Here is a 57671-nt window from a genome sequence, read left to right on the forward strand (position 1 = left end):
GCGACGGCGATCGTCGCGTTGCGGGCGCCGTTGAGCAGGCTGAACAGGCGGTCGAGGAAGTCGCCCTCGTCGCGCACCTGGTCGACGCCGTTCTGCCCGTTGGGGAACTCCGCGGCGATGACCGAGTAGCGCTCGGGGTTGACCAGCTCGACGCGGAAGCTCTCCGGCAGCGCGTCCGGCGGGGTGTTCTGCACGAGCTCCGGCTGCTGGCTGAACTGCTGCTGGAAGCGGGCGTAGGCCTCTTCCTTGGACTCGTGGATGTGGTTGGCCACCTCGGGCGAGCCCGACAGCTGCTGGTCGATGGCCGCCCGCTGCTCGTCGGTGACGTCGTCGGCCAGGAAGATGGAGACCTGCACCTTGTCGTAGTAGATCTCCTTCATGTCGGAGATCATCCCGGCGATCAGCAGACCGGTGCCCATGAGGCCGAGCGAGATGGCCGTGGTCAGGATCATCGCGACCGTCATGGTCAGGTTGCGACGCAGCCCGGTGGCCACCTCGGAGAGCACGAAGTTGACGCGCATTGGTTCCCTGTCGTGAGGTCAGGCAGGTGGAGGAGCGGGCGACCGGGTCAGCGGCCGACCCCGTAGACACCGCGCGACTGGTCGCGGGTGAGGACTCCCCCGTTGAGCTCGATCACGCGCCGGCGCATCGAGTCCACGATGTGGTAGTCGTGCGTCGCCATGACGACCGTCGTCCCGGTCCGGTTGATGCGCTCCAGCAGCAGCATGATGCCCTCGCTGGTCTCCGGGTCGAGGTTGCCGGTGGGCTCGTCGGCCAGCAGCACCAGCGGCCGGTTGACGAACGCGCGGGCGATGGCGACGCGCTGCTGCTCGCCACCGGAGAGCTCACTGGGCAGCCGGTTGGCCTTGCCCTCGAGGCCGACCATCTCCAGCACCTCGGGGACGACGCGCTTGATGGTCCGCTGGGGCTTGTTGATGACCTCCAGCGCGAAGGCCACGTTCTGCGCCACGGTGCGGTTGCGCAGCAGGCGGAAGTCCTGGAAGACGCAGCCGATGGTGCGGCGGAGCTTGGGCACCTGCCACTTGCTCATCGTGTTGAGCGTCTTGCCGTTGACGATGACGTTCCCCTTGGTGGGGTCGTCCTCCTTGAGCAGCAACCGCAGGAAGGTCGACTTGCCCGAGCCCGAGGAGCCGATGAGGAAGACGAACTCGCCCTTGTCGATCTCCGTCGACACGTCCTCGAGAGCCGGCCGCGAGCTGGCCGGGTAGAGCTTGGTGACGTGTTGCAGTTCGATCACGAGGGGCCACGGTACCTCTCCGACCGGGGAGACTGGAGTGTCACGCGCGGTCGGCCGCCGTCCCGTCCCGACGGAGCGTGAGCGACTCCGCACGGGGCCCGGGACGCCCGTCACCCAGCGTGGCGCATCCGGCGTCCGGCCGTGCGACGGGTGTGACGAGCGGGACACCTGTGGCCCCCTGCGAGGTCCCGCCGCGAGCTCGCGAGTGGTGGGGGGCAGGGGTCCTTCAGCTGGACGGCACGGCCTCCTGCTGACGACGCCACCGGATGCCGGCCTCGATGAACGGGTCGATGTCCCCGTCGAGGACGGCGGAGGTGTTCCCGGTCTCCTGCTCGGTGCGCAGGTCCTTGACCATCTGGTACGGGTGCAGGACGTAGGAGCGCATCTGGTTGCCCCAGCTGCTGCCCTCGCCGCGCAGCGCGTCCATCTCGGCCCGCTGCTCCTCCTGCCGCTTGGCCAGCAGTCGCGCCTGGAGGACGCGCATGGCCGCCGCCCGGTTCTGGATCTGGGACTTCTCGTTCTGGCAGGAGACGACGATGCCGGTCGGCAGGTGGGTGATCCGGACGGCGGAGTCGGTGGTGTTCACGCTCTGCCCGCCGGGGCCGCTGGACCGGAAGACGTCGATGCGGATCTCGTTCTCCGGGATGTCCACGTGGTCGGTCTGCTCGACGACGGGCAGCACCTCGACACCGGCGAACGACGTCTGCCGGCGGCCCTGGTTGTCGAACGGCGAGATGCGCACCAGCCGGTGGGTGCCCTGCTCGACCGAGAGCGTGCCGTAGGCGTAGGGCTGCTTGACCGCGAAGGTCGCCGACTTGATGCCGGCCTCCTCCGCGTAGCTGACGTCGTAGAGCTCGACGGGGTACTTGTGCCGCTCGGCCCAGCGCAGGTACATCCGCATGAGCATCTCGGCGAAGTCGGCGGCGTCGACGCCCCCGGCCTCGGAGCGGATGGTCACCAGCGCCTCGCGGGAGTCGTACTCGCCCGAGAGCAGGGTGCGCACCTCGAGCTCGTCGATCGCCTGGCGCAGGCTCTCCAGCTCCCGCTCGGCCTCGGCCAGGGTGGCCGCGTCGTCCTCCTCGTGCGCGAGCTCGTGCAGCAGGCCGACGTCGTCGAGCCGGCTGCGCAGCTCCTCGACCCGGCGCAGGTCGCCCTGCAGGTAGGAGAGCTTGGAGGTCAGTGCCTGCGCGGCCTCGACGTCGTTCCAGAGGTCGGGGGCGGCGGCCTGCTGCTCGAGCTCGGCCACCTCGCGACGCAGCCGGTCGACGTCGAGGACCGCCTCGATGGACTTCAGGGTCGTGTCGAGTTCGTCCAGGACGACGGAGAAGTCAGCGGCCACATCGACCCAGGGTAGTCGCGCTCCGGGACCGGGTAGGCAGCCACGGCATGAGCGAACCCCGCCGGCGGCGGTCCCGCGAGGACTACCAGCGCGGCCTCCCCGACCACCACGACCCGACGGCCGGCATCGGCGGCGCACCGCCGGCGCGGTCGGCGCTGACGCTGCGGCTGGTGCTGGCCGCCTTCGGCCTCGTCTTCTGCCTGGGCGCCGGCCTGCTCTGGCTCTCCGGCGACGACCTGCCCGTCTGGCCCGCGGTGGTGTTGTTCGTGCTGGCGGCGGCGGCCGCCGTCGACCTGGTCGTGGTGGCCCGTCGCAAGATGCGCGGCGAGCCCGGCTGACAGAGGACCTCCCTGCCCCCCACCGCTCGCACGCTCGCGGCGGGCCCCTGCAGGGAGGCCGGTCAGAACAGGGCGGTGGCCGGCGGGGCGGCGTACCCGGCGAGCCAGCCGGTCAGGTCCTCGGCGGGCATCGGCCGGGCCAGGTGGTAGCCCTGCGCGAAGGTGCAGCCGAGCTCGGTGGCCAGCGCCAGCTGCTCGGCGGTCTCCACGCCCTCGGCCTGGGTGCGCACACCACAGGCCTGGGCCAGCGCGACGACGGCGGCGATCGCCGCGGCCGCCTGGCTGCGCCGCCCCGGCGGGTAGGCCACCAGGCTGCGGTCGATCTTGAGCAGCCCGGTCGGCATGGCGACCAGCTGGCCCAGCGAGGAGAAGCCGCTGCCGAAGTCGTCGATCGACACCTCGACGCCGGAGCGGCGCAGCTCGGCGAACTGCGCGGCGGCGCGCTCGACGTCCTCGGCGACCGAGCGCTCGGCCAGCTCGACGACGAGCTGCTCGGGCGGCAGCCCGGAGGCCTGCAGCGCCTCGTGGACGTCGGCGACCAGCGTGCCGGTGGCGACGTGGTTGGCGCTGATGTTCACCGAGGTGACCAGGTGCAGCCCGGCCGCCGCCCACGCCGCGGTCTGCCGGGTTGCGGTGCCCAGCACCCAGCGGGCGATCGGGGTCATCAGGTCGTGCTGGAGCGCCGTCGGCAGGAAGTCGGCCGGCGCGAGCAGGCCCCGGCGCGGGTGCTGCCAGCGGATCAGCGCCTCGACTCCGGTGCACCGGCCCGAGGCCAGGTGCAGCACCGGCTGGTAGTGCAGCACCAGCTGGCCGTCGTCCACCGCGTCGCGCAGCTCGGCGGCGACGGTGGCCTTGTGCTGGGCGGCGGCGCGCAGGTCCGCGGTGAACAGCCGGACCCGGTTGCGGCCGGCCGCCTTCGCCGCGTACATCGCCAGGTCGGCGTCGCGGACCAGGTCCGTGGAGCGCACCCGCGTCGGGGAGTCCGCTGCGGTGGCGATGCCGATGCTGACGCCCAGCCGCACCAACCGGCCGCCGAGGTCGAACGGGCGGTCGATGCTGGCCCGGCACCGGTCGGCCAGGGCCTCCGCCCCGGTGGAGTCGCAGTCGCGGCACAGGACGACGAACTCGTCGCCACCCAGCCGGCCGACGGTGTCGCCGACGCGGGTCACGCCGGTCAGCCGCTGCGCGATCTGGCGCAGCAGGTCGTCGCCGGCCTCGTGGCCGAGGGAGTCGTTGACGTCCTTGAAGCCGTCGACGTCGAGGAAGAGGACCGAGACCGGCCCCCGGTCGTGCTGCTGCAGCTCGGCGTCGATGAGCTCGTGCAGGTGGGCGCGGTTGGGCAGCTCGGTGAGGGTGTCGTGGCGGGCCCGCCAGTGCGAGGCCCGCTCGGCGGCGACCCGGTTGGTGACGTCGGTGTGGGTGACCACGACCTGGCCGGCCTGGTCGACCCGCGAGGCCTGCAGGTGGACCCAGTGCGTGCCGCCGCGCAGCTGGAGGGCGTAGTCGGCCTGCACCGAGGGGCGCTCGCCGCGGGAGAGCGCGCGCAGCTCCTCGATCAGCGTGGCGGTGCTGTCGTCCCCGTTGAGCCGGCGGGCCATGGCGAAGTAGTCGCCGTCGACCCCGACGCGGACCCGGTCGTCACCGAGGACGTCGGCGACCTTCTCCCAGGCGGTGTTGGCCAGCAGCACCGTGCCGCCGGCGTCGATCAGCAGGGTCGGCGAGGGCAGCGCGTCGAGCACCGCCTCGACGACGACGGCGGGCTGGGCCGGACCGTCGACCCGGCGGCGGACGTCGAGGGGCAGTTCGTGCTCCTCCGGTCGTCGTCCCACGAGCTCTCCTGCCAGGTCCGAGCGGTCCTCGTCGGTCTCGGTGGGCACGGTGCCCGGGTGGACGGTGCTCATGCCCCGCCCCACCCCCCTCCGTCCCGTGGCTCGCGCGTCTCCTCCACCACCCAGCGCAGGTAGTCGGGGTTGCCCCCGACCAGCGGCAGGGCGATGACGCACGGGACGTCGTACGGGTGGAGCTCGGCAGTGCGCGCGACGACCTCCGGCACCAGCGAGCGCCGGGTGTGCAGGGCGACGCGCGCCTCGGGTTCGTCGTGCACGGCGCCCTCCCAGCGGTAGACGGACCGGATGGCGGCGAACTGGTGACCGCAGGCCACCAGTCTCTCCTCCACCAGTGTCCGTGTGTACCCGCTCAGCCACTCCGCGTCACTTCCCGTGACCACGATCTCGCACACGTCGTCCGCCACGCGGCCATCCTGCCGGGGTGGAGTGACAGCTCCGCGGGGTAGGGCGGGGGCATGGACGAGGAGATGACCATCACGGTCGACAGCGAGGACTACGTGCTCCGCCCCGAGGGCGACAACCTGAAGGTCGGCCGCCGGATGGGCGACGACACGGCCTGGCTCGACGACGTCGAGCTGGCCAGCCTGCCCGCGGACGCCCGCATCGCCCTCGATCGCGGCAACACGTCCGACCCGGCGCTCCTGCTCGCCCTCCGCGGCGTGGTGGCCGCGGAGGTGGGGCGCGGCGGCTGAGCGGAGCGGGAGGGGGCGTGCCTACGGTGCGGGCGTGCCCCCTCCCGACCGGCTGCCGGCCGACCTGGTCCTCGAGGGCGGTGGGGTCAAGGGCATCGCCCTGGTCGGCGCCACCGTCGAGCTGCTGCGCCGCTACCGCTTCGAACGGGTCGCGGGCTCCTCGGCGGGCGCCGTCCTCGCCGCCTTCCTCGCCACCGGACTAGACGCCGACGGCGTGCTCGAGCGGACGTCCCGCCTGGAGTACGACCGGGTGCCCGACGCCTGGGCACCGGTCCCGGTCGTCGCCCCGGCGGTCGGGCTGCTCACCCGGTCCGGGCTGCACCCCGGGCGTTACGTCACCGAGTGGGTGCGCCGGGAGCTCGCCGACCTCGGCGTGCGCACCTTCGGCGACCTGCGCCGCGAGGACCCCGGCGACGACCCGACGCTGGCGCCGTGGCAGCGCTACCGGCTGGTGGTGACGGCGACCGACGTCAGCCGCGGCCGGCTGCTGCGGCTGCCCTGGGACTACCGCGACTACGGCCTGGACCCCGACGCCCAGCCGGTCGCCGACGCCATACGGGCGTCCCTGGCCATCCCGTTCTTCTTCGCGCCGCAGACGCTGCGCGACCGCCGCACCGGGCGGCGGTCGACCCTGCTGGACGGCGGGGTGCTGTCGAACTTCCCGGTGGAGATCTTCGACCGCACCGACGCCGCTCCCCCGCGCTGGCCGACCTTCGGCGTCGGGGTCGGCGACGTCCTCTCCGACGGGGAGGTCTCCGTCTTCCCCCACCGCCGCCTGCTGCCGCCGCCGGTGCGCCTGCTGGACTCCCTGGTCGCCACCACCGTGAACGGGCGGGACCGCACCTACCTCGCCCAGCCGTGCGTGCGCCGCCGGGCCGTCTCCATCGACACCAGCGGCACCCGGGCGACCGACTTCGACATCAGCCCGGCCGAGCGGGCGCGGCTGGTGACCGCGGGGACGACGGCGGCGCGGGAGTTCCTCGCCGGGTGGGACTGGGCGGACTACCTCCGCGAGTGCCGCGGCGTCGCCGCGGGCTGACCGGCCGGGCGCCGCCCGGGGAGGCCGGGGCAGGGAGGTCCTCGGTCAGCCGTCCTCGCCGTCCACCAGCTCCAGGGCCATCTCGGGCCACCACTGGCCGGCGGGCGGACCGCCCGCGCAGGTGCCGTCGGAGTCGCCCGGCTGCTTCACCCAGAGCAGCGCGTCGACCCGGTCGAGGTCGGGGGACGTCGTCGGCGCGGCGCCGACCTCCCGGTCCGGCGGGTTGCACCAGCGGCCCTCGCCGCCGGCGGCGTCCTCCGGCGGGCCGGCGCCGTTGCGGCTGGTGTCGACGACGAAGTGGGCGGGAGGCGTGCCCTCGGGCGCACCCTGCTCAAGCTCCCGGGACAGCTCCAGCCCGTAGTCCGCGCTCGCCTCGGTGGTCTCGTAGTTCGAGACGTTGAGGGCGAACCCGTCGGCCCGGTCGACGCCGCTGCGGCGCAGGGCGTCGGCGAGCGCCGGCAGGTCGTCCACCCAGCTGGCGTTGCCGGCGTCCACGTAGACCCGGGTCTCCGGCTGCCGGTCGAGGATCTCCACGGCCTGAGCGAGCATCTGGTAGCGCCCCGCGGGGTCGACGCCCTCGCACCCGACCAGGGCCTGCGGGACGGCGTCCGGCTCGAGGACGACCACCGCGGGCCGGTCGCCGAGAGCCGCGGCGAAGCTGCCGATCCAGCTCAGGTAGGCGTCGACGCCGGCGGCGCCGCCGGCGGAGTAGGACCCGCAGTCCCGCCCCGGCACGTTGTAGGCCACCAGCACCGGGAGCTCGTCCTCGGCGGCCGCGGCGAGGGAGATCTCCTCGACCGCCGGATAGGGGTTGTCGGGGGTGGCGATCCAGGTGGCGGTCGGCTGGTCGGCCAGCGGGGCCAGCGCCTCGGCGTCCGCCGTCCGCCCCTCGGCGAGGGCCTGCTGGACCGCGGCGGGGCCGTGGCCCTCGGGGTTGAGCCACAGCTCCTCCCCCGCCAGCCGGCCGGACTCCGCCGCCGGGGTCTCGGGGGTCTCGGGGGTGTCGGCGCCGCCGCAGGCGACCGCGGTGCCGGCGACGGCGGCCAGCACCGCGGCCCGGACGGACCGTCGGGCGTGCAGGCGCGTCCTCATCCGACGTGCACCCAGCGCGCCGGGGAGGGGACGCCCTTCTCGTCGACCACGACCAACATGTACCAGCCGTCGGGCGTGAGGCCCTCCTCCTCGGGGACGCCGAGCTCGTAGGAGCCGCTGCCGCAGCAGCCGTCCGGGCAGTCCGCGGGGTGCTCGGCGGCGGGGTCGCCGGCCGCCGTCCCCGGGCAGGACGCCGGCCGGACGTCGAGGGCGACGGAGCGCTGCTCGGGGTCGGTCTGGTGGGTCACCGCGCTGGGCCGCACCAGCCGCGCCTCGGCGACCTCGCCGTCGGTGCTGACCGGGAAGGAGCTGCCGCGGGTGACCTCCTCCGGCGCGTCGGTGACCTCCGGGCGGTCGCCGGCGAAGAGGTACGGCGGGGAGTAGATCTCGATCCGCGTCTCGAACGTCCCGGGGACGGTGTTCCCCTCGTCGGAGAACAGCGGGTCCGAGCCCATGGTCATCACCCGCCCGTCGGGCAGCAGCAGCGCGGTGGCGTGGTAGTTGCGCCCGACCTCGTTCGGCGCCGCCTCGTGCAGGTGGCCGCTGTGCGGGTCGTACACCGTGGTCAGGTGGAGGTCGCTCTGCGAGTTGCCGCGGTAGCCGACCGAGCCCCCGGTGAGCAGGGTGGTGTCGTCGGGCAGCGTGACCGCGTTGAGGTAGCGCGCCGGGCTCGGGTAGTCGCTGGCGGCCGGCTGGTAGCGCGGCTCCGGCTCGCTGAGGTCGACGACGTCGAAGCGCGCCGTGGACTCCTCGCTGTCCCCGACCCCGCCGCCACCGACGATGCCGACCCGCTGGTCCTGCGCGGGCGCGAGCAGGAACGAGGAGCTGGTCTCGGTGAACTCCGGGTCGCGCAGGCCGGGGACGTCGGTCCAGCTGTTGTCGTCGAGGTCCCAGATGCCGGGCTGGCGGCCCTCCTCGGCCGGCCCGTAGCCGGTGTTGGAGCCGCTGTAGAACAGCCGGTGCCCGTCGGCGAGCCGGAACAGGGCCGGGTAGGTCGGGAAGTAGCGCTCCAGCTCGGGGTGGTCCTCCCAGCTGCGGGTGGCCGGGTCGTAGACCTCGTTCTCGCCGTCGAGGACCTGGCCGTGCTCGTCGAGACCGGAGACGGCGAGCACGCCGCCGTCCTCCAGGCCGACCAGCGTCGGGTACCAGCGCGACTCGGTCAGCCGGTCGGTCTCGCGGTAGGTCTCGGTGGCGACGTCGAACTCGTAGGAGGCGTCGAGCCCGCGGTAGTTCTGCTTGTCCAGGGTGATGGTGTCGCCCTGGCCGTAGAGGTCGCGGCGCCGCTCGGGCTCGACGTCCTCGACCTGGAACTGCTGGCCGCCCGTGACGACCGGGGCGTCGCCCTCCTCCTCGGCCTCGATCCAGACGTCCTGCTCGCCGGCCACGGAGCTGCCGTCGCCCATCAGGTGCGCGGGCGGCACCGTGACGTCCTCGGTGGAGACGTAGCCGTGGCCGCGCGCGGTGAAGCGGGTGCCCGTGGGCAGGGTGACCGAGCCGTCGTGGCGCTCGTTCTTCACGGTGAGGACGCCGGCGGCCCTGGTGACGTCGTCGGCGAGCACCTCGTACTTGCGCGTGCCCCCGGCGATGAGCAGGTTGCCGTTGGGCAGGTAGGCGTGCCCAGAGCAGAACAGGTCCTCCGGCGTCGGCACCTCCTTGGTGTCGCCGGTGACCGGGTCCCAGACGATCGTCGTGAAGCTGCCGGCCTCGAAGTCCTCGGCGTCGTTGCCCGACCCGGCGACGAGCAGCACCTTGCCGGTGTGCAGCAGCGCGGCGTGGACGGCCTGCGCCCGGTACTCCTCGGGCAGCTCGATGGTCTCCCACGAGCCGTACTGCGCCTTGTAGTCCGGCCGGCTGTGCTGGAAGTCGTCGTAGGCCCCCTGGGCCACGGCGGTGACGACCGGGCCGTTGGCCGCGACCAGCCCCGCCACCGTCGCGGCCACCAGGGCGGCGTTGCGCAACCGGCGGCTGCGCTTCGGCTTGGGTCGGATCATCGGGTGCTCTCCTGGGTCTGGGGGACGTCGACCGCGCGGTTGCCGACGAAGGTGACGGCCGGCGTGCGGAGGCGGACGGCGGCGACGGCGTCCGGCACGACCGGGGCGGGCAGGGACGGCGTCCCCTCGGGGGCGTGCCGGCGCTGCCGGACCGACGCGGTGGCCCAGATCGCCACCGGCAGCAGGCACATGACCAGGCTCAGCACGGCCCAGACGCGGATCGCCGGGTGGGTGTGGCCGAGCAGCTGCGAGGCCACCAGCGCGACGAGCAGGACTGCGGCCCAGGCCAGGTGCCGGGAGAAGGCGGCCAGGCTGCTCCCGCTGACCGCGCCCTTGCGGGTGACGGCGAAGCCGGTGCTGCGGTTGCGGATCGCGGCCCACAGCGCGCTGACGTACAGCGGCGTCGACATCACCGAGATCACCATCCCGCTGACGCCTGAGGAGCCCTCCTCCTCGTGCGGGCTCACGTTGTGCCTGCGGTTCCAGAAGTAGACGGCGACCTGCAGCACCGCGGCGTTGACGTAGAGCATCAGCCACAGCTGGGCCGACACCAGCAGGCCGGCCACGCCGGTCAGCAGGTAGGCGACCAGGTTGGTGACGCCGAGGACCCAGCTGACCGCGGTCGCCGGGTAGTACGACATCAGCAGCGTGTAGTGCAGCCGCTGCGCGACGGCCATCCGCGGGGCCAGCCGCCAGAAGCGGCGCAGCACGATCTCGTCGGTCCCGCGGGCCCACCGGCCCTGCTGGGTGAAGTAGTCCCGCCAGGTGCTCGGGCCCTCCCCCACCGCCAGGACGTCGGGGGTGTAGACCGACCGCCAGCGCGCGCCGGTGCCCGGGTTGGTGCTGGCGTGCCAGACCAGGCTGGTCGCGGCGTCCTCGGTGATGGAGTCCTGCAGCCCGCCGATGTCGCGCAGCGCCGAGATGCGGACGGCGTTGTTGGTGCCGACGAACATCGCGGCGCGGAACCGGTTGGCCGCCCGCTGCAGCACGCTGTGGAACAGGTACTGCTGCGACTCGGCGGCGCGGGTGACGAAGGTGTCGTAGTTGCCGTACACCTGCGGGCCCACCACGAAGGCGACGTCCGGGTCGCGGAAGTAGCCCATGAGCCGCTCGGCCATGTTCGGCAGCGGCACGTGGTCGGAGTCCACCGAGATCCAGAAGTCGTAGCCGTCGCCGTGCGCGTCGAGCCAGGCGTTGTAGTTGCCGTGCTTGGTCCGCGCCTTGTGCCGGCCGGTGGGCTGGTTCCACTCGGGGACGCCGGCCCGGGTGAAGTGGCGGACGCCGAGCTCGGCGCACATGGCGCGCACCGCCGGGTCGTCGCCCTCGTCGAGCAGCCAGACGTCGAGCGTGCCCTCGTACCGGACGGCGCGGGCGGCCGCCAGCGTCCGGCGCACCATCTCGATCGGCTCCTTGCTCGGCACGATCGTGGTGATGAACGCGATCCGCTGACCGGGGAGCGGGGCCAGCGGGATCGGGTCGCGCGCGTTGAGCGTCGCGACCGCCAGCGTGAAGACGTTCACCAGGCGCAGGGCCTCGATGGCGGCGACGCTGCCGATCAGCGCCACGACCAGCACCGAGCGCCAGTCGCCGGCCCACTCCGGGTGGTGCGCCGGCCGCAGCAGGAAGACCAGGAACAGCACCTCGAAGAGCAGGGCCGCGGTCACCAGCAGCCAGGCCCGGATGCGCGCGCCGCCACGGGACACCGGCTCGAACCGGATGCGGGAGTCCCCCGCCGGCTCCTGCAGCGGGCCGGCGAGCTCGCTGAAGTCGGCGTAGGGGTACCTGCGCTCAGCCACGCCGGGACGCGACCGGGAGGCTGCCTCCGGCGCGGGAGGACGTCGGGGACGCGGACCGGCGGGGCGCGGGGGCGGATGAGGGCATGGGGCAACCGTTCGTGAGGGGGCGGGGAGGTCACGCGGGCAGGCCGGGATCCCGGGCCGGCGTCCTGGGGAGAGCCGGGCCGGTTCGGTCGGCCGGGTGCTGCCGGGATCGGAGGGCGCGGCACGACGGACGTGCTCGCGACGCCCGGCAGCGGGCGTGCGCTCAGCTCAGGTGGACGGCTGAGCGGTGGTGGAGGTGTCCGGCGTCAGCTCTGACGGGACCGGTGAGGACGAGGACTCGGACGCGGCAGGCGGGGCATTCCAACTCCCTCTCCAGGCGGGTGGGACCGGACAGGACAGCGGCCTCGTCGCCGCCCTCTCCCCCCGTGCACCTGCGCATGGCGTCGGTGGGACCTTCGGTTCTCCACATCGTTCACTCGGGCACCCGCTCGGGCGCCGGCAGGCACCGTAAGCACGCGCGTCTGCCACGCGCCAACGGATCCGGTGATCTCGCGCTCGGGGAACGCTTTGCTGGGCATGTCCGTGACGCAGCGTGCCCGGCTATGGGACACAGAGGTACAGCCGCGGACACGGCGCGTGTTCGAGTACCGAGACCGGCGTCACCACAATCGGCGCGCCGACACGCAACGGAACCCGCTGTTGCAGGGCGTGACGATCATCGCGGTTTGGAGTCGGTCCAACGCGGTCGCGCCGCGTGACCCCGGCGGACGTGCCCCGCACCGGGCGGAGCTACTCCGTCAGGCAGGGCAGCGGGATCCACCAGAACCACGGCGGGTTGCAGTCCTGGGACCCGACGGCGGCCGTGGCGACCCCGGGTGCGAACAGCACCGCTGCCGCACCCACCACCGCAACGACCGTGGCCCGGAACACGCGCATGATCTCCCCCAGGCTCGTCTCACCCGCGGCGAGACCATCCCGTCCCGCCGGAAGGGACGCAAGGCTGCCACCAACTCGCAGCGGACCACCACCGGGTCCTTCGTCCCTGCTCGCCCCAGCGGGCAACCGCCGGTGTCCCTCACAGGCCGTCGGTGCTCCAGGACGGGTCGTGCGCGTTGTCGCGGGGACGTCGTAGGCAGCGCGGCCACCTGCCCACCGGCAGAGCCGTTGCCGGCGTCGTCCGGGGGTGCCGGCGTCGTCCGTGGGTTGCCGGTGCTGCAGGACCGGCAGTGCGCGAGGAACGCCGGCAGTGGGTGGCTCAGGCGTCGACGTAGCGGTCGCGTTCGACGAGGAACTGGCCGGTGGCGGTGTTGGCGTCGACGAACTCCGGCAGCAGCGGGATGCGCACCGTGACCGTCACGCAGACGGAGAACTCCTCCCCACGCGCCAGCGTCGGCGTCCAGCCGCCCGCGGCGTCGCAGCCGGCACCGGCCGGGGCGTAGCCGACCCGGACATCGGTGGCCTCGATCGACTGGTCGGCCACCGCCAGCCGGGCCGCGGCCTGCGCCCGCGCGGCGCCGGTGACCGGGTCCGGCGCGGTGCCCATCGCCCGCCCGGCCTCCCGCGCGGCCGCGGTCGAGGCGAACACCCCGCGCTGCACCGCCGAGAACCCCGCCACGACGTACACCAGCGGCACGAGGACCACGATCGCGACGAACGCGAACTCCACCAGCGCCGAGCCGCGCTCCTCGGCGACCAGGCCCAGCCGGGCCCGCAGCCACCTCACGCGCCCTCCTCGCCGGCGCTGGTCGGCCGCGTGCGGTGGACCCGCTCGGCCCATGGTGAGCTCGCGAGCTCGCTCACCGCGCCTCCTCCACCGCCCGGCCGGTGACCTCGACCGGCAGCAGCGCGCCCAGCCCGCCCAGCAGCGTGGGCACCGCCCCCGAGCAGCGGACCACCACCAGCGTCAACCCGCTGGCGTCGACCTCCTGCACCGAGCTGCACACCAGCCCCGCGGCGGTCCGCGGCGAGGTCGCCCGCGCCACCACCGCCACCGCGCGATCGGCACCCGCGGACGAGGGCACGTCGGCGTTGGCCGCGAACCGGGCGCCGTCCTGCGCGCCGGCGGTCACCACGTTGCGCACGTGCACGTACACCGCCACCTGCAGCACCGCCAGCAGCAGCACCACGACCAACACCGACACGAACACGAACTCCACGACCGCCGCACCCCGCTCGCCGTCGTCCGGTGAGGTGAGGCAACGGTCCCGGCCCCGGCCCGGGGCCCGCGCCGAGCGCAGCGAGGGGTGGGAAGGACGGGGTTCTGGTTCAGCCACCGGCCGTGACGGAGGCCAGGGCGTTGGTCACCGCGGCGACGATCGCCTCGCGGAACGGGATGAGGATGGCCAGCACCAGCGCCGCCGTCATCACCGTGATCATCACCCAGCCGGGCACGTCACCCCGCTCGGCGTCGTCCCCGCGCAGGCGGTCGGCCAGTGCGGCCAGCGCCGCCAGGACCCCCGCGAACTTCGGCATGCTGCGTCCTCCCTGTCGTGTCCGCGGGCTCATCGGGCCAGCGAGACGATGCTGATCAAGCCGGGATAGAGCGCGAACAGGACGGTCACCGGCAGCACCAGGAAGACGACCGGCACCATCATCGCGATCTCCTTGCGCCCGCCGGCCTCGAGCAGCCGGCGCTTGCCGGCCTCCCGGACGTCCGCGGCCTGCGCCCGCAGCACCTCGGCCAGCGGGGTGCCCCGCTCGAGGGCCACCAGCAGGCCGTCGACAAAGCGGGCCAGCGGGTCCAGCGAGGTGCGGTCGGCGAGGTGCTGGAGCGCGTCGGCCAGCGGCACGCCCGCGCGCGCCCGGCCCAGTGCCGCGCCCAGCTCGCCGGCGAGCTCGCCGCCCGACAGCCGAGTCACCCGGGCGAGCGCCGCGGTCGGGCTCTCCCCCGCCGTCACCGCCAGCGCCAGCAGCTCGGCCACCACCGGGAACTCCGCCAGCAGCAGCTCCTCCCGCCGCTGCACCTGCCGGGTCAGCCACCAGTCCCGACCGAGCACGCCACCGACCAGCCCGGCCAGGCACAGCAGCGCCACCGACAGCACGTTGACGTCCCCGGCCAGCAGCGAGCCGACCGTCGCCAGCAGCGCCGCGCCGAGCAGCCCGAGACCGCCCCACACCACCTGCTCGACCCGGAAGTCCTCCACACCGGCGTCGCTGCCCAGCGCGTCCAGCCGCCGGCGCACCGCCGTCCGGCCGCCGAGCACCCGGTCGACGAAGCGGGCACCGTCGGCGACCACCGGGCCGAACAGCCGCCGGACAGCGGTGAGCAGCCCGGCCTCGGACGCGGTGCCCAGCAACCGGGACGGCGGCGGGGTGTCGTGCACGTAGGGGGCGAGCCGGTCGACCAGGCGCACCGAGCGGAACGGCGGCGCGAAGGTGACCACGAGCAGCAGCCCGCCGGCCGCGGCCAGGCCGAGCAGCATCCCCGCCGACGAGGCGCTCACCGTGCCACCCCGCCGCTCCGCGGCCCGTTCGATCCGCTCCTCGCTCCCTGGCGCTCGCTGCGATGCTCACTCACTGGAGCACCCGCACGTCCTGCGGCAGCCGGCCGATCCGCAGCATCAGGCGGTACGACACCAGGCAGACCGCCGCGCCGCCGAGCAGGATCGCCGTCCCCAGCGGCGAGTCGTAGGCCGCCAGCGTCGTCGACTGGGTGGCCAGCAGGAGCAGCACCACCCACGGCGCGGCGACGGCCAGCCGCGCGGCCTGCACCACCCAGCCCTGCCGGGTCTCCAGCTCGGCGCGGGCACGGGCGTCCTCGCGCAGGAAGGAGGCAAGGGTGCGCAGCACGCGGCCCAGGTCGCTGCCGCCGACCTCGCGGGCCACCCGCAGCGTCTCGACGATCCGGTCGCCGACCGGGTCGGCTAGGTCGTCCTTGAGCCGGTCGAGGCAGTTCCCGAACCGGCCGCTGGAGCGGTACTCGGCGGCGAACCGGGCGAACGGCGGGCGCAACACCTCCGGCCCGCGGGTCGACAGCGCCGAGAGCGCCTCGGGCAGCGAGAGCCCGGCCCGGACGGCGGAGGCGAGGTTGTCGACGGCCTCCGGCCAGACCTCGCGCAGGTCCGCCCGGCGCTTGACCGCCAGCCGGCGCACCTGGACGACGGGCAGGGCGGCGGCGAAGGCGCCGAAGAGCAGGCTCACCGTGACCGTGCCGGTGGTCAGCAGGACGACGACCGCGGCCAGCAGCCCCAGCCCCGCCTGCAGGGCGGTGAGCTGCACGGCGTTGACGCCGGTCAGCCCGGCCGCGGCCAGCTGCTGCTGCCGGCGCGACGGCCTCCGGATGCGGTCCCGACGCCGCGGGGCGCGCGGGCCACTGCGCCAGACCAGCAGCAGGCCGACGCCCAGCAGCAACCCGAGCAGGCCGCCGATCACCCGTGCCACCGCGCGTCGTCGAGCAGGGCGGGCAGGTCGAAGCCGTGAGCGGCGAAGCGCTCGGGGTGCGGCGGATAACCGGTGCCGCGGACCAGCCGGCCGTCCCGGGTGGTGAAGACGTCGGCGAGCTCGATGACGCCGTCCTCGGCGCGGCCCGGGACGGCCACGACCTCGCGCACCCGGCGCCGTCCGTCGGGGTCGCTGCCCACGTGCACGACCAGGTCGACGCTGGCGGCCACCGTGGGGACGACGAACGCGTGACCGATGTTCTCGCCGGCCAGTAGCGGCAGGGTGCACATCTTGGTGACCGCCTCGCGGGCGCTGTTGGCGTGCAGCGTGCACATGCCTGGCAACCCGGAGTTCAGCGCGATCAGCAGATCGAGGCACTCCTCCTGCCGCACCTCGCCGACGACGATGCGGGAGGGCCGCATCCGCAGCGCCTCCTTCACCAACCGGCGCAGCGGGATCTCCCCGGCGCCCTCGAGGTTGGGCTGGCGGGTCTGCATCGCCACCACGTCGGGCAGCGGCACGCGCAGCTCGAAGACCTCCTCGCAGGTGATCACCCGCTCCCGCGCCGGGATCGCCGCGCACAGACAGTTCAACAAGGTGGTCTTGCCCGCCTGGGTGCCACCGGCGACGAGCACGTTCAGCCCGGAGACCACCGCCGCCTCCAGGAACCGCGCCGCCTGCGGGGTCAGCGTGCCCAGCTCGACCAGCTCGTCCAGCGAGTGCGCCTGCAGCACGAACTTGCGGATGTTGACCGCCATGTGCCGACGGGTGATGTCCGGGATGACCACGTGCAGCCGCGACCCGTCGGGCAGCATCGCGTCGACGAACGGCGTCGACATGTCGATCCGCCGCCCCGAGGTGCGCAGCATCCGCTCCACCAGGTCGGCCAGCTCCCCGGGCGCCAGGATCGTCGTGGTCAGCTCCGACCGGCCGCGCCGCGCGACGAACACCCGCCCCGGCTCGTTGACCCAGACCTCCTCCACCTCCGGGTCGTCGAGCCACCGCTGCAGCGGCCCGAACCCGGCCACCCGGTCCAGCACGTCCCGCACCACCGCATCCGCATCGCCGATCGGCGGCAGCGCCGAGGTCAGCGACCGCTCGGAGTAGTCCGCGACCACGTCGCGCACCAGCAGGCGCACCGGCCCGGGCTCGGTGAACGGGTCCAGCCCCCGGCGGCGGATCAGCTCGCGCACCTCACCGTCGACGACGTCGAGCGCGCTCGTCGCAGTCGGCACCGCACCCCCGTCTCACCGCCCGACACCGCTCGGGACGACGGGACTGTAGGTGGACGGCGCAGCTCCACGGGACCGGCGTCAGCCGATCTGTGGACAGTCCGCACCCGGCCGACCGGCCGGCCCACCGATCGGATGACCCCCGACCGGGGACGACGGAACGGTCGGGACCATCGCGCTCACCCCGGTCACGCGTGGAGCAGACCTCGGTAGCGCGAGCGGCTGTCCCTGAGCCGACCGGAGCAGCGGCCCACACGTATCAGCGCGACTCCTCAGCCCTCCCTCGGGTGGCAGCTCCCGCGCGCCCCGCGAACGGCTGCCGTCCCACGGACCGCACAGCAGGCGGAGGACACGGTGGCCGATCGAGCAGCACAGTCGACCTCTCCCGGCGCGACGGCGGCAGCGGCCGACGCATCCCCCCCGGCGCCGGGAGGAGCCGCCGTGGCCGGACCGCGGGTGTCGACGATGAAGCCGACGACCGAGGTGCAGCGCCGGATCCGCCGCACCGCTGCCGTCGCCCTGGCCCTGGCGGCGGTGGCCGCCGCGGGAGCCGGGTGGGTGGCCTACCGGCACCTCTCTCCCCCGCTGCCCGACCTGGTGCGCATCGAGCTGGGGCTCGACCGGCCCGCCGACCCGGCGCTCCTGCGCGACACGCTCGGACCGGACCTCTTGCTCATCCTCGGCTACGGCTCCGCCCTGGCCGTGCTGGGCTGGCTGGCTCGCATGATGACCTGGAGCACGACGTCCCGGCACCTCGCCGACCTCGGCCTCCTCTGCGCCGCCGCAACCGTGGTCGCCGACCTCGCCGAGAACGCCTTCCTGTTCTTCGGCGACCGGGGCGAGCGGTGGTACGCCGCCGCGGGGGCCGCCGCGACGGTGAAGTGGTCCGTAGCCGTCCCCGCAACGGTCACCGCACTCATCGGACTGGTCCTGACGTTCGCCCGGGTGATCGGCAACAACCCGCACCGGCTGCGGCGGTTCGCCGCGATGGACACGAGCGGCATCATCCCGCCGCCCCCGCTGGAACCGCCCCCGCCGGACAACGTCCCCAAACGGGTCCCCGCGGCGATGCTCGACTCCACCCGGTGGCGCAACGCCTACCGCGTGCCCCGGGAGACGAGGCCGGCCACGCGATCGGCTGGGGACGGCGGGCCGGTGGCGGTGTGCCTGTCCGGCGGGGGCGTGCGCTCGGCCAGCGTCGCGCTCGGCGCGGTCCAGGCGCTGCGGCCGGTGGTCAAGGAGGCCGACTACGTCATCTCCGTGTCCGGCGGCGGCTACACCGCCGGGGCGCTGGTGCAGGCCCTGACCCGTGGCGGCTCGGACGATCCGCGCACGGACGGCGTCGACCGGAACCCGGACAACGCACTGGCGCCCGGCGGTGTCGTCGAGGACCACCTCCGGCGGCACTCCAGCTACCTGGCCAGCACGGCGGGCAAGCTGGTCCTGGCTCTGGCACTGCTGGCGCGTGGGCTGATCGGGAGCCTGTTCGTCCTCTTCAGCGGGGCCGTCGTCATCGGTGTGCTGGTCGGCGTCTTCTACGCCGCCGTCCCGGTCACGCGACTCAGCCACGTCGCGGTCGCAGGGAGCGGCTCGTCCGTCTCCTACCCGGTGCCGCACGCGCCCGCGCTCTGGGGCCTCGGGGTCCTCGCCGGGGTCGCGTGCCTGTCCTGGCTGGCCGGGGTGGTCCTCACCAGCTGGCGGGACCAGCGCTCACTCATGTGCCGGCTCCTCCTGCGCACCGCGCAGGCGGCCGCCGCCCTCGCCGCGGTCGTGGCCACCTTCGTCCTCGTGGTCCCGGCGATCAGCTACGCGACCTGCTGGCTCTACGCGCGCACGGGGGACAGCAGCGCCATCACCGTGGGTGGGCCGCTCGTCGCCGTCCTGCTGAGCTACCTCGCCACGGTGGCGGCAGCCTTCTCGAAGAAGCCCGGCAGCGTCAGGAAGCTCCGCGAGCGGGGCAAGGCCGCGCGGTCGACGGCGACGACTCCCGCCTCGGTCCTGCGGCTGCTGCTCGTCACGCTCGTGCTCGCCCTGCTGGCCGCCGTCTGGCTGCTGGTCTTCGGCGCCGCCGTCGCCACCCGGGCGGACGCGACGGCGCTGGAGGTCGCCCTCGTCGTCGGCGTGCTGTGGGTGATCGTCGGCGGCTTCGTCGACGAGACCGCGCTGAGCCTGCACCCCTTCTACCGCTCCCGGCTGGCGAGCGCCTTCGCCGTCCGCGCGCGACAGGGGGTCGCCGTCCCGTACCTGCCGTCCGAGCCGACCACGCTGAGCACTCACGGTCGCGTGCACCCCGACGACTGGGGATCGCCCGGACCCCGGTTCGTCTTCGCCGCCGCCGCCAACCTCGTCGACGACGACCGGACCGCTCCCGGGCTCCGGGCGGTCTCCTACGTGATGAGCAGCGACCACATCGGCGGGCCGGACATCGGCTGGGTCCCGACGTCCGTGGCGATCGAGGCCTGCCCGCAGCAGCTGAAGCGGGACCTGACCGTCCAGGCGGCCGTGGCCATCAGCGGTGCGGCCTTCGCCTCGGCGATGGGCCGGGCATCGTCCTGGTACGGCAGCCTGCTGGCCATCTCCGGCGCCCGGCTCGGGTCGTGGCTGCCGCACCCGGACTACCTGCTGCTGCGCCAGAACCTCGCGGCCGAGGACGACTGGACCCTGCCGGGGATGCCGCACGTGCGCCGCCTGCCCTACCTCCTGCGGGAGGTGCTGGGCGTCCACCCGTACTTCCAGAGGCTGCTGCACGTCTCCGACGGCGGCCACTACGAGAACCTGGGCCTGGTCGAGGCGCTGCGGCGGGGGTGCCGCACGATCTACGTCATCGACGCCAGTGGCGACGCGCCGCCGACCGCCGGCACGTTCGGTGCGGCCCTGCGCCTGGCGCACGACGAGCTCGGGGTGCGGATCGAGCCGGAGGAGGGGTTCGACCTGTTCGACCTCGTCCCCGGCAGCGGGCAGCCCTTCGAGCCGAAGGAGCCGCTGGCCGCGCTCAACGCCCGGCTGTGCAAGCGAGGCGTCGTCACCATGCGGATCACCTACCCGGAGGAGAGCGGGCTCGAGCCGGATCAGCGCACCGGCGTCCTCGTGCTCGCCAAGGCGGTGCTGTGGCCGCAGCTGCCCTACGAGCTCCTGGCGTACGCCGCGTCGAACCCCGTGTTCCCGCACGACAGCACCGCCGACCAGTGGTTCGACGAGGGCAAGTTCTCCTCGTACAAGCGGCTGGGCCACGAGCTCGGGCTCCGCTGCCGTTCCCTCGGCGAGCACGTCGGCGACCTGCCCGAGAGCACGGACGGTACCGGGGTGCGGGGCCCGACGCCTTCCTTCCCGCCGGTGGGGAACGGAGCGGCCGTGGCGTCCGCCGTGTCCGTCGCCGCCACGGTCGCCGGCGGTCGCGACCGGCCGCCGTCACACACGGACCCGGGGAGCAACGGTCGGCGCAGCCGGCGGTGGTTGCGGACGAGCCGGCTCAACGGCAGCCGGCACTGACGACCTCCGCCCGGGCTAGGGCTTGCGGGTCGTGGCCTCCGGGTTGACGAACAGGCCGGGCAGCAACATGTGGATCGCGCCGACCAGGACGTTGTCCCCGGACGAGAGCGCCGTGGCCGACCCCGTCGCCCGCGCCCGCAGCCGGGCTCCCTCCGCGAGGGCGTGGAAGACCTCCGCGACGTCGTGCCAGGTGTACTCCGGGCGCAACTGCAGACCGAACCGGCCGGCGAGCCTCTCGTGGAGGACGGTCCAGTAGGCGATCCACTCCTCGTACTGGGCCTTGAGGAACATCTGCACCCGCGGGTGGTTCGGCAGGGCGACCCAGACGACCGTGCGCAGGCCCCACAGCGGGTCGTCCAGGGTCACGGCCATCACCCGCTCGACCATCTGCCGGACGAGGTCGGCGAAGGACAGGTCCTCGGGGAGTCCCTTGGCCACCTCGGCCACGTCGTGGATGGCGTGCTCCACGAGAGCCGGCCGCAGCAGGTAGGCGATGAGGTCCTCGGTGTAGCGGCTCTTGTACCGCCAGCGGTCCCGGAACATCCCGACGGTCAGCATCCTCGGGTGCTCCCGGCGGGCGTCCTCGTGCTCCGCGCGCTCGATCAGGCGGGCCTGCGACAGCCCGGCGAACAGGCGGGTGCCGGCGTCGTGGTCGTCCATCAGGTCGGGACCCCGGTGGTCGAGCAGGTCGTCGCAGAGCAGCAGCAGCCCGATGTCGAGGAAGGCGCGCGTCTCCGGGCTGTTGGCGATCTTCATGCGGGTGACCGGGCGGGCATCGGCTGCGACGTTCGTCAGCACCGCCGACAGGTCGTCCTCGGGCATCGCTTCCCCCGGGTGCCACTGGAGCTGGACCTCCAGCCTAGGACCTCCAGCGCTGGAGGTGTCGCCCTCGCACCCCGGGAAACGCGTGCCCGGCTCGGTGTCCCCGTCCGTGTCCGCCGTCCCTGATGGGCTTGGACCCGCCGTGCCGGCCCGCTCGACAGTCGTCCCACCAGCGAAACGGCCGCCACGGAGGACCGACATGTCCACGCTCCACGACAGCCTCGACGCACTGCCCCAGGACGACCCGGACCGCGGTACCCAGCGGTACACCCCGGGTCCGGGCACGGCCGGCCAGCCCGACCCCGCGACGCTCGTCGAGGCCGCCCGGCGCGGCGAGCCCTGCGCCTGGCAGGGGCTCGTGCAGCGGTTCACCCCGCTCGTCCGCGCGATCACCAGCAGGTACCGGCTCGGCGAGCACGACGCCGAGGACGTCGCCCAGGTGATCTGGCTGCGCCTGGTGGAGCACCTCCACCGGCTCCGCGAGCCGCTCGCGCTGCCCGGCTGGATCGCGACGACCGCTCACCACGAGAGCCTCCGCCTGGCCCGCGGCCGCGCGCGGACGCTGCCGGTCGACCCGCTGGACGACTCCACGCAGGCGCTCCTCGGGCACGACCCCGACGTCGACGCCGACCTGCTGCAGGCCGAGCAGGTCGAGGCCGTGCGCGAGGGTCTCGCCGACCTGCCGACGGCGCAGCGCGACCTGCTGCTCCTGCTCGTGGCCGACCCCCCGCTCAGCTACCGGGAGATCAGCGCGATGCTGGGGATGCCGATCGGCAGCATCGGCCCGACCCGGGCTCGCACCCTGGCCCGCCTGGAGGCCACGCCGGCGGTCAGCCGCTACCTGGCAGCGGACCGGCGTGGGGTCACCCACCGGCCGTGTGCGGCGTGAGGGTCCCGGGACCGGCAGGTCAGCGCCACGGGGCGAACGCCGCCTTGCCGGTCCCGACGACCCCGGCCAGCTCGGGGCAGTGGCGCCGGACGACGTCGGCCATGCTCCCGCGGGCGACCCAGTCCATCCCCAGCGGCGTGTACACCTCGGGCCGGAAGTCCACGGTGAGGAACCGGTCGCTCTGCAGCCGCCGGGACGCCATGAGCAGGAACACCCGGAACGCCGTGTCGCTGAACCCGAAGCCGGCGGGCGGGGTCTCGGCGAGGAGGCCGACCACGGTGTCGACGTCGTCGACCGACGGGTACAGCCGCTGCAGCGCGGCGAGGGTCTCCGGATCGGTCGTGAGCTCCTCGAACCGGCTGATCCGGGGCATGTGCAGCCCGGCCCGGAAGTCGTTGTAGCGCGGCACGCCCCGCCGGCGGGTCCGCACGACGTCCACCACCGCGAGGTCGACGATCTCGCCGTCCCGCTCGAAGTGCCGCAGCGCGTCCGGGAAGTTGTGCAGCGTGATCGCGCCCGGGTGGGCGGTGCCCAGCGAGCGCAGGGAGTCGGCGAGCCCGATCTCGCGGAACACGTCCTGGGTGTTCCGGCCCGAGATGTCGTCGAACCCGAGCTCGCGGACCTCCCCGGTGGCGGAGTCGACGAAGGCGTAGCGGTCGGGGATGAGGGGGTGCATCCGGTAGACCGTCACGAACTCCTCGGTGAGGGAGAACGGGACGCCGGAGTGGTCGGGCCGGGTGCGCGGGATGCCGTGGACGGCGTGCGGGTCCAGCAACCGGAAACCGAGGCGGGTGAGCCACTGGTCCGGCGCACCCCGCCAGTTGACCGACATCGCGGTGTCGAGGGTCTTCGTGCCGAGGATCGCCGGGGTCCACTCCACCGTGTGGATCTTGGCGATCAGCGCGGAGACGACCAGCCGCGCGGTCTGGTACGTCCGTTCGTCGTCGAGGTGCGGGTACTCCTCCTGGAGGGCGTCGCACACCGCGTTGTGCTCCCGGGCGAACAGGGTCTGCAGGGCGCTGAGGCCCAGCCACCAGCTGTCGGAGAACCCGGCCAGCACCACCTCGCCGGGGCCGGTGGGCAGGTGGCCGTCCTCGAGGCGGAGCCGCGCGCCGCGCCCGCCGTCCTCGCGCAGCTGGGCCGCCTTGTCGGGGTCGCTGCCGTAGACCTCCGAGCCGTCCCACCAGTGCGAGACCTGGTTGCGGTCGCCGTCGTCCTCGGCGATGCGCATGACGCCCTCGGGGCGGCCGTCGGTCGTGTTGCGCCACCGGCGCTCGTCGGGGAGCGGGAGGTCGATGCTGCGCTCGCCCACCGGGTGGCGGCGGTGCTGCACCCAGTCGTGCACCTGGAACTGGATCCAGGCCGCGGCGAGGACGTTGAGCGAGGGGGCGGGGATGAAGCTCTTCCGCGCCAGGAGCTGGTCGGCGACCTCGACCGGGTCGGGGAGGTCGGACCGGCGGGAGTCGACGGGCATGTTGCGGCCGAACCGGGCACCTGCGGCACCCATGCCGGGGCACGACAGGTCGTTCCAGCAGCCGTCCGCGGTCCGGTGCGCCACCGCATCGGCAGGGGGCGGAGGCCCGGGTTGCCGCACCTCCACCCGGGCCGGCAGGTCGGTGTCGATCAGGTTCTCGCGGCGCAGCTGGCGGCGCAGGACCGCCAGGTTCAGCAGGGCCAGCCGGGCGGGCAGGCGGTGCCACGGCCGCCGCCGGTTGACGCGGGCGAAGACCCGGCCGACCAGCCCGTTGAGCAGGACCGTCCGTCGCGGCTCCACGGTCACGAACCGCTGGTGCAGGCGGTGGGCGCTGCCGGCCTCGTAGGCCGCCCGCCGCGCCCGGTTCAGGTTGCCGAGCGGCCGGAACTCGTCGGTGGTGTTCCAGGGGTTGAAGGCCAGCCGGTCGACGCGGTGCTCGACGAGGCGGGCCCGTGCGGTGCCGACGTCCTGGCGGGGCAGGACGAGGCGGGCCACGGACTCGTACCGGACGAGCAACCACCTCCGGGCCGTGTTCTCGACCGGTGTCCGCCGCTCCGAGACGTAGCGCTGCACCTGCAGGTCGAACTCGACGTCGCCGGCCGCCAGCCGGCGGGCGAAGTCGGTGCGCAGCTCGTCCGGACCGGTGCTCCGCGGGACCTCCGGTGCGGACACCGGACGCAGGCGGTAGCGGACCGGGCCGGCCTCCCCCCAGAGGATCGCCCCGCGGCTGTAGTACCTCTCCCGGGCGAGGCTCTCGGACCGGCGCGTGGAACAGAGGAGGTTCCCGATGATCCGGACGGTGGCGAACGGGCCGACCCTGCGGGGCAGCCGCAGCGCCAGGGACAGCAGCTTCGACACCCTCGACGTCCGTCCCGCCACCGCCGAGGCCATCGCCACGAACTCCCGGGCGTTGGCTGCCGGGGACACGGGCCAGTTGGTCATCAGCAGGTCGTGCACCGTGTCCCCGCCCGCGTGCACCCGCAGCGCGACGCCGCGCAGGTCCGGGGCGCTGTCGGGCCGAGCGGTCCCGTTCGCGTTGGAGAACCGGACGGTGACGGGGAGCTCGGCGCCGGGCCGCAAGCAGCCCCGCTGCAGGTCCTGCGGCAGGTCGCGCCGCACCCGCAGGCAGGCGTCCTCCACGGCCAGCACGGTCTTCGCGTGGAAGGCACGGTCCACGGTCGCCGCGTCCCGCGCCCTGCGGTTCTTCTCCTGCACCAGCATGAGCTCCCGGGCGAGCTCCTCGAAGACCTGGAGCTCGGCCTGCTCGCTATCGCGCTCGTACCGCTCGTACTGCTGGTGTCCCACCGGCATCGTTCCCCTCGTGGTCGGCGAGCCGTGCCCCGCACCGGGCCACTCCTGGAGGAGGCGGGCAGAGCCGAGCTGATACAGCGTCCCCAGGCGGTGTTCCGTCAGGGCACCAGGTCACCGCGAGCCCCGTCCACGGAGCCGCCTACGGGGTGCACCGTGTCCCGGCCGGGGAACGGCCACCAGGGTCGAAGGCTCCGGCCGCGCGCGGTGGTCCCGTCGGGCACCTGGCCCGGTCGTGGGAACCACGGCCCGACGCCGCCGATCCGCTGTCCTCCGCGCCCTCCCCGTCACGGGTCGTCTGGACCGCGACCTGCTGGTCAGGCGTCGACGTAGCGGTCGCGTTCGACGACGAACTGGCCGGTGGCGGTGTTGGCGTCGACGAACTCCGGCAGCAGCGGGATGCGCACCGTGACCGTCACGCAGACGGAGAACTCCTCCCCGCGCGCGAGCGTCGGCGTCCAGCCGCCCGCGGCGTCGCAGCCGGCACCGGCCGGGGCGTAGCCGACGCGCACGTCGGTCGCCTCGACCGACTGGTCGGCCACCGCCAGGCGCGCCGCCGCCTGCGCCCGGGTCGCGCCGGTGACCGGATCCGGCGCGGTGCCCATCGCCCGCCCGGCCTCCCGCGCGGCGGCGGTGGAGGCGAACACCCGCGCTGCACCGCCGAGAACCCCGCCACGACGTACACCAGCGGCACGAACACCACGATCGCGACGAACGCGAACTCCACCAGCGCCGACCCGCGTTCCCCGGCGACCAGGCCCAGCCGGGCCCGCAGCCACCTCACGCGCCCTCCTCCACCGCCCGGCCGGTGACCTCGACCGGCAGCAGCGCGCCCAGCCCGGCCAGCAGCGTGGGCACCGCCCCCGAGCAGCGGACCACCACCAGCGTCAGCCCGCTGGCGTCGACCTCCTGCACCGAGCTGCACACCAGCCCCTCAGCGGTCCGCGGCGAGGTCGCCCGCGCCACCACCGCCACCGCGCGATCGGCACCCGCGGACGAGGGCACGTCGGCGTTGGCCGCGAACCCCGCCTCTCGCCTCGACTTTGGCGCTTGAGAGCTAGAGCGCTGCGGCCGGGCCCGGCCAGGAGCGCAGTCAGGCTCCGAGGCCGGCTGACGGTTCGGTTCCATCTTTGGCTCTCGGACGGGACGCGGCGCACCCCAGGGTCAGGCCGGTGCCAGCGCCCTGCACTCGGGACACGGACGGCCTGAGCCAACACCCCGGCCAGGGGTCCACGCGCCCCGGATCACGCGCACGGTCGTGCCGCACTCGGCCTGCCACGGCCCCTCGCTGTTCTCCGCGTGGTGGCGGGCCACCGCGTGCGCCCAACCCGGCGATGCCTGGTCCCTGCGCACGCTGTCGCCCAGCTTCGGGGCGTCGCCCAGCTCGTGCTCCCGGCCGGTCACATAGTCGTCTGCCATGAGCGCCAGCATCGCCGTCCACGCTGACAGCACCGCGTCACGCTGTGACGAAAGTGGCGGGTGGGGCGGGTGCGGCGCATGAGGCCAGGGCCGGAGCTGCGGCACACGCCCGCACCTAGGGTCCGGGCATGGACTACGACATCGTGCCCCGACTTCACCCCGAGTTCGGCGGGCGCGTCGAGGAGGTGTACGTCGACGGCCGCCGCGTCGGCATGGTGTACCGCGACCCGAAGCCGCCAGCCGAGCTCGACGAGCTGTGGATCGCGTACACCCAGGGTGGGCACGGAGCGGTCAGCCGGGACGAGGCGCTGCGGGCAGTGCTCCAGCACGCCAAGGACAACCCCGACTACGAGCTGCGGTAGGCCGCCTGCTTGCGCCGGTCGAGTGTCCGGCTGATTGCCCACACGCTGCGCGCAGCGGGCTGCTCTGCCCTGCTCCACATCATGCGGCGCACTCCCTGAGCCGCTCACGACGACATGCGGTTGCGCGACCCAGTGTGACGCCTGCACGGGAGCTAGTCTCACCGCACGCTTCCGAAGGCCGCTCACCATGGCCTGCGACGTACTTGGGGGAGTTCGTGACGGCGGATGGGTGGGGCGGCGTTCTTATCGGGCTAGCTGCGATCCTTGCCGCATTTGCCATATTCGCATACACCTACAAAAAGCCGCTGTGGTGGACCATTACCGCAGGGATTGGCAGTGTGCTCAGCGCTGTGGCTGCCCTATTTGCCGGCTTCATCATTAATGATGGACCGGAGGAAACCTTGTCGGGAGTCTTTGACGCACCCGCAAAGGACGCGGAAGTGACGAGCCCTATAGATGCCAGCGGCTCGGCCGAGCTACCTGAAGGGTGGGACTTGTGGCTACTCTCGAAAGCTCCTAATGGCAACTACTACACCACCACGGCCAACCCGTCCCCTATTGATGTTGAGGCGCGTGGTGATTGGACCATCCGCGAGGTCGGCCTAGGCACAGAGTCCAGCGACCTCCCCGACCCCTATGACCTCGTTCTGGTAGCCGCACCGAGCGACGGGAGCGCGATCGAGGAAGCGGTTCAAAATCGCGACGGGGTGGCCGCTAACCTGGGTAAACGACTCCCCGGGGACACGCAGGAACTGGACAGGGTGCCGGTAACGTTGGTTGCAATTCAGGGGGTAGCTACCCCTGCCCCCACCTCAACCCCTGCCCCTACTTCAAGCGCCAGTCCGAGCCAGGCGGTTCTCCGGTTCGACTCACTGGGCGGTGGGTCGCAATACATCAGTGTCTACCCGGGCGTGGAAGACAGGCCAGAAGACAAGATCAGCAATGGCAGCTTCGAGCATGACCAGACTGCACCGGCCCTTTGTCAGACGAGGGGCCGACTGGTCGTCTCGGATACAAATGCCGGTGAGCAATCACGAGAGTCCGACATCTGGGTCCGCATCAACGGGTCGCCGAACGTGGTGCAGTATGCGTCCCTCACCTACGGCGAAATCGACGACGGCGCTTTAGAGGCGCTGCCCCAATGCTGATTAGGTGTCCAAGGATCAAGTAAAGTTTTTGCAGATGCTCTCCGGCGACCTCTGCTGAACCGCTGTCCTGCGTGTCCGCGTAGACCGTCGCTGACTTGGCGGGCCACACGGTGCCGGATGCCGGGTCACGCGCCTCAAGGGGGCGGCGGCTGCGGGCTGCTGGCGAGAGCACGCCATCGCCGGATGACTAGAGGGGACGGCCACCTACGCAGCGCGGTCAAGAGATTCTGGATGGGTGACCACGGGGGACAAGATCGCGTTGGCCGCTCTCATCGTGGCCGTGGTGGGCATCCCCGTGGCGGTCTTGGCCACGCGGCAGTACGGCAACCGGCGACGCAAGCTGCTGTTCGACTGGTCAGCCACTCCCCTGATTCGCGGCGGCGAGACCGCGGGCCTGGCTGTCACGTACAAGGGCAAGGAGGTCAAGGACCCGTACATCCTGAGCCTCGTAGTGGCCAACGTGGGTCCGATGGACATCGCAAGCAATCACTTCGACGGAGGACGCAAGCTGCGCATCAAGCTGGGCTGCACGCTCTACGGGCGATTGGACGCGTCGTCGACAGGACGGTTCAACGGTGCCTTGCGGGACATGCGTCCAATGCCGGAGTCCAGTCAGCTCGAAGCCAGCGCGCGCTACACCTCGGACGCCTACATCGACCTGCATCCAGGGCTCATGCCACGGGGGCTGTGGTGGGGGGCAGATGCCATCGTCAGCGGAAGGCCCTCCCCTGTCCTCGAGAACTGCCTCATAGACACCGACGTCGTGGACCGTGCCAAATACGAGCGTCAGAGGAGCATGAGCCGGGCACTGCGCGAACTGATAACCCCGTACGACCGGCCACTGCCGAAACGCTCACGCCGTCCTCCAGCCGAGTGAACTAGGTCGGCTGTACCACTGTGACCATCATCGCGATCTCCTTGCGCCCGCCGGCCTCGAGCAGCCGGCGCTTGCCGGCCTCCCGGACGTCGGCCGCCTGCGACCGCAGCACCTCAGCCAGCGGGGTGCCGCGCTCGAGGGCCACGAGCAGGCCGTCGACGAAGCGGGCCAGCGGGTCCAGCGAGGTGCGGTCGGCGAGCTGCTGGAGCGCGTCGGCCAGCGGCACGCCCGCGCGCGCCCGGCCCAGTGCCGCGCCCCGCGAAGCGGGGCCCAGACTACCTCTATTGGTAGCATGCGTGCCGTTTCTCAGTAAAGCCTTGAGGGTCAACGGTGACGGTTGGGATGTGTATCGGAGGGTGGATGTAGCGTTCTGTTTGTTGATTGAGCCATTCCCAGTAGTGGCTGGACCAGGTCGGTGATCATGTCGTCCGGCCGTACTCGTGATGGAGGAGCACGAGGGCGGCGGCGGTGATCGCGCCTATGCGCCAGGGGCGGAGGCTGACCCGGCGCAGTGCCTTGAAGCTGGTCTTGAGCAGAGAGTTGCCGCGTTCGGCCGGCGCGCGGGTGGCCGCGTGCAGCAGGTTGACGGTGCGCTGGTCGGCGGTCAGCGGCGCATCGGTGGTCTTCTTGATCGGCGTGGTCAGCGCCGTTCGCTCGCCCTGGTAGCCCAGATCGGCCAGAGCGGCGTGAGCCTCGTCGGTCCACTCGGTCAGCAACGGCAGCGCCTCGGGATGGGCCCGCAGCGCGGTGGTGTCGTGCTCGCGGCCCGGCCGCACCGGCGAGGTCCACAGCGGCCAGCCGTCCGGGGCTGCGATGACCTGTACGTTGCCGCCGTGGGCGGCGTGCTTGCCCGACCACCACAGGTCCACCCGACGCTCGGGTCGATCAGCGCGGGCGGTCGGCCCGGCGACGCGACACCGATCGGTGCGGACCAGCGTGCCGTCCACGGTCACGTGCGAATGGCCGGCGGCTCGGGCGGCCAGCAGCGCGCCGCGGAGCCCGGGTGCGGCGGCGGCGAGCACGTCGATGCCCTCGTGCAGATACCGGTAGGCCGTGGAGCGGCCGATGGCGTGGTCGCAGGCCAGCTGCGCCAGCCGGCTGCCGTCGAGAAACCAGCGCAGCACCAGCACCGCCTGCCGGTAGCAGCCCAGCGCCCGGCGCCGGCCGCGGGTTCCTCGGCGGCGGAGTTCGGCGGCCAGCAGGCCCGACACGAAGTGCACGGTCTCCTCGGCGACCGGAAGCACGGCGGTGTAGGTGACAGGATCGGACACAGCAGGACCTCGGGTGGGGAAGACGGTCTGTGAGAAGGCGTCCCTCCTACCGAGGTCCTGCGCCTCTTCCCGTCACCTGCCGCTCGTCGGCGTGTCCGCCCGACCTGCCAGCCGCCTCCTACTGGGAAAGGCTCATTGTCCGCGGTAGTAGTTGATTGGCAGCGCGATGCCGACTAGCCGGTTATCCAGTATTTGGAAGTTGGGTCGACGATGACACCGGACCGCGGTCACGCGCGCCAGCCGGGGCTGACGGCCGCCGCCATGGCGCCAGCGCCTCGCTCAGCGCCCGGTCCAGACCGACGCTGGCCGCGGTGCGGGTCAGCAGCACCCCACCGGCCTCGGAGACAACCCGGCGGCCCCGACCGTCGACGGCCAACGCCGGATAACGACCACTACGCTGCTTCACCCGAACAGTGCTTCCGTCTCGCGCAGATCAGGTCCTCGACAAACCAGATCCTCGCAGCTTAGGAGCGCCCTTCGTGCCGCCCAAGCGGCCTATGCGCACATGCGCGACGAAAGCCCCGGGCTAGGCTGCGGGTCGCCGACAGCACCGAGCGCCCATCCTGGAGGGCAAGGTCTACTGCGCCGTCGTCCTGGACGCCTACCCCCGGTGGGTGGTTGGCTGGCCGAGCGACTTCTCGCCGACCGGTGCGCTGCTCACGAACGCGATGGCGATGGCGATGGCGATGAGCGTTCCGCACCCCACCGTCCGGCGCGAGGATCTACTCCGACCGGGTCGTGCAGAATGTCCCCTGGGCCTTCACCGACCGGGTCAAGGCCGCAGGCCTGGTGCCGTCGATATGGTGGACGCTGCCGTGCCGTGGCGGTGACGTGGCGGTGACGTGGTCCGCGTAGGTGTGGGCTCGCTGGTCAGCGCCCACACGTTCCCGACCAAGTCCTCAGCCGGGGTACCGGATGAATGAGATGGTTCGTTTCCAACTGGACGACGGTGGCTCCGTGCTGGTCGAGGTCGACGAGGACGCCGTCGGCATCGAACGCGTCAGCCGCGGCCACGACGGCGTTCTGGAGGCGGGACGTCGGTTGACCGAGGCTCTTGCCGGGGTGCGGGACGCCGCCGGCGCCTCCGTCGAGACCCTGCGCGTGTTGTCGCCGGACGGGCTCGAACTGGAATTCGGAGTCAAGTTGACGGGGGAGGCCGGCGCCGTCATTGCGAAGACGGCGGCCGAGGGGCACTTCACCGTGAAGCTCTCGTGGAGACCCGGTGGCGCCGCCTAGCAAGGGTCGCGACCCACGATCGAGGCAGCCGTGACCGCGGCGGAGGTGCTGGCCGCGGGATCGGGAGCGGTCAGGCCCGCCGGGGTGCCGCGAGAGATCAACGCGGCCCTCGCTCGGGTGCGCGCCGGGAACGGCGCCGTGGTCGGCAGTGCATTCCTCGTCGACAGCGACCACGTGGTGACATGCGCGCACGTGGTGACCAGCGCACTCGGGCGTCGAGACCAGGAGCAGCCCGGTGAGGACGACACCGTGCAGCTCGAGTTCCCGCTCGTGGCCCGCGGTCACGTCGTGCAGGCGCGGGTCGAGGTCTGGTGCCCCGTCGCGCCGGACGACAGCGGCGACATCGCCGTGCTCACCCTGGCGGGTCCTCGACCAGCTGACCTGTCACCGGTCCGCCTCGTCACCGCCGACGATCTCTGGGGACACCACTTCCGGACGTTCGGGTTCCCCCGGAAACACGATCACGGCGTGTGGGCCACCGGCGTCCTTCGGGGCGCGCAGGCGGCCGGCTGGGTCCAGATGGACGGCAGCACCTCCGGGTACCCCATCGAGGCAGGGTTCAGCGGAGGTGCGGTCTGGGACGACGAGCTGGCTGGCATCGTCGGCATGACCGTGGCTGCGGAGACACAGAACGACCTCCGCGCCGCCTACCTGATCCCGGCCGGTGTCCTGATGCAATCCTGGCCCGTGCTGGCCGAGCGCGCCATCGCGGCATCGCCCTACCGCGGCCTCTACCCCTTTCGCACGCAGGACGCCGCGGTCTTCTTCGGCCGCGAGGACCTCACCGCGCAACTGGTCCGCGAGGTCGCCCGCAGCCCCCTGGTCGCCGTCGTCGGCCCCTCGGGAAGCGGCAAGTCCTCCGTCGTCTTCGCCGGCCTGGTGCCGGCGCTCCTGCAGCAGGAGGGATGGCTCAGCGCTACCATGCGCCCGTCCCAGGCGTCGTCCCCCCTGCACGCCCTCGCCGGAGCGCTGCTCCCCCTCCTGGAGCCCGACCAGTCGGAGACGCAGCGACTGGTGCTCACGGACCCCGTCGCCCAACGCCTGCAGAACGGCGGGATAGCCGACGCGGTCACCCGGATACTCACCCGAGCACGTGCGGCACACCTACTCCTGGTGGTGGACCAGTTCGAGGAAGTCTTCACGCGGCCACCCGAGGTCGTCGGTCAATTCGTGCAGGCCCTGGTGTCGGTGCTCCCGCTCCAGCAGGAGAAGCGCTCGAGGCAGCTCTCGATCGTGCTGACGATGCGCGCGGACTTCCTCGGAGAGGCCCTGCGGTACCCGGCCCTGGCAGCCGCCCTGGAGTCGGCGGTGACGACCATCGGCCAGATGGGGAGGAGTCAGCTACGGGCGGTGATCGAGAAGCCGCTGCCCGCGGGCGTTCGGTACGAGCCGGGCCTCGTCGAGCGCATCCTCGATGATGTCGGCGAGGAGCCAGGCAGCCTGCCGCTGTTGCAATTCGCCCTGACCCTGCTGTGGGAGCGGCAGGACAGGAGGGTGCTCACGCACACCGCCTACGACGATCTCGGCCGCGTTGATGGTGCGCTCGCTACGTATGCCGAGCGCGTCTACCGTGACGAGCTCACGCCGGACGAGCAGCAGCAGGCTCGGCAGCTCCTAGGACAGCTCGTGCGCCCGACAGACGTGGGACTGCCGGTCCGCCGCGTGGCCCGGCGGGCCGAGATGACCGACTCGCAGTGGGAGCTCGGGCAGCGACTCGCCGCCACGCGCTTGGTGGTCGCCGACCGGGATCCTGCCGGCGCGGAGTCGGTCGAGCTGGTGCACGAGGCGCTGATCGGGGGATGGTCGCGTCTGCACGAGTGGGTGGACGAGGACCTCGCATTTCGCACCTGGCAGGAACAGCTGCGCACCGCCATGACTGGCTGGGAGGAGGTCGGGCGCGATCCTGGTGCGCTGTTGCGAGGTGCTCCGTTGGCTGTGGCCGAGCGGTGGCTAGAAGACCGACGGGAGGATCTGACCGAAGCGGAGAAGGGCTTCATCGCCGCGAGTTGCACTCTCCGTGGACGGGGAGTGCGGCGACTGCGTATTGCGGTGGTGAGCCTGATAGCGCTGTTGGCTATCTCGTCGGTTCTGGGGGTCTTCACTATTGTGGCGTCGCAGCGCTCGGCTGAGCAGGCCCGGCTGGCCGGGTCCCGCTCATTGGTGACCCAGGCCGATCAGCTTTCTTGGTTCGAGCCCGACACCGCGCGCCTCTTGGCGGGTGCTGCGTACAAGTTGGCTCCTACAACCGAGGCAACGATGGCGTTGACGGAGTTGGCCAACGAGCGGGTCGACGTCGAGAGATTGCTCAACACCGACATGGGAAACATCACTGGCGCCGTGTTCAGCCCGAGCGATCAGAGCCTCGTCATGTTGTGGAATGACGATGAAATCGTGATTTGGGACCTGCGAAGCGGTGACCGCAAGGTGCCAGCGGTCGAAGCGCCGGGCGGAGTGACTGAGGCCACATTCAACGCGAACGGGGATGTGGTGGCCTTCTCCTCGTCCGATTTCGACGACCAGTCCTTGGACGAACTGTCATTGTGGAGGCCAGCGGCAAATCGACTCGAGAGGGTGCCCGCAAGCCTGAATTACGAAGGCAGTGTCGGCTTCAGTCCCGATGGCCGGTACCTCGGCACTTGCAGCCCCCGCGGCATAGACCTATGGACCGTCGACCCTCTTCAACTGTACTCGTCAGTCGAAATCCGCCAGGTCGCCGCTAAAGAAGGGAGCTGCTCGGTCAACTTCGCCTCGGGCGACAGGTTGGCCTATGCCGACAGTGGCGACATCGTGACCTGGGACATCGCCGGGCAGCGGGAGGTGACACGTGACCAACCTATCCCGATCGACCCATCCCTCGGATATTCCGAGACGGGGTACATTGCCGTCGCGCCTGATGGACGTTCCTCCTTGTATGCTATTGGATCGACCTGGACGTTGTGGGACATTGACGACCGAGCACAGCTGTCGGGAGGGCGCCTCGAATCGTCTGGCATATCCGCTGTGTCCTTCAGTTCCGACGGACGTAGGGCCCTTGTTAGCATGGGGTCTCTCATTTTCGCTTTGTTCGACATGGTGGAGCGAAAGTTTCTTGGCGCCGTCGGGTCGGGATACTACGGCGCGACCTTGAGCCCTGATGGTACGACGATCCTCTCGACGGCGGGAGGGGGCGTGCTTGCACTCGGCCCATCGGAAGTGGATCTCGGCGCTCCCCTGGATGCGGAACACGTGGGTGTTCGTTCCTCCAGTGGCGCAGAGAATGTTCTAAGGTTGGCTTTTCCAGGCGTCGTCGTCCACGACGTGGGAGCCTGGACCGTGACCGCTACTGTGTCCAAGTCCTCTCTACCCGAGCCTTCCCCGTCTGCCATGACTGACGATGGGCGACGCTTCGCCACGACGCAAGACGCTCCAAATCAGGTGAGCGTCGTGAACCTGGTTTCTGAGGGCGCAGAGATCGTTCAGCTGCCGGCACATGACAACCCCGTGGTCGACCTTGCTTTCGATCCTGCCGGGAGGTTTCTCGCCTCTGTCGACTCGTTGGAAATCTTAATCTGGGATGTCGTGGGTGAGTCGGAGGTGGGGCGTGTGCAAATAGCCGACGGCCCTGTGCGTGACTTGGCTCTGCAGGCTGGCGGGCAGCGTGTAGCGGTAGCCGATTCCGCCGGCCGAGTCGTCGTGTACGACGCGGCGGGGAATGTGAATCGTGAGTTGTCCTTTGCCGACGCGGAGTACCTGCAGTTCAATCCGAAGGGGACGCTGTTGGCGGTAGGGAATCGCAAGGAGTTAAGCATCTGGGATCCCGCGTCGGGGCTGCAGTTTTCGCGTTCCATCGCAACCGGATCCAGTCCATTAGAGGCCGACTTCAGCCCGGATGGCGGGTACATCGCTACAACCACTAACATGGGACAATCAGATCACATATTGGTCTGGAGTCTGCCCGACCTTGAGCTGGCGGGTTCGGCCAGTCTTGATTCGGGGGGACACTTCGTTTTTCTCCCGGACAGCCGGAAACTGGTCGTGGCCGGTTATCATGGCGTGTTCATTGTTCCCTTTGACGCTCCTTCGGCTCTCAGTCGCATCTGTGGAATGGTCCAGCGTAGCCTCAGCGAGGAAGAGTGGAGTGAATACGCCCCTGAGTTCGACTACATCCCGGTGTGCGGATAGCTGCTGTCGCAGTATTATCCGATGATGGGGCGCGGCTGGCCGCCGGTTCCGCGGGCTGACGGCCCCGAGAGCGGCCATGGTGTGAAGCTGGCGCAGGATCATAGAACAACTGTTATATGCGGTTAGCACGGCGCGATACCTTGACTCGCCAGTACGGGCCGGCTCCTCGGGCAGCAGGACGGCACGCTGGTACAGAAGACCTACGGGCACGCGCCGAAGCCGGACAGGGCCACCGACGGGATGAAGGACTGCGCGACCGTGGCCGTGACCGCCGCCCGCAGTCGGTGGACCCTTGACGTCAGCGGTGACGGCTCTGGATGGCGTGGCTGTCAGGCAGGGGTAGCTAAGGGCGCGTCATCTCTACGCGTAATGCCGCCTAGGCGCGCCGCGCGGCTGGCGTGCACCGGTGCCCTACCCGCCCGCCGCTGCGACCGCTGCCGGAGTTTGCCGGCACCGCGAGCCCGCGACCGGATCCGACGGTGCCGGCGCGGGTCGAGGCGTTCATCGTCGAGCAGTACGCCGTCGGCGGGTCAGTACGGGAGCTGACCAAGCTCACCGACCGCTCGTTCAGCGCCGTGCGCAACATCCTGACCCGGCGCGGTGTCCACTGCTGAGGTTCAGGGGCCGCAGTGCTGCGCGAGCCGGGCACATGACGGCGGCCGGACAGCTGTCCTGAGGAGTGCAGCAGCCGGGGCCTTGCGGGTCCGGCTCAACCCAGTCGATGCGCTGCGATGTCCACTTCAGGCCCCGGCAGGGAGGCCCCACCAACTCCTCCGCTGGACCGACGAGTGCCGCGAACCTACCCATGCACGTGTCGCGATCACGATCAGGCGCTGCACCCGTGCCGTCCTCGACACTTCAGTCGTGGGCAATCCCGCGGTCTACGTCAGCGCAATCGCCGTGCTGCTGACGCTCTGGGTGATCTGGCGCGACTACCGGCTGCGCGTCCGCGGCCAGGCTGACCTGCTCGCGGCCTGGGTTATCAGGTCCCGAACATCCGCCGAGCCGCATCGCGTGGTCGTCAAGAACGCGAGCAACCTGCCGTGCACAGATGTCGTGGTCGGCATCACCGCGGGCTACCGCAGGAAGGGCGTGATCCTCTCGAAGACGTTCGGTGCCATGACCGACGGACGCGTCAAACCCCGGTACGAGCACGCCGTGGGGCCCGACGAGACGATTACGGTCTACGAGACGACCGAGGACGTCGCCGTGCGCTCCCTTAGCTTCGTCGATGCCGCGGGGCGGCGGTGGGTTCGTCGAGGGGCCAAGCTGTCGCGAGTTCGTCCTCGCCGCTTCGTCGGGACCCGTAGGAGGCTCAGGACGGCTGGGCGGTTCGTCCGCGCTCGCCTGCAGCCCCATGTGAATCCTTCAGTGCCGCAGAGGCCTACGCCCCAACACGAGGGCAACCAGCCGGCCTGACAGCGGCCAGCGGCCAAAGCCTGCGGGTCGGGCTCCCTCCGGTCCACGCGCGGCCGCCACACCCAGCGGGGCGCGCACTCCAGCGAGCACCACGGCCACCACTCACGCTGGCCACGGGCTGATGGCACCCCGGTCGTAGCTGGCCGTCACCGATTGGCCAGCTCGGCCTTGGCCTGGGTTGAGGCCCTCCCCTTGCCGGTCCCCCGGCGGCGAAGGGCCCCTAGATCTGGGTGGGGAGAGAAGCGGAGCTACACGCAGCGGGCTTCAGCAGGCCCCCGGGAGGGGAGGGGACCCCAGGGTCACGGACATGCACAACGGCTGAAGTCGTGTTGATGGCGGCTTCCCTCATCCTGTCCGCCCTGCGTTCGGCCAGCTGCGGACCAGTCGTCGCCCCTCCCCGTTCGGTGACGTTCTGGTGACGGCACATCGCGATACTCGACCGCTAGCCGACGGGGGAGTTGTCCGATGCATCTGTCTCCATCGGCCTACTCCGGTGGAGCTGGCCCCCTTCCACGGGACGGACCGGACATCGAGCGGCCGAGTCCCGCCCCCAAGTGCAGACCGAGGCGTGATGCTGGCCCGTGACCGAAAATTGAGAAGCCGAACCAGGCCGCCTCCAGGGAAGCTGGCGGGGGACGCGCGGCGCTTGGCGCCGGATGCTTCCGCTGGGCACGCTCGGCAGGCGTTGGAACTGCTCTCCCTGGTTGTCCCGCCGACCACGCTGGTCACCGCGCTGCTGTTCTGGTTCGGCTTCGAACTCGTCGACGCCCGGGCCAGCTACTTCGGTTTGGGCACAGGAACGTTGGGCTTCTCGACCACCGACTATCTGATCCGGGGCGTCGAGGCGGGGATTGTCCCGCTCATCGTGCTATTCCTCGCCATGCTGAGCGGTGTGGCGCTGCACATCGTGGCGCACCGTCTCGCCGGCAGGTGGGGCACAGAGAAGCCATTTCGCTGGGGCGTTGGCTTAGTCGGCGTCGCCGGTGTCTCGCTCGGCGTCGCGGGAGCATATGGCGTGTTCCGTGCGTTGCCTCCCCCGATTGACTGGTACCTGCTTCCTCCAGTGCTGCTGGCCAGCGGTCCGCTAGTGACGGCATATGCCGTTCGGTGGTTACCTCCGCCGGAGGTACCGGCTGCACGCTCGGCGCAAATCAGCACGGTGGCCGTTGGCGGTCTCGTCATCCTGAGCCTCTTCTGGGCCGCGTCGCTCTACGCCGACGCGCTTGGCCGGGGACGGGCTCAGCAGCTCGGAGCATCGCTGACACTGCAGCCGAGGGTGACCGTGTACAGCGAGCGCCCGCTCGCCATTGACCCCGCCGTCGCAACTACGGCACAGCTGGATGCAGCAGAAGGCGGTCGTTACCTCTACCGGTACAGCCAACTCAGGCTCCTTATCCGCTCGGACGACAAGTATTTCCTCCTGCCTGACGACTGGACCCTGGCCACCGGGACGGTTCTCGTCATTCCCGACAGCCCGGAGGTTCGGGTCGAGTTTGCCCCTGGAGGGCGATGATGATCGCGCGTATGAAGGACTTCATCTTGGCCACGGTGTTGGTGATGAGCCTCGCTGCCTGCGCCGAGGACAAGGAATCCGACAACGACCTTCCCAATGCGGCCGCGACGGCAACGACGGCAAGCAACGGCGGAAGTAGTGACGGCGGCGGCAGCGACGGCGGGAGCAACGACGACGGCGGCGGCAACGACGACGGCGGGAGCAACGACGACGGCGGGAGCGACGACGACGGCGGCAACGGCGGCGGCGGGAGCAACGACGACGGCGGGAGCGACGACGACGGCGGCGGCAACGGCGGCGGCGGGAGTAACGACGACGGCGGGAGCAACGACGACGGCGGCGGCGGGAGCAACGACGACGGCGGGAGCAACGACGACGGCGGCGGCGGGAGCAACGACGACGGCGGCGGGAGCAACGACGACGGCGCGAGCAACGACGACGGCGGCGGGAGCAACGGCGGCGGCGGGAGCAACGACGACGGCGGCGGCAACGGCGGCGGCGGGAGCAACGGCGGCGGCGGGAGCGACGACGACGGCGGGAGCAACGACGACGGCGGCGGGAGCAACGGCGGCGGCGGGAGCAACGACGACGGCGACGACGGCGGGGGCGGGAGCAACGACGACGGCGACGACGGCGGGGGCAACGACGGCGGGGGCAACGGCGGCGGGGGGCCGACGGCGGAAAATGACGTGGTAATCGGAGCGGCTTTTACGGGGCTTCCCCCATACGACTTCGGTCGCACGCCAGCCGGAACCTCTGTCTCGCGGCGACTGCAGGTCGGCGCAATCAGCGAATACATCGACGAGGTCAAGATTACAGGCGTATTCGTGGCTGGCGATGCCTTCCGCGTCCAGGAGGAGACCTGCACGGGAGCCACATTTCCCGGCCCGCCCTGCAGCGTGACAATCATCGCGACCCCGCCGGACGAGGGGGAACATCGAGGCGGCATAGCCTTGGGCGGAACGGGGGCGGATCGCAGCCTGATCGTCGTCGGCGGCACCGCGTTCGATGACTCCGGCGGGAACGGCACCGCGCCCGATGACACCGGCGGGACGGGCGCAACGTCGGACACATCCACCCCAGCGGGCTCCGAGTAGATACAGCATCCTCCAACTTCCCTGGCTGCTGGAGCTGGCCCTCATGCAGTCAGCAAGTCACTGCGGTGCAACGCACTTGTTGCTGAAATGCAGCTGTCTGGCCGCGCGCGCCTCAGCGGTGACCATCCGGCGGCATTACGGGCACAACTCCATCACGCGGTTCACCACCGCGGGAGCCGCCGGGGCAGCGCCAGCGCACGTTGGCCGTCGCCACGGCCGCGGTTGTACGCCTGCACCGCGGCGTCGGCGGTGGCCAGCAGGTCCGGCAGCTGCTCGGCCTCCATCGGCTTGGGGATGGGCGCGAAGGCGTTGCGCACGTGCAGCGTCCAGACACCGAAGCCGTCGACCAGCTCGGCGACCTCATCGATGGCGTCCCCCACACCCGCGGCGTCGGCCCACCACGTCCGCACCAGGTGGCGGACCGAGAGGGTTCAGTGACGCGCTGACCTGCGGTTACGCCTCAACGCACTAGTTGACCCAGATGTCCTCCACCTCCGGGTCGTCGAGCCACCGCTGCAGCGGCCCGAACCCGGCCACCCGGTCCAGCACGTCCCGCACCACCGCGTCCGCATCGCCGATCGGCGGCAGCGCCGAGGTCAGCGACCGCTCGGAGTAGTCCGCGACCACGTCGCGCACCAGCAGGCGCACCGGCCCGGGGTCGGTGAACGGGTCCAGCCCACGGCGGCGGATCAGCTCGCGCACCTCGCCGTCGACGACCTCCAGTGCACTGGTCGCGGTCGGCACGGCACCCCCGTCATCGTCGAGCCCGGTCAGGACGACGACGGACAGTAGGCGGACGAGCTGGGTCATGGGCCGGCGTCGCCACGATCTGTGGACGACGGACGCGCTGCCCCACCCGGTCGGGTGTCACCCGGCGCCGGGTGGGGCGAGCACGTCGATCCGCAGGGTCACCGCAGGGCCAGGTCCTGGAGCCCGGCCGTGGCCAGCGACTCCCGCAGGCGAGCGAGGATCCGGGCGCGCGTCGGGCCGATGCTGCCGACCGGCATGCCCAGGCGGGCGCCGATCTCCTGGTAGCTGATCGCGGGAGACGCGAGCAGCAGCTCCATCAGCTGCCGGTGCCGGTCGGGGAGGTCGGCCAGCGCGCGACGGACCAGCTCCTGCTGCTCTCGCCGCAGCGCGGACACCTCGGGCCCGTCCTCGTCGGGGCCGTCGTCCCGGACGCCGCTCCCGGCGCCGCGGTCCTCGTCCCAGTCGGTGAGCTGTTCACGGCCACCCTGCCGGATCACCTGCAGGCACACCCGCTGGGCGGTCGTCTTCAGCCACCCCGCCACGTGCCCGGGTTCCCTGAGGTCGGCGATGTGCTCGACCAGCCTCAGCCACGTCGTCTGCACCGCGTCCGCGGCCTGCGCGTCGTTGAGCCGGAACCCGCGGACGACCGACCACAGCAGGCCGGCGTACTCGTCGACGATCGCGTCCCAGGCCGCCGGGTCGCCCTCGGCAGCGCGGTGGACCAGCACGGTGACCTCGGCAGGCTCCATGTCCCTGTTCCTCTCGTCCGCTCGGCGCGTCGCGCCGACACGGGAGAGGTTCGGGAGGCCGCGCTAGCGGAGCGCCAGCCGGACGAAGCCGCTGGTGAGAGCCAGGAGGAGCGGGCAGTTCTCAGCCGCGGGGGGTCAGCCGCTGCGCGAGCGCGCGGGTGCGCGGCTGGGGTGGCACGCCCAGCTCGCGCAGCATCTGCTGGCAGCGACGCAGGGCGCGGTGGGCGTCGACGAGGTCGCCGTCGGCGAGGTGGACGGCGACGAGCAGCTGGTGGGCGTCCTCGGCACAGTCGTCGGCCCGGAGGGCTCGCTGGGCGAGGGTCCGGGCCGTCGTGGTGTCCCCCCGCGCCAGCAGCAGGTTGCCGGCCCGGACGGCGCTCGAGACGAACCGGCTGCGCAGGCGGTCGCGCTCCCACTCCAGCCAGGTGCCGCCGGCCACGTCGGCGAGGAGGTCTCCGCTCCACAGCTCCGCCGCCTGCAGGTAGGCGGAGAGTGCAGCCGAGGGCGCGCCCTGGCGCTCCAGCCGGGCGGCCTCGTCCAGGGCCCGCTCGAACTGCAGCACGTCGATCTCCAGCGCGCCGTCGGTCACCAGGTGCAGCACCGGGCCAGCACTGCGGAGGAAGTACGGCGGGTCGAGCTCACCGCGGTCGGGCTCGAGGACGTTCTGCAGGTAGGCGAGGGTCACGCGCAGGTTGCGGCCGGCCGCGGCGTCGTCGAGGTCGGGCCACAGCTCCGAGGTGATGGCGGTCCGGGTCGGCCGGTCGTGGGTGAGCAGGTAGCCGAGGAGCTGGCGCACCCGCTCGCGGCGCAGCTCCGGCGCGGCGACGACCACGCCGTCGCGGCGGAGCTCGAGCGGGCCGAGGACGCGCAGGTGCAACCGGGCGGTCGGCACCGCCGGGATCGCGCGCAGCAGCGAGCGGGCGGTGGCCGCCAGGGTGGGGGGTGCCGTCGCGGCCTGGGCGCGCAGGGTCGCCCGGGCGGCGGGACCGAGGTCCTCGACGATCGCCCGTGCGCCGTCCTGACCGGCGGCGACCAGCCCCAGGGCCAGCTGCGCCGTCCAGGGCACCGGCAGGAGGGCGCGCAGGACCGGCCAGGCGCTGGGCGGGACGGCGCCGGCCGCGGCCGTCGACCCGCGCTCGCGCAGCTCGACGAGCGCCCGGGCCCCGGCGTGCAGGGCGGCGAGGGAGCCGGGCGGCGGGTCGGCGTCCCAGCGTGCCCTGACCTCGGGCACCAGCACGTAGAGCAGCGGCAGCGCGACCGGGGAGGCCCGCAGCGCACCCGAGAGGCGCCCACCGTTCGACGGGACGATCGACCGCAGGGAGGCCGCCGCCTGCTGCTCGTCCCCCGTCGACAGGGCGTGGAAGGCCTCGGCCAGCGTCCGGGCGAGGGGGGCCCAGGCGACCAGGGAGGCGCCGAGGACGGGCCGGAACCTCCCGAGGAGCTCCCCCGCCTCCTCGTGCCGCCCCAGGACGTCGAGCACGGAGACCGCACAGGTCACCAGCTCCGGCGAGGTCAGCACCTTGGGCTGCATGTCGGTGAGCAGGTACGGCAGCTGCCGCTCGGCCTCCTCCAGGCGCCCCCGCAGCCGGAAGGACTCGAGGAGGAGGCACCGTGAGATGCCGTGCACCGGGGTCGCCGGGTGGGACAGCGACCGGCGGGCGAACACCTCGCCGGCCGCGGCGTCGCCCAGCCTGAGCAGGACGAGGTGGGCGTGCAGCCAGTCCTGCACCGGGTTCGGCGGTGTCCGGGTCGACAGCCCCGGGGCCGCCAGCGCCGAGCGGACCTCGTCGACCGAGTGCGCCAGCACACCCTGGAGCAGCGCGACGAACGCCGCGGCCCCGGGGTGCCCCTCCCTCGCCAGCTCCTCCAGCTCCTCCAGCAGGAACTCCAGCCGCCGACGGTCGTTGCCCCAGAACGCCAGGTGCACCAGCGCGTTCAGGCACGCGTAGCGCACAGCGGGGGCCCCGTGCGCACCCTCGAGCGCCTGCACCAGGAACTCCTCGGCCGCGCCCGGGTTGGCCTGCTCCGCCGCCATGGCCGCCAGCAGCAGCCCCTCGGGGCTCTGCTGCACCTCGGGCGGCAGCCGGTGCAGCCACCCCTCGAGGACGCCGGCCGGCACCAGGGCGGTGCAGCACTCGCAGACCTCGACGACGAGCCGGCGGACGTCCTCCCACGCCCGGGCGTCGAGCAGCAGGCCCATCGCCTCCTGGTATTGCCCGCGGCCGCTCAGGACGGCCGCCGCGGTCCGCCGCGCCTCCGCCACCTGCCCGGAGTCGAGGTGGTGCTGCAGGGCAGCAGCCCACAGCCCGTGCAGCGACCACCACCCCGAGGGGGAGCGCACGACCAGCGGCAGCCCCTCGAGCAGGGTCCGCAGGTCCACGTCCTCACCCAGCAGCGCCGCGGCGATCTCCTCGTCCGCGCCGCCCACGGCGACCAGCAGCGCGAGCGCGTGGCGGCGCTCCGGTGACAGCTGGGCGAGCAGCTCCTCCCAGACGTACCCGCTGACGGCGAAGGGCCCCGCCGTGGCCGTCAGCTCGGCGAGGGCCGGCCAGCCGCCGACGTCGTCGAGCAGCTCCGGCGGCACGCCGCGGGACTCGGCGAACGCGGCCACCTCGTCCTCGCGGAACTGCAGGTCGGTCTCGCGCAGGACCACGGCGTCGCCGCTGGCCACCAGCCGGGAGACCGACAGCGGCAGCGGCGGGCGGGAGGCGAGGACCAGGTGCCCGTTCCTCGGCAGCTCCCCGACCAGGTGGCGGAGGAACTCCGCAGCCGGCGACCCCGGCAGCACCAGGTGCACGTCGTCGAGGATGAGGGCCACGTGGCGCGGAGCCGCGCTCCACAACGCCTCGGCCACCGCGACCGCGGCCTGCCGCGGGTCCTCCGGCACCGGGGCGGAGAGCCCGACGGCGGCGAAGGCGCCGGAGGCCAGGACAGACAGCGTGGTGTCGTCCAGCTGGCAGGTCAGCCAGCGGTCCTCCCCCGCGGGCGAGAGGGCGTTCTCGCTGACGGCCTGTCCCAGCAGCGAGGTCTTGCCGAAGCCGGCCGGTGCGACGACCGCGGTGAGGGGGCGCTCGAAGCGGCTCCGCAGGACGTCGAGCAGCCGGGGACGCACGATCAGGTCACGGTTCGCGAGGGGCGGTGCGTACCGGAGCGCCCGGCTCATGAGCCGACTGTAGGCACGGTGCGACCGTCGGCACACCCGCATTCGTTCCGGCTGATGCGCCGCTAGCGATCGTCCGGCGGGGCGGTGTATCAGCACGGGGGGCTCGTGCCTCTGTGGGGTACGGACCTCGTCGGGACCCTGACCTGGCGTTCTACGGTCTTGCGGTCTGCGGGTGTGCGGCCGGGTGCCGGAGGGAGGCGGTCGTGGACGAGAACGACGGGTACCGGTGGGACGACGACCAGCTGATGACGCTCCTGACCGAGGTGCTGGATCCGGAGGCCGACTGCGCGGAGGCGTCGACGTCCGCCGCGCAGGACGAGCGGCCCGCCGAGCTCTCCCTGGAGGACGTCGTCGCCGCGGGGCGGGCCGCGTTCTGCTGGCTCGACGTGGTCGTCACGGTGCGCGACCTCGCCCGGCACCTCGGGTCGACCGCCGGAGCCCCGATCCCCTGCGAGCCCGGCTCGCGACCCGGCCGCTCCCGCACCGGGTCGACGGCGACCTGAGGCGCGGGGCGAGACCACCGCCGACGTGCGGCCCACTGCGCGGAGCGGGCCGTCCGGGGCGAGCGCCGTCAGGCCGGGAGCTCCTCGATGCTCGCCGGCTCCCCCGCCTGCACCCCGTTCACCGTGTGCCGGAAGCCGCTGGACCGCTCGTACGCCGCGCGACGGGAACGCATGATCGAGCCCAGGGGCCGGTGGGCCTCCAGCGCGTGCCACGGACTGAACGACAGGACGTCGTCGGCGTAGCGGCGACGGGCGTCGCTGTACGGGTCCTGGGCCGGCAGGTGCAGGACCGCGACCCGGTGGTGCGGTGACAACTCCTCCGGCCAGCGCTTCGAGACGTCCTCGATCGGCATCTTCTCGACGTCGACGCACAGCTGGGCGCGCACTTCGTACTCGGCGCTGTGGTGGGCGAAGAAGTCCGCGACCAGGTCCCGCAGCGCCGACTCCCCGGCGCGCCTGCCCACGGGCCGGCCGGTGAGCGCCCGCACGTCCTCGGACAGCGGGGCGGCCGAGATCTTGGCGACGTGGTCGCCGTAGCGCAGGGCCGCCATCGAGTGGAAGGTCTCCCCGAGGATGTGGTGGTTCGGCGTGGCCAGGATCTCGGCGATCCGCGGGAGCGGGAACCGGAGGCGGGTGAGCACTCGGGCGACCAGCCTGGTGGACCGCTGCCGCAGGTCGCTCTGGCGGTGCTGCCGCTCGAGCACCTTCTGCAGCTCCACGTACGCGCCGACCGTGCCGAAGGGCAGGGTCGGGTGGTTGACCAGGAGGAAGTCCTGCGTGGTGGCGCCGTCCTCGATGGCCCGGGGACCGTCCACGCCGATGACCTTGATGGCCATCCCGCGCGGGGCGGGCACCCGGTCGGTACGCAGGTCACCGGGCGAGGTGGAGAAGCGCACGATGACCGGATACGTGCGAGGGGCGGCGAACAGGCCCTGGGCGAGGTGCGCGGGCAGGTCCGGCTCGATGCGCAGCTCGCCGGCGAGGATGCCGTGGCTCTTGGCGTGCGCGTCACGCAGGCCGTGCCTGTACTTGGCGGAGACCTGGCGGTTGGTGCGCTCCATCGCCCCGAGGATCCGGCGGACGATCTCCTCCTCGTCCGGGAACGGCTGCTCGAGGTCCGCCCGGTAGCGCACGTAGGGCCGCGCTGTGGTCACGGGGGTCACCGTGTCGCCGCCGAGGCGGTGCGGGTGAAGGTGACCAGCGGCTCGGTGTCCTCGCCGGGGGTGTTCCGGTCGACGAGGTCCTGCAGGCGACTGGTCCGCTCGATCGCCCGCATCCCGGCTCCGGAGAAGGTCGAGGCGTTGAAGACGCTCGGCGCGAGCAGCGGGTTGGTGAGCGCCTGGGAGAAGGCGTCCACTGCGACCATCGTGCCCATCACCGTGGGCAGCGCGGAGTTCCGCCGGACGTCCTCCGCGAAGAGTCCGACGTACAGCTCGACGTCGTCCACCGACCGGTACCGGGCGGCCAGCGCCCGGCCCACCTCGGGGTCGGCGGAGAAGTCGCGGAAGGACCGCAGCCGCGGGTAGCCGCAGGCCTCGCGGTAGTCGTTGAAACCGGCCAGTGCCGCCGTCCGGCCGATGGCGATCGTGCGCTCCTCGACGTCCAGCAGGAACTTGGCCGTGTTCCGGATCCCGATCTCGGTGCTCGGCTGCCGCGACGCCTCGTCGAAGAGCGCGGCGAGCCCCTTCTCGGTGACGATGTCGGTCTGCCACAGGACGCCGTCGGCCGCGCGTCGCTCCCCACCGACGACCAGTTCGGTGGGGACGAGGGGGTGCCAGCGGTAGAGCAGGTCGAACTCGATGGACATCCAGTTCTGCCGGTACCACTCCTCCCGGACGCCGATCCCCGGCTCCACGAACAGCTTGAAGTGGAACGGCGTGATGTGGTTGATGTAGTCCTCGATCACGATCTTGATCAGGATGACGATCAGCGTGTTGCGGGCTGCCTGGAAGACGCGCTCGTCGTCCCAGTCGGGGTGCTCGGCCGAGATGAGGTCGGCGAGGCGGTTGTGCTCGCGGAGGAACAGCGTGCTGAGCATCACGAAGCCGTAGTGGATGTTGCCCCGGGGGATGCCGAGGGCGAACAGGTTCCGCTTCTGGGCTTCGCTCAGCTCCCCCAGCTCCACGGCCTTCCGGTCGGCGCCGGGGTAGCTGAGCGGGAGACCCTCGAACTCCGGCTTGACCCGCCCGTCCCGGCCGAAGTAGTAGGGCGGGAACTCGCCGCCGTCGATCTGCTGGCTCTTGAGCCGGCCGCAGCAGTGGGTCCGCAGCAGGTCGGTCACGTCCTCGGTCTGGCCGTAGAGCTGGCTCAGGTCGATGTCGTGGGTGGAGGTGTTGCGCGTCACGTCGTCGGGGTCCGTGCGGAGGAAGCCGTCGACGAACCACTGGGCGAAGTGGGAGAACAGCAGGGTCGACTTCGCCGACTCCCGCGGCTCCTCCCTGCGGAACAGCTCCGCGACCGACGCCTCCGGCGGCAGCCGATGCTGCAGCCGGTTGTCCGGCGGCAGGTGCCGGGCGCTGTACGTCCGATCGGTGAGCGACTCCCACGAGGTGTACGGGGTCTTCGTGCTCAAGATGTTCGGCCGGGTGTCGAGCTTGTAGACCAACCGGTTGATGAGCAGCCGGTTGGTCGCCGACCGGACGCCGGGCAGCCGTCGCAGCAGCGTCCACAGGGGCTCCAGATGGGTGACCGCCCAGAGTTCGGAGCCGTTGCGCCAGCCGTTCGTGCGCCAGTACGACCGGCGCGCTGCGGTCGCCGGAACCGCCGGAACGCTCATCGCCTCGGTCCTCCGCTCGTCGTCACGGCTGCTCCAGCCGACCCCTGATCCCGGACGGCACCGTCCTCGGCGCGCGGGTCCACGGAGTCTTCGGAGGTGGCGTCACCACGCCGTCACCGCGCCGTCACCGGGTCCGCCGCGGTGCACCGGGGCACGGGAGCAGCCCGGGCCGAGGTCACCTCGACGGGCGGGACGGGCGTGGCTCGGCACCCGACGGGGGGCTGGGACGCTCGCCCGTTGCCCCGGATGGTGGGCAGGGGCCGAGGACGCGCAGCCTCGTGTCCGGCGTGGCGGACGGTCAGGCGCGGACGGGCCGGCCGTCAGCTCTCCAGCAGCGCCGCGGCCACGGACCCGCCGATCCGCTCCGAGTACTCGGCCGTCATGTGCACCCCGTCGGCGAAGACCGGCGTGCCACCGACGAACGGCGGGCAGAGGTCGTCGACGCAGAACCAGCGCTGCGGGTCGACCGCCGTCGCGCCGGTCGCCTGCGCGACCTCGGCCTCGATCGACAGCGAGGCCAGGTAGGACCGGCTGGGCGACTCGGCGCAGTCGGCGGGCTCGCTGAGCCCGTTGGCGCACGACTGCAGGTTGCCCGTCTCCGGCGGCGCCCCGAGGACGACGACCCGGGCACCGGAGGCCTGGATCTGCCGGACCATCGAGGTCAGCCCGTCGCGGAAGACCGCCGCCCGGTCCAGTGCGGGATCGGCGAGCTCGACGTCGTAGGCGTTGCTGAGCACGACCAGGTCCGGGCTGTTCTGCGCGATCCAGCCCAGTGCCCACTGCCGGTGGTCGGAGCACTCGGTGAACGGCTGCCCGCCGGCCAGCGTCATCTCCAGCACGTTGGGGCAGCGGCCCATCGACAGCGTCTGCACCGACCAGCCCCGCGGGGTCAGGCCCGAGACGATCCCGGGCAGCCAGGCGCCGGCGATGGAGTCACCGAGCACGACGGCCCGCTGCGGCGCGGCCGGATCGCCGTAGACGCACTCGGCCACGTTGTCCGGGCGCACGTCGAAGCAGCCCTCCGACCACTGCGTGCGCAGGTAGTCGGGCAGGTCGTCGAGGCTCGGCGAGAGGTCGGTGGGCCAGGTGAGGGCGACCGACGCCGCACGGATCTCGCGGGTCAGCGGGTCCTCGGCCGTGCCGCCGTCCGACGCGGCCGCGCGCGCCTCGGCCTCGGCCTGGAGGGCGGCGTCGGCCGCGGCCACGGCCCGGGCGTCGAGCTGCCCGGGCGGGGAGACCAGCAGCAGCCCGGCGGCGAGCACGATCGCCGTGGCCACCGAGCCGCCGGCGACCGCCCGGGCCCGTCGGAAGACGCCCGGGGCTGCCGGGTGCCGGGTGCGGCGCTGCGCCCGCGGGAGCAGCCACCGCGAGTGCAGCACCGGCTGCTCCACCACGTGGAAGGAGATCGTGGCCAGCGACAGCGACAGCGCGAGGACGACGGCGTGGTAGACCACCGACTCCGGGTCCAGCACGGCGGCGAGGACGACGACCACCGGCCAGTGCCACAGGTAGAGCGAGTAGGAGATCCGGCCGAGGAACCGCGCCGGCGCGCTGCCCAGCGCCCACCGCACACCCGGCCCGCCGGGTGCCGCCCCGAAGGCGACGAGCAGTGCCGTCGACAGGACCGGCAGTGCCGCGGCCGACCCCGGGAACGGTGTGGTCGCGGTGATGAGGAACGCCGAGGCGACGACGCCGGCCAGACCCGCCCAGGCGAGCACGGCCTGCAGCCGCGCCGGGAGACGGTGCAGCCCTGCAGCGGTGACCGCGACGAGCGCGCCGACCCCCAGCTCCCAGGCGCGGGTGAGGGTGGAGAAGTAGGCGGTCTCCGGCGAGGTGCTCGTCGCGTGCAGCGACCAGGCGAACGACGCCGCCGTCACCGCCAGCATCGCCAGCCCGAGGACGGTGGTGCGTCCCCGCCGCCGGCCGACCGTGAGCGCGAAGACGGCGAGGACCAGCACCGGCCAGAGCAGGTAGAACTGCTCCTCGACGGCCAGGGACCAGAAGTGCTGGAACGGCGAGGGCGCCGCGTCGGTCTGGAAGTAGTCGGTGCCCTGCCGGGCGAAGTTGACGTTGGCGCCGAAGAACAGTGCCCACAGACCGTCGGTGACGGTGTTGCGGAAGCGGCCGTCCACGAAGAGCACCCAGGCGGCCAGCGTGGTGACGACCAGCGTCGACACCGCCGCGGGCACCAGCCGACGCGCCCGGCGCACGTAGAAGGCGCGGAAGGAGATCCGTCCCGTCCGCTGCCGCTCCCGCACCAGCAGCCCGGTGATGAGGAAGCCGGAGATGACGAAGAAGACGTCGACACCGACGAACCCGCCCGACGGCCAGCCGAGGACGTGGTCGAGGAGGACCAGGCCGACGGCGACGGCGCGCAGGCCCTCGACGTCACGCCTGAAGCCGTGCTCCGGGGCCGCGGGTCGTGCGGCTCCCCCGCGGACCGCCGTCCGCTCGACCGGCACAGCTGTCGCCGTCATCCCGCTCCCCCGTGTCGTCCCGCCGGTCCCGGCGGCAGCCCGCGGGCCGCGCTCGGTCAGCCCTGGACGGCAGTCGACCAAGCCGGCCAGCGGCCGGGGAAGCGTCAGGCGGGAGGTCTGACCCGCTGGAGGGAGGGGCCCGTGCTCAGGCGCGGCGGACGGTCAGGTGCGGCGGCTGCGCCAGCGTCTGGGCCACCACGCAGTAGCGCTCGGTCAGCTGGCCCAGCTTCGCGAGGGTGGCGTCGTCGGCGTCGGTGTCCAGCTCGGCGTCGACGGTGATCGTCCCCATCCCGACCGGTGCCTCCTTGGAGACGCCGAGCGTCCCGCGGGCGTCCATCTCGCCGCGTGCGGTCAGCCGGGCCGAGCGGATCTCCACGCCCATCGACGTGGCCACGCTGCGCATCGTCACCCCCGCGCACGCCAGCAGCGCCTGCAGGAGCATGTCGCCGGAGCAGGCGTCGCTGCCGTCGCCGCCCGTGGAGGTGTGCAGCCCGGCCCGGGCGGGCCCGGCCCAGGTCTGCACGGTGCAGGTGACGCCCGGGTCGGCGAAGGCGGCCTCGGCGTGCATGCTCACGCAGGCCGACGCCGGGTCGTCGCGGTACTGCTGCTTGAGCGGTGCCTGCAGGTCGCGCAGCGCTGCGGCGTCCATCCCGGCCTCCCCCTGTCGTCGAGGCCCCCATGCTGGCGGCCGGGAGGGGCGCTTGCCACGTGGGCGGGCCGCTCAGTCGCCGGCAGCCTCGTCCAGGACGCCACAGAGGTCCACGACGTCGGCCTCGAGCCGGAGGCCGTCCACGGCCGTGGACTCCCCGGTCGCGGGATCGACCGTCAGGCGCAGCAGGATGGTGCCCTCCTGGACGTACATCAGGTGCGGCAGGCCGGCCTCGTCCGCGGCCGCCCGCTCGACGTCGTTGCCGGCCCACACCACCAACGGCCCGCCGAGCTCGGCGACCACCTCGCTGCCGTCGGGGGACACCAGGTCCCAGCTGCGACCCGAGACGCCCAGCTCGTCGATGGTGGCACCGTCGGACTGCCGGGTGAGGTCGACCGTCCGGTCGCCGCGGAACTCGAGGAACGTGCTGCCGTCGTCCAGGACCTGCTGCCGCACCTCCGCCTCGCGGACGTCCCCTCCGGTGACCGTGACGACCGATCCGCAGGCCTCCACGTCGACCGGCGCGTAGAACTCCTCCGGGACGGGGACCCAGCCCTCGTCGTCCCCGGGTGGCTGGGCGTCCGCCGCGGAGGCCGCGCCTCCGGACAGGACCATCACCGCCGCCGCCGTTCCCACCAGGACTCGTCGCACCGCGACCACCTCCTCGCCGAGTCGGCTCCTCGGCGGCGGAGCGTAGGGAGGGGTGCGGCAGCCCGCGCCGGTCGTAGGACCGTGGTGTGCGGGGACCCCCGCGTTCCGTCCCCGACGGTGCGGCGGCGGCTACCCGCCGGGGCCGGTCGTCGGCCGTCCCACGCCGGCGAGGCCGGGGCCCACGTCGCACCACCGCTCCCCTGGGGTCCACCCCGGGGGTCGGCATCCGGCCGGTCGGGGGAGCCGTCCCGTCGATCGGGGGGACAGCTCCATTCAGCGGTCGAGTCGTCAGCCGGATTCTGGTCACGCAGGAACGGAACGGCACTCCGATCCACCGCGGAGGGAGTGTCGACCCGGGCGATCAGCACTCGCTCGACACATCCCCCACCACGAGCAGGGCCGATCCTGCCCTGCCCCCGGACGACCTGGAGGAACCATGGCCCTCTCCAAGCGACACCTGGTCCTGGCCGCCACCGCGACCACCCTGGGCATCGGCGGCGTGCTGCTGCCGGGCGCGAGCGCGATGGCTGCCACCACGGCCGACCAGAGCGTCGCCGTCGCGGCGCCGGCGTCCGACAGCACCAGCACGACGACCGAGGCCTCCTCCGCGCAACCGGACACCAGCTGCTACTACGAGTGGTACGTGGACGCCTGGGGGAACTGGTACTACGTCTGGGTCTGCGTGTGAGGGGTCTCCCGGCCGTGGACAGGCCGGCGGCGTAGCCCCTGGCTGACGAGTCGCGGAGGGGTGCACCCCGGTGCTCGTGCTCTGCGTGCGAGGGGCACGCAGAGCACGAGCACCGCGCTCCCGCGGGTCGGAACGGCTCAGTCGTCGCGCTCGCCGTGCCCGGAGTCGTCGCCCGGGTCGCCCGGGTCGGCGGCGACCTCGTCGAGGACGGCGCACAGGTCGACCTCGTCCTCCTCCGCCACGTCGGTGCGCAGCGTGTCCGCGGCGAGGGACTCGCCGGTCGCCGGGTCGACCTCCAGCCGCAGCAGGACCGTCCCCTCCTCGTAGTACAGGAAGTACGGCTGGCCGGCCTCGTCGGCGTCCGCCCGCTCGACGTCGTTCACGGCCCAGACGAGCGACGGGCCCTCGAGCTCGACGAGCACCTCGGTCCCGTCGGCCGACACCAGCTCCCACGTGTCGCCGGAGATGTCGAGCTCGTCGATCGTCGCGCCGTCGGACCGGCGGGTGATGTCGACCGTCTGGCCGCCGCGGTACTCGGTGAAGGTGGACCCGTCGTCGAGGACCTCGGTCCGCACCTCGGCCTCGCGGACGTCGCCGCCGGTGATCGTCACCGTCGAGCCGCAGACCTCCAGGTCGAAGGGCGCCCAGTACTCCTCGGGCACGGGTGCCCAGCCGTCGTCCCCGCCCGCCGCCGGGTCCTCGGCCGCGGAGGCCGCACCCCCGGACAGGACCACCGCCGCTGCCGCCGTCCCTACCAGCACCTTCCGCATGACGCCTCCTCGACGAGCCGGGCACAGGCGGCGCAGCCTAGGGAGAACCCGCAGGTGGGCATGCGTGTCGCACCACGCCGACGCGGAACCCGCGCGTTCCGTGCCCCGCTGTGCGTCCGCGGCTACCGCCCGGCGGCGTCAGCGGTCGGCCCTCCCTCAGTGCGAGCGGCCCGCCCGGCGCCACTCCTGCGGCGGGACGCCGTGCGCGGCGCGGAACCGCCGGATCAGGTAGCCCGCGTCGGCGTAGCCCACCCGGCCGGCCACCGCCTGCACCGTCAGGTCGGTCTCGGTGAGCAACCGCCGGGCCTCGGCGAGTCGCCGTTCGGTGATCCACTGCTGCACCGTCCGCCCCGTGCGCCGGCCGACCACCGTCGTCAGGTGCCCCGCGGACAGCCCCACCGCGTCGGCCACCTCGCGCAACGAGATCGGCTCGGCGTACCGGCGCTCGATGACGTCGAAGACCGCGGCCAGCAGCGGGTCGTCGCGCAGCCGCAGGGAGCCCGGGACGTCGGCCGCCAGCCGGGCCAGCTCCACCAGCAGCAGGGTCAGCCGGGCCAGCGCGGCCTCGGCGTACCCCTCCCGCCGCTCCTCCAGCTCGCGGTCCAGCTCGGCGAACCGCCGTGCCCACGCGGGCCGGTCCGCCTCGGGCACCGACAGCCGCTGGACCCCACCGGCCCGGTGGCCGACGAACGGGAACAGCAGCGGGTGTGCCCGCCAGGACCCGAACGAGCCGGGGCTGCGCCGCTCCACCGCGTCCGGCGGGAAGAGGGCCGACCACACCGCCGCCTCGGCCGCGTCCCCGCTCCACTCCGGGGTCACCACCTCCCCCGGAGCGACCACGAGGAGCTCCCCGGTGGTGACCTCCCACCACCGGCCGTCCAGGCACAGCCGCCCGGCGCCCCGCTCGACCAGGCTCAGCACGAGGAAGTCGTGCGCGTGCGCCCCGTGCAGCCGGCCCCCGGCGGGCCCGCGGGTCCCCCCGTGGCCGGTGACGGTCACCGGCGGCCGCCCCGCGACCCGTTCGTACCCGTAGACCGGCGCACCGTCGACCCGGCGCCCGGTCAGCGGCCGGCCGACGGGCCGCCGAGGTCCCGAAGATGGTCCCATCGCGACCGATGTCCCGCCCTTGTCGTCACGCCCGTGGCCGCCGAGAGTAGCGGTGACGACCGGAACATCGTGCACGACGGAGGAGGTCGGCATGGGTGGCACGACCGGCAGCACGGGCACGCGGACGGCGGTGACCGGCGGCGAGCGCGACTTCCTGCCCGGGATGCGGCACGCGTGGCTGCTGCCCCTCTACGACCCGCTGAACCGGCTGCTCGGCGTGCGGCGGATCCGCCGGCAGCTGCTCGACCAGGCCGGCCTCCGGCCCGGCCAGCGCGTGCTGGAGATCGGTTGCGGCACCGGCGATCTGCTGCTCGCGGCCAAGCGGGACCAGCCCGCGGCGGTCGTCGTCGGACTCGACCCCGACCTCGCCGCGCTCGCCCGCGCCCACCGCAAGGCCCGCCGCCGCGGGCTGACCGTCCAGCTCGACCGCGGCCACGCCGAGGAGCTGCCCTACGCCGACGACAGCGTGGACGTCGTCCTGTCCTCGTTCATGCTGCACCACGTGCCGGACGGCGAGCGGGAGCCGGCCATGCGCGAGGTGCTCCGGGTCCTGCGGCCCGGGGGTGCGCTGCACCTGGTGGACGTCGGTGGGTCCGGCGACTCCGGTCACCGGCACCGGTTCACCCGGGAGCACGCCGTCGACGACGTCCCGGGCCTGCTCCGCCGGGCCGGCTTCGCCGAGGTCGTGGAGACCGGCTCCGACGTCCACCGCTGGGTCGGCCGGTACACCCTCTACCGCGCGACCACCTGAGGGGACCGGCCTCGTCAGCGGCCGGCCAGCTCCACGACCGCGTCCACGAGCGCGTCGCCGTCCAACAGCACGCGGTCGTTGTGGTCGGCGCCGGGGACCTCCACCAGCCGGTGCAGGCCGGCCGCCGCCGCGGCGACGGCGCGGCTCTGCGCCGGCGGCACGATCGAGTCGGCTCCGCCCAGCACCACCGTGGTCGGCACCCGGATCGTCGCGACCCGCTCCGCCACCGGGTACCGGTCGCGCAGCAGCGCGCGCACCGGCAGGAACGGGTAGTGCTCGGCGCCGACGGCGGCGAGGTCGACGAACGGCGAGCGCAGCACCAGCCCGGCCGGCGGGTGCTCGGTCGCCAGCTCGGTGACGACGGCCGCGCCCAGGCTCTCGCCGAGGTAGAGCACCCGGTCCGGCGGCACCCCGGCCTCCTCCAGCAGGGAGGCGCGGGCGGCGCGCACGTCCCGCGCCAGCCCCTCCTCGCTCGGACTGCCGGGGTTGCCGCCGTAGCCGCGGTAGTCGAACAGCAGCACCGCCAGCCCCCTCCCGGCCAGCGCCGCGGCCAGCGGCGCCCGCAGCCCGCGGTGCCCGCCGTTGCCGTTGGCCACCAGCACGGCGGGTGCCCCCGGGTCGGGGCCGGGCACGAACCAGCCCCCCAGCCGCAGCCCGTCCGAGGTCTCCAGGACGACGTCCCTCGCACCGGGCAGCACCGCGGCCGCCGCGGGCACCGGGCCGTCGTCGGGGAAGTAGACGAGCCGCCGCTGCAGCCCCCACAGCAGACCGCTCAGCACGACCAGGACGACGGCGACGACGACGCCCGCGCGGACCAGGCGCCGCACCGGGCCCCGCGCGACCACCTCACCTGCGGCCGGGCAGCACCGCGTCGACCAGGTGCGGACCCGGGGCGGCCAGCGCCGCGCGCAGCTGCTCGGCCAGCTCCTCGGCGGTCGTGGCCCGGGTCGCGGGCACCCCCATGCCGGTGGCCAGCGCGACGAAGTCCAGCGACGGCCCGCCCAGGTGCAGCAGCTCGCCGGCGCGCTTGCCGTCCTCGGCCGCACCCACCCGCGACAGCTCGTGCTCCAGGATCGCGTAGGAGCCGTTGTCGCAGACGACGACGGTGACGTCGAGCTGCTCGCGGGCCATCGTCCACAGCGCCTGGATCGTGTACATCGCGCTGCCGTCGGCCTGCAGCGCGAGCACCGGCCGGTCCGGGCAGGCCACCGCGGCGCCCACGGCCATGGGCAGCCCGTCGCCGATCGCACCGCCGGTCAGCCCCAGCCAGTCGTGCCGCGGCGCCCCGGCGGTCAGCTCGGCCAGCCCGACCCCGGAGGTCAGCACCTCGTCGACCACGATCGCCCGCTCCGGCAGCAGCGCCCCGACGACGGCCGACATCGCCCGCGGCGTCAGCTCGCCGGTCGGCAGCTCGGGCCGCGAGGCCTCCAGCACCTCGGCGCGCACGCCCGGTGCGGCGACCTCGGCCAGCGCCCGCACCGCCGCGACGCCGTCCTCACCGGGCGCGGACAGCACGTGCACCGTGCAGTCCTCGGGCACCGGCGTCCCGGGCACCCCCGGGTAGCCGAAGAAGTGCACCGGCGAGGTGGCCCCGGCCAGCACCAGGTGGCGGGTGCCGGCCAGCGCGGCGATCGCCATCTCCGGCGGGTAGGGCAGCTTGGGGAGGTCGGGCAGACCGGCGCCGCGCACCGCCCGCGCCGAGAACGTCTCGGCCACCAGCCGCGCGCCGGTTCCCGCGGCGACCTGCCCGGCGGCCAGCAGCGCCTCCTCGCTGGCGACGACGTCCCCGCCGAGGAACAGCACGGTGGGCTCGCCGGAGCGCAGCACCGCGGCCACGTCGTCCACCACCGGCGGCGCCACCTGCGGAGCCGGGCGCGCCGGCTGCGGCTCGGCCGGCTCGGCGCCGTCCTCCCACGAGACGTCGGCGGGCAGCACCAGCGTGGCGATACCGCGGCGGGCCGACTCGGCGACCGCCTCGGCGGCGTCGGCGGCGACGTCGGCCGGCGAGAGCGAGCGGCGCAGCCAGCCCGACACCGCGCCGGCCAGGGCGTCGAGGTCGGACTCCAGCGGTGCGTCCAGCCGCTTGTGCGAGCGGGCGTGGTCGCCGACCACGTTGACCACCGGCGCGCGGCCGCGGCGGGCGTTGTGCAGGTTGGCCAGGCCGTTGCCCAGCCCCGGGCCCAGGTGCAGCAGCGTGGCCGCCGGCTTCCCGGCCATGCGCGCGTAGCCGTCCGCGGCGCCGGTCGCGACGCCCTCGAACAGCGTCAGGACGCCGCGCATCTCGGGGACGTCGTCGAGTGCCGCGACGAAGTGCATCTCCGACGTGCCGGGGTTGGCGAAGCAGACGTCGACGCCCGCGCCGACGAGGGTGCGGATGAGTGCCTGGGCGCCGTTCACCGGGCGGCGTGCACCTCGTCCACCTCGTAGTGCGTCATGGTCGCGCCGCCGGTGGCGAAGTTGGCGACGTCGTCGGCGGCCGCCTTGCCCTCCGCGGAGTTGAACGCGGCACCCATCTCCTGCTCGGACTCGAAGTCGAGCTCCGCCACCAGGTACGGCGCGGGCTGCGACGGGTCCAGGGGCTGCGGGTGGCCGAGGGTGTACCGCACCAGGCCGGGCAGCTTCGTGGCCAGCGGGACGTGCGTGTCGCGGTAGTACGCGTCGAACGCCGCCGGGTCGCCGGGCTGTCCGTAGCTGACGACGAGTCTGTGCACCATCTGCCACACCTCCGCACCACGCCGGGCTCCGCTGCCCGGGACCGCCCCCACCCTGGCAGGACGGGACGGCCTCCCGCCACCGCGGGACCCCGACCTCAGAAGGTGAGCACCAGCCGTCCGCGGACGCCGCCGCGCGCCAGCCGCCGGTGCGCCTCGGCGGCCTGCTCGGCGGGCAGCACGTCGGCCACGCGGAGGGTCAGCACGCCGTCCTCGGCCTGCTGCCGCAGCCGGTCCAGCGCCGCCCGGTCCTCCGCCACCCGCCGCACCAGCGTCGGGTGCACCCGCAGGCCGCGCTCGCCGGTGCCCCGGTAGCCGCGCACGGTCGCCACCGCGCCGCCGTCGCGCACCGCGGGCAGCACCAGCGCGTCCTGCACCGCGCCGTCGGCCAGCCCGTCGACGCCCTCGGGGAACTGCTCGCGGATCCGCGCGGCGACGTCGTCCCCCCGGCG

Annotated in this window: 53 protein-coding genes (2 of these 53 cut by a window edge); 17 read left to right on the forward strand and 36 right to left on the reverse strand. The window is 72.9% G+C overall.

Features of this window, described 5'->3' with window-relative positions:
* The 3 genes from ftsX to prfB all read right to left on the reverse strand — a co-directional run.
* On the reverse strand, window positions 1–521 hold the 5' portion of the coding sequence (gene ftsX / locus ACI79G_RS15005) for a permease-like cell division protein FtsX (RefSeq protein ID WP_456881917.1). 364 nt of this gene lie to the left of the window's left edge; the window shows 521 of its 885 coding nt (coding positions 1–521); the start codon lies at window positions 519–521; its stop codon lies beyond the left edge, outside the window.
* Window positions 522–568: 47 nt separating this feature from the next.
* A complete protein-coding gene (gene ftsE / locus ACI79G_RS15010) occupies window positions 569–1258 on the reverse strand; it encodes a cell division ATP-binding protein FtsE (protein ID WP_091215560.1) in 690 nt (229 codons plus the stop codon).
* Window positions 1259–1484: 226 nt separating this feature from the next.
* The gene (prfB, locus tag ACI79G_RS15015; protein WP_456881918.1) at window positions 1485–2597 is read right to left on the reverse strand and encodes a peptide chain release factor 2; all 1113 of its coding nucleotides are present in this window, start codon (window positions 2595–2597) and stop codon (window positions 1485–1487) included.
* A 47-nt stretch (window positions 2598–2644) separates the two neighbouring features.
* Between prfB and ACI79G_RS15020 the strand changes: the two genes are divergently transcribed.
* Window positions 2645–2935, forward strand: a complete 291-nt coding sequence (locus ACI79G_RS15020; protein WP_448620881.1) for a DUF6343 family protein — start codon at window positions 2645–2647, stop codon at window positions 2933–2935.
* A 62-nt stretch (window positions 2936–2997) separates the two neighbouring features.
* On the opposite strand, the gene ACI79G_RS15025 is transcribed toward ACI79G_RS15020, so the two are convergent.
* Window positions 2998–4836: a putative bifunctional diguanylate cyclase/phosphodiesterase gene (locus ACI79G_RS15025; RefSeq protein ID WP_456881919.1), complete on the reverse strand. Its 1839-nt coding sequence runs from the start codon at window positions 4834–4836 to the stop codon at window positions 2998–3000.
* On the reverse strand, window positions 4833–5186 hold the full coding sequence (cutA, locus tag ACI79G_RS15030) for a divalent-cation tolerance protein CutA (RefSeq protein WP_456881920.1): 354 nt from the start codon (window positions 5184–5186) through the stop codon (window positions 4833–4835). Before cutA ends, ACI79G_RS15025 begins: the two co-directional genes overlap by 4 nt.
* 51 nt (window positions 5187–5237) lie before the next feature.
* Here cutA and ACI79G_RS15035 point away from each other — a divergent pair, with 51 nt between their 5' ends.
* Window positions 5238–5474 (forward strand): hypothetical protein, encoded by a 237-nt coding sequence (locus ACI79G_RS15035; RefSeq protein WP_456881921.1) that lies wholly within the window; start codon window positions 5238–5240, stop codon window positions 5472–5474.
* Window positions 5475–5508: 34 nt separating this feature from the next.
* Complete coding sequence (locus ACI79G_RS15040) at window positions 5509–6513, forward strand: patatin-like phospholipase family protein (RefSeq protein ID WP_456881922.1); 1005 nt, start codon at window positions 5509–5511, stop codon at window positions 6511–6513.
* 45 nt (window positions 6514–6558) lie between these two features.
* Here the strand turns inward: ACI79G_RS15040 and ACI79G_RS15045 are convergent, their stop codons facing one another.
* The 10 genes from ACI79G_RS15045 to ACI79G_RS15090 all read right to left on the reverse strand — a co-directional run bounded on the left by ACI79G_RS15045 (window position 6559) and on the right by ACI79G_RS15090 (window position 16992).
* Window positions 6559–7605 carry a glycoside hydrolase family 6 protein gene (locus ACI79G_RS15045; RefSeq protein WP_456881923.1) on the reverse strand — a complete coding sequence of 349 codons (1047 nt, stop codon included), beginning with the start codon at window positions 7603–7605 and terminating at the stop codon, window positions 6559–6561.
* Window positions 7602–9596, reverse strand: a complete 1995-nt coding sequence (gene glxA, locus ACI79G_RS15050; RefSeq protein WP_456881924.1) for a radical copper oxidase GlxA — start codon at window positions 9594–9596, stop codon at window positions 7602–7604. The genes ACI79G_RS15045 and glxA overlap by 4 nt, the downstream gene beginning before the upstream one ends.
* Entirely contained in the window at window positions 9593–11392 is a 1800-nt protein-coding gene (locus ACI79G_RS15055; RefSeq protein WP_456881925.1) for a glycosyltransferase family 2 protein, read from the reverse strand. The genes glxA and ACI79G_RS15055 overlap by 4 nt, the downstream gene beginning before the upstream one ends.
* A gap of 774 nt (window positions 11393–12166) precedes the next feature.
* Window positions 12167–12313 carry a hypothetical protein gene (locus ACI79G_RS15060; RefSeq protein WP_456881926.1) on the reverse strand — a complete coding sequence of 49 codons (147 nt, stop codon included), beginning with the start codon at window positions 12311–12313 and terminating at the stop codon, window positions 12167–12169.
* A 319-nt stretch (window positions 12314–12632) separates the two neighbouring features.
* Window positions 12633–13100 carry a hypothetical protein gene (locus ACI79G_RS15065; protein ID WP_456881927.1) on the reverse strand — a complete coding sequence of 156 codons (468 nt, stop codon included), beginning with the start codon at window positions 13098–13100 and terminating at the stop codon, window positions 12633–12635.
* Window positions 13101–13173: 73 nt separating this feature from the next.
* Window positions 13174–13533, reverse strand: coding sequence for a TadE/TadG family type IV pilus assembly protein (locus ACI79G_RS15070; RefSeq protein ID WP_456881928.1), 360 nt, complete (start codon window positions 13531–13533; stop codon window positions 13174–13176).
* Between the two features lie 109 nt (window positions 13534–13642).
* A complete protein-coding gene (locus ACI79G_RS15075) occupies window positions 13643–13849 on the reverse strand; it encodes a hypothetical protein (RefSeq protein ID WP_091215529.1) in 207 nt (68 codons plus the stop codon).
* A gap of 29 nt (window positions 13850–13878) precedes the next feature.
* Window positions 13879–14820, reverse strand: a complete 942-nt coding sequence (locus ACI79G_RS15080) for a type II secretion system F family protein (protein ID WP_456881929.1) — start codon at window positions 14818–14820, stop codon at window positions 13879–13881.
* A 70-nt stretch (window positions 14821–14890) separates the two neighbouring features.
* Window positions 14891–15757, reverse strand: coding sequence for a type II secretion system F family protein (locus ACI79G_RS15085; protein ID WP_456881930.1), 867 nt, complete (start codon window positions 15755–15757; stop codon window positions 14891–14893).
* On the reverse strand, window positions 15745–16992 hold the full coding sequence (locus ACI79G_RS15090; RefSeq protein WP_456881931.1) for a CpaF family protein: 1248 nt from the start codon (window positions 16990–16992) through the stop codon (window positions 15745–15747). The genes ACI79G_RS15085 and ACI79G_RS15090 overlap by 13 nt, the downstream gene beginning before the upstream one ends.
* Window positions 16993–17430: 438 nt before the next feature.
* Between ACI79G_RS15090 and ACI79G_RS15095 the strand changes: the two genes are divergently transcribed.
* Window positions 17431–20478, forward strand: a complete 3048-nt coding sequence (locus ACI79G_RS15095) for a patatin-like phospholipase family protein (protein ID WP_456881932.1) — start codon at window positions 17431–17433, stop codon at window positions 20476–20478.
* Between the two features lie 15 nt (window positions 20479–20493).
* On the opposite strand, the gene ACI79G_RS15100 is transcribed toward ACI79G_RS15095, so the two are convergent.
* A complete protein-coding gene (locus ACI79G_RS15100; RefSeq protein WP_456881933.1) occupies window positions 20494–21300 on the reverse strand; it encodes a hypothetical protein in 807 nt (268 codons plus the stop codon).
* A gap of 199 nt (window positions 21301–21499) precedes the next feature.
* Between ACI79G_RS15100 and ACI79G_RS15105 the strand changes: the two genes are divergently transcribed.
* Window positions 21500–22189, forward strand: coding sequence for an RNA polymerase sigma factor (locus tag ACI79G_RS15105; RefSeq protein ID WP_456881934.1), 690 nt, complete (start codon window positions 21500–21502; stop codon window positions 22187–22189).
* A gap of 19 nt (window positions 22190–22208) precedes the next feature.
* Here ACI79G_RS15105 and ACI79G_RS15110 read toward each other — a convergent pair whose 3' ends face one another.
* From ACI79G_RS15110 to ACI79G_RS15120, 3 genes are all read right to left on the reverse strand, one after another.
* Window positions 22209–24974, reverse strand: a complete 2766-nt coding sequence (locus ACI79G_RS15110; protein WP_456881935.1) for a peroxidase family protein — start codon at window positions 24972–24974, stop codon at window positions 22209–22211.
* Between the two features lie 314 nt (window positions 24975–25288).
* Window positions 25289–25618 (reverse strand): hypothetical protein, encoded by a 330-nt coding sequence (locus ACI79G_RS15115; RefSeq protein ID WP_456881936.1) that lies wholly within the window; start codon window positions 25616–25618, stop codon window positions 25289–25291.
* A gap of 133 nt (window positions 25619–25751) precedes the next feature.
* Complete coding sequence (locus ACI79G_RS15120; RefSeq protein ID WP_456881937.1) at window positions 25752–25946, reverse strand: hypothetical protein; 195 nt, start codon at window positions 25944–25946, stop codon at window positions 25752–25754.
* Between the two features lie 572 nt (window positions 25947–26518).
* Here ACI79G_RS15120 and ACI79G_RS15125 point away from each other — a divergent pair.
* The 3 genes from ACI79G_RS15125 to ACI79G_RS15135 all read left to right on the forward strand — a co-directional run bounded on the left by ACI79G_RS15125 (window position 26519) and on the right by ACI79G_RS15135 (window position 28777).
* On the forward strand, window positions 26519–26752 hold the full coding sequence (locus ACI79G_RS15125) for a hypothetical protein (RefSeq protein WP_456881938.1): 234 nt from the start codon (window positions 26519–26521) through the stop codon (window positions 26750–26752).
* A gap of 215 nt (window positions 26753–26967) precedes the next feature.
* Window positions 26968–27900, forward strand: coding sequence for a hypothetical protein (locus ACI79G_RS15130; RefSeq protein WP_456881939.1), 933 nt, complete (start codon window positions 26968–26970; stop codon window positions 27898–27900).
* Between the two features lie 235 nt (window positions 27901–28135).
* Window positions 28136–28777: a hypothetical protein gene (locus tag ACI79G_RS15135; RefSeq protein ID WP_456881940.1), complete on the forward strand. Its 642-nt coding sequence runs from the start codon at window positions 28136–28138 to the stop codon at window positions 28775–28777.
* Between the two features lies 1 nt (window position 28778).
* Here ACI79G_RS15135 and ACI79G_RS15140 read toward each other — a convergent pair whose 3' ends face one another.
* Together ACI79G_RS15140 and ACI79G_RS15145 are read right to left on the reverse strand one after the other, a co-directional pair.
* Entirely contained in the window at window positions 28779–29105 is a 327-nt protein-coding gene (locus ACI79G_RS15140; RefSeq protein WP_456881941.1) for a type II secretion system F family protein, read from the reverse strand.
* A gap of 91 nt (window positions 29106–29196) precedes the next feature.
* The gene (locus ACI79G_RS15145; protein ID WP_456881979.1) at window positions 29197–30021 is read right to left on the reverse strand and encodes an HARBI1 family protein; all 825 of its coding nucleotides are present in this window, start codon (window positions 30019–30021) and stop codon (window positions 29197–29199) included.
* Window positions 30022–31005: 984 nt separating this feature from the next.
* On the opposite strand from ACI79G_RS15145, the gene ACI79G_RS15150 reads away from it, so the two are divergent.
* The 6 genes from ACI79G_RS15150 (at window position 31006) to ACI79G_RS15175 (ending at window position 39474) form a co-directional block, all read left to right on the forward strand.
* On the forward strand, window positions 31006–31284 hold the full coding sequence (locus ACI79G_RS15150) for a CU044_2847 family protein (RefSeq protein WP_456881942.1): 279 nt from the start codon (window positions 31006–31008) through the stop codon (window positions 31282–31284).
* A gap of 30 nt (window positions 31285–31314) precedes the next feature.
* Window positions 31315–35445 (forward strand): nSTAND1 domain-containing NTPase, encoded by a 4131-nt coding sequence (locus ACI79G_RS15155; protein ID WP_456881943.1) that lies wholly within the window; start codon window positions 31315–31317, stop codon window positions 35443–35445.
* Between the two features lie 479 nt (window positions 35446–35924).
* Window positions 35925–36059, forward strand: a complete 135-nt coding sequence (locus ACI79G_RS15160) for a helix-turn-helix domain-containing protein (RefSeq protein ID WP_456881944.1) — start codon at window positions 35925–35927, stop codon at window positions 36057–36059.
* 250 nt (window positions 36060–36309) lie between these two features.
* On the forward strand, window positions 36310–36864 hold the full coding sequence (locus tag ACI79G_RS15165) for a hypothetical protein (protein ID WP_456881945.1): 555 nt from the start codon (window positions 36310–36312) through the stop codon (window positions 36862–36864).
* Window positions 36865–37549: 685 nt separating this feature from the next.
* Window positions 37550–38377, forward strand: a complete 828-nt coding sequence (locus ACI79G_RS15170) for a hypothetical protein (RefSeq protein WP_456881946.1) — start codon at window positions 37550–37552, stop codon at window positions 38375–38377.
* An 11-nt stretch (window positions 38378–38388) separates the two neighbouring features.
* Window positions 38389–39474, forward strand: coding sequence for a hypothetical protein (locus ACI79G_RS15175; protein WP_456881947.1), 1086 nt, complete (start codon window positions 38389–38391; stop codon window positions 39472–39474).
* Window positions 39475–39635: 161 nt separating this feature from the next.
* Here ACI79G_RS15175 and ACI79G_RS15180 read toward each other — a convergent pair whose 3' ends face one another.
* The 4 genes from ACI79G_RS15180 to ACI79G_RS15195 all read right to left on the reverse strand — a co-directional run bounded on the left by ACI79G_RS15180 (window position 39636) and on the right by ACI79G_RS15195 (window position 44136).
* A complete protein-coding gene (locus ACI79G_RS15180; protein WP_456881948.1) occupies window positions 39636–39884 on the reverse strand; it encodes a hypothetical protein in 249 nt (82 codons plus the stop codon).
* Between the two features lie 58 nt (window positions 39885–39942).
* The gene (locus ACI79G_RS15185) at window positions 39943–40284 is read right to left on the reverse strand and encodes a hypothetical protein (RefSeq protein WP_456881949.1); all 342 of its coding nucleotides are present in this window, start codon (window positions 40282–40284) and stop codon (window positions 39943–39945) included.
* Window positions 40285–40382: 98 nt separating this feature from the next.
* Window positions 40383–40973 carry an RNA polymerase sigma factor gene (locus ACI79G_RS15190; protein ID WP_456881950.1) on the reverse strand — a complete coding sequence of 197 codons (591 nt, stop codon included), beginning with the start codon at window positions 40971–40973 and terminating at the stop codon, window positions 40383–40385.
* Between the two features lie 121 nt (window positions 40974–41094).
* On the reverse strand, window positions 41095–44136 hold the full coding sequence (locus ACI79G_RS15195; protein ID WP_456881951.1) for a BTAD domain-containing putative transcriptional regulator: 3042 nt from the start codon (window positions 44134–44136) through the stop codon (window positions 41095–41097).
* Between the two features lie 203 nt (window positions 44137–44339).
* Here ACI79G_RS15195 and ACI79G_RS15200 point away from each other — a divergent pair, with 203 nt between their 5' ends.
* Window positions 44340–44639 carry a hypothetical protein gene (locus ACI79G_RS15200; RefSeq protein WP_456881952.1) on the forward strand — a complete coding sequence of 100 codons (300 nt, stop codon included), beginning with the start codon at window positions 44340–44342 and terminating at the stop codon, window positions 44637–44639.
* Window positions 44640–44707: 68 nt separating this feature from the next.
* Here the strand turns inward: ACI79G_RS15200 and ACI79G_RS15205 are convergent, their stop codons facing one another.
* The 5 genes from ACI79G_RS15205 to ACI79G_RS15225 all read right to left on the reverse strand — a co-directional run bounded on the left by ACI79G_RS15205 (window position 44708) and on the right by ACI79G_RS15225 (window position 51192).
* Entirely contained in the window at window positions 44708–45793 is a 1086-nt protein-coding gene (locus tag ACI79G_RS15205) for a catalase family protein (RefSeq protein WP_456881953.1), read from the reverse strand.
* Window positions 45794–45798: 5 nt separating this feature from the next.
* Window positions 45799–47415 carry a peroxidase family protein gene (locus ACI79G_RS15210; RefSeq protein ID WP_456881954.1) on the reverse strand — a complete coding sequence of 539 codons (1617 nt, stop codon included), beginning with the start codon at window positions 47413–47415 and terminating at the stop codon, window positions 45799–45801.
* 320 nt (window positions 47416–47735) lie between these two features.
* On the reverse strand, window positions 47736–49892 hold the full coding sequence (locus ACI79G_RS15215) for an acyltransferase family protein (RefSeq protein ID WP_456881955.1): 2157 nt from the start codon (window positions 49890–49892) through the stop codon (window positions 47736–47738).
* Window positions 49893–50037: 145 nt separating this feature from the next.
* Window positions 50038–50541 carry an OsmC family protein gene (locus tag ACI79G_RS15220; RefSeq protein ID WP_456881956.1) on the reverse strand — a complete coding sequence of 168 codons (504 nt, stop codon included), beginning with the start codon at window positions 50539–50541 and terminating at the stop codon, window positions 50038–50040.
* A gap of 72 nt (window positions 50542–50613) precedes the next feature.
* Complete coding sequence (locus tag ACI79G_RS15225) at window positions 50614–51192, reverse strand: hypothetical protein (RefSeq protein ID WP_456881957.1); 579 nt, start codon at window positions 51190–51192, stop codon at window positions 50614–50616.
* A 436-nt stretch (window positions 51193–51628) separates the two neighbouring features.
* On the opposite strand from ACI79G_RS15225, the gene ACI79G_RS15230 reads away from it, so the two are divergent.
* The gene (locus tag ACI79G_RS15230; RefSeq protein WP_456881958.1) at window positions 51629–51880 is read left to right on the forward strand and encodes a hypothetical protein; all 252 of its coding nucleotides are present in this window, start codon (window positions 51629–51631) and stop codon (window positions 51878–51880) included.
* A 137-nt stretch (window positions 51881–52017) separates the two neighbouring features.
* On the opposite strand, the gene ACI79G_RS15235 is transcribed toward ACI79G_RS15230, so the two are convergent.
* Window positions 52018–52650, reverse strand: coding sequence for a hypothetical protein (locus tag ACI79G_RS15235; protein WP_456881959.1), 633 nt, complete (start codon window positions 52648–52650; stop codon window positions 52018–52020).
* Window positions 52651–52806: 156 nt separating this feature from the next.
* Window positions 52807–53649: a helix-turn-helix domain-containing protein gene (locus ACI79G_RS15240; protein WP_456881960.1), complete on the reverse strand. Its 843-nt coding sequence runs from the start codon at window positions 53647–53649 to the stop codon at window positions 52807–52809.
* A gap of 199 nt (window positions 53650–53848) precedes the next feature.
* Here ACI79G_RS15240 and ACI79G_RS15245 point away from each other — a divergent pair, with 199 nt between their 5' ends.
* Window positions 53849–54508: a class I SAM-dependent methyltransferase gene (locus ACI79G_RS15245; RefSeq protein WP_456881961.1), complete on the forward strand. Its 660-nt coding sequence runs from the start codon at window positions 53849–53851 to the stop codon at window positions 54506–54508.
* A gap of 14 nt (window positions 54509–54522) precedes the next feature.
* On the opposite strand, the gene ACI79G_RS15250 is transcribed toward ACI79G_RS15245, so the two are convergent.
* From ACI79G_RS15250 to ACI79G_RS15265, 4 genes are all read right to left on the reverse strand, one after another.
* Complete coding sequence (locus tag ACI79G_RS15250; protein ID WP_456881962.1) at window positions 54523–55353, reverse strand: alpha/beta hydrolase; 831 nt, start codon at window positions 55351–55353, stop codon at window positions 54523–54525.
* Between the two features lies 1 nt (window position 55354).
* On the reverse strand, window positions 55355–56905 hold the full coding sequence (locus tag ACI79G_RS15255; RefSeq protein ID WP_456881963.1) for an acetolactate synthase large subunit: 1551 nt from the start codon (window positions 56903–56905) through the stop codon (window positions 55355–55357).
* Entirely contained in the window at window positions 56902–57222 is a 321-nt protein-coding gene (locus tag ACI79G_RS15260; protein ID WP_456881964.1) for an EthD family reductase, read from the reverse strand. The genes ACI79G_RS15255 and ACI79G_RS15260 overlap by 4 nt, the downstream gene beginning before the upstream one ends.
* Before the next feature lie 95 nt (window positions 57223–57317).
* A protein-coding gene (locus ACI79G_RS15265) for an NADP-dependent oxidoreductase (RefSeq protein ID WP_456881965.1) crosses the window boundary here: on the reverse strand, window positions 57318–57671 show its 3' portion. It continues 585 nt past the right edge of the window; only the last 354 of its 939 coding nucleotides appear in the window; the start codon falls outside the window, past its right edge; it ends in the stop codon at window positions 57318–57320.

It is taken from the genome of Geodermatophilus sp. SYSU D00779 (assembly GCF_054050595.1).

Bases quoted from the DNA above. Each gene is read 5' to 3' on its own strand.
- ACI79G_RS15020 (WP_448620881.1), top strand. From the start codon at position 2,645: ATGAGCGAACCCCGCCGGCGGCGGTCCCGCGAGGACTACCAGCGCGGC.
- ACI79G_RS15025 (WP_456881919.1), bottom strand. From the start codon at position 4,836: ATGAGCACCGTCCACCCGGGCACCGTGCCCACCGAGACCGACGAGGAC.
- ACI79G_RS15035 (WP_456881921.1), top strand. From the start codon at position 5,238: ATGGACGAGGAGATGACCATCACGGTCGACAGCGAGGACTACGTGCTC.
- ACI79G_RS15045 (WP_456881923.1), bottom strand. From the start codon at position 7,605: ATGAGGACGCGCCTGCACGCCCGACGGTCCGTCCGGGCCGCGGTGCTG.
- glxA (WP_456881924.1), bottom strand. From the start codon at position 9,596: ATGATCCGACCCAAGCCGAAGCGCAGCCGCCGGTTGCGCAACGCCGCC.
- ACI79G_RS15060 (WP_456881926.1), bottom strand. From the start codon at position 12,313: ATGCGCGTGTTCCGGGCCACGGTCGTTGCGGTGGTGGGTGCGGCAGCG.
- ACI79G_RS15075 (WP_091215529.1), bottom strand. From the start codon at position 13,849: ATGCCGAAGTTCGCGGGGGTCCTGGCGGCGCTGGCCGCACTGGCCGAC.
- ACI79G_RS15100 (WP_456881933.1), bottom strand. From the start codon at position 21,300: ATGCCCGAGGACGACCTGTCGGCGGTGCTGACGAACGTCGCAGCCGAT.
- ACI79G_RS15105 (WP_456881934.1), top strand. From the start codon at position 21,500: ATGTCCACGCTCCACGACAGCCTCGACGCACTGCCCCAGGACGACCCG.
- ACI79G_RS15110 (WP_456881935.1), bottom strand. From the start codon at position 24,974: ATGCCGGTGGGACACCAGCAGTACGAGCGGTACGAGCGCGATAGCGAG.
- ACI79G_RS15125 (WP_456881938.1), top strand. From the start codon at position 26,519: ATGGACTACGACATCGTGCCCCGACTTCACCCCGAGTTCGGCGGGCGC.
- ACI79G_RS15175 (WP_456881947.1), top strand. From the start codon at position 38,389: ATGAAGGACTTCATCTTGGCCACGGTGTTGGTGATGAGCCTCGCTGCC.
- ACI79G_RS15185 (WP_456881949.1), bottom strand. From the start codon at position 40,284: ATGACCCAGCTCGTCCGCCTACTGTCCGTCGTCGTCCTGACCGGGCTC.
- ACI79G_RS15190 (WP_456881950.1), bottom strand. From the start codon at position 40,973: ATGGAGCCTGCCGAGGTCACCGTGCTGGTCCACCGCGCTGCCGAGGGC.
- ACI79G_RS15195 (WP_456881951.1), bottom strand. From the start codon at position 44,136: ATGAGCCGGGCGCTCCGGTACGCACCGCCCCTCGCGAACCGTGACCTG.
- ACI79G_RS15210 (WP_456881954.1), bottom strand. From the start codon at position 47,415: ATGAGCGTTCCGGCGGTTCCGGCGACCGCAGCGCGCCGGTCGTACTGG.
- ACI79G_RS15215 (WP_456881955.1), bottom strand. From the start codon at position 49,892: ATGACGGCGACAGCTGTGCCGGTCGAGCGGACGGCGGTCCGCGGGGGA.
- ACI79G_RS15220 (WP_456881956.1), bottom strand. From the start codon at position 50,541: ATGGACGCCGCAGCGCTGCGCGACCTGCAGGCACCGCTCAAGCAGCAG.
- ACI79G_RS15230 (WP_456881958.1), top strand. From the start codon at position 51,629: ATGGCCCTCTCCAAGCGACACCTGGTCCTGGCCGCCACCGCGACCACC.
- ACI79G_RS15235 (WP_456881959.1), bottom strand. From the start codon at position 52,650: ATGCGGAAGGTGCTGGTAGGGACGGCGGCAGCGGCGGTGGTCCTGTCC.
- ACI79G_RS15245 (WP_456881961.1), top strand. From the start codon at position 53,849: ATGGGTGGCACGACCGGCAGCACGGGCACGCGGACGGCGGTGACCGGC.
- ACI79G_RS15260 (WP_456881964.1), bottom strand. From the start codon at position 57,222: ATGGTGCACAGACTCGTCGTCAGCTACGGACAGCCCGGCGACCCGGCG.